48 protein-coding genes and 1 pseudogene (2 of these 49 running past the window's edge) are annotated in these 57,671 nt (G+C 48.6%); 17 read left to right on the plus strand and 32 right to left on the minus strand.

Features of this window, described 5'->3' with window-relative positions:
* From odhB to sdhC, 6 genes are all read right to left on the minus strand, one after another.
* Positions 1 to 986: the 5' portion of a 2-oxoglutarate dehydrogenase complex dihydrolipoyllysine-residue succinyltransferase gene (gene odhB, locus AT705_RS04165; RefSeq protein ID WP_049865971.1), read on the minus strand. It extends 499 nt beyond the left edge of the window; only the first 986 of its 1,485 coding nucleotides appear in the window; its start codon is at positions 984 to 986; its stop codon lies off the left edge, out of view.
* 10 nt (positions 987 to 996) lie between these two features.
* Positions 997 to 3,810, minus strand: coding sequence for a 2-oxoglutarate dehydrogenase E1 component (sucA, locus tag AT705_RS04170; RefSeq protein WP_049865972.1), 2,814 nt, complete (start codon positions 3,808 to 3,810; stop codon positions 997 to 999).
* A gap of 83 nt (positions 3,811 to 3,893) precedes the next feature.
* Positions 3,894 to 4,613, minus strand: coding sequence for a succinate dehydrogenase iron-sulfur subunit (locus tag AT705_RS04175; protein WP_010381481.1), 720 nt, complete (start codon positions 4,611 to 4,613; stop codon positions 3,894 to 3,896).
* A 10-nt stretch (positions 4,614 to 4,623) separates the two neighbouring features.
* Complete coding sequence (gene sdhA, locus AT705_RS04180; RefSeq protein WP_010381483.1) at positions 4,624 to 6,396, minus strand: succinate dehydrogenase flavoprotein subunit; 1,773 nt, start codon at positions 6,394 to 6,396, stop codon at positions 4,624 to 4,626.
* Positions 6,397 to 6,744: a succinate dehydrogenase, hydrophobic membrane anchor protein gene (sdhD, locus tag AT705_RS04185; RefSeq protein ID WP_010381485.1), complete on the minus strand. Its 348-nt coding sequence runs from the start codon at positions 6,742 to 6,744 to the stop codon at positions 6,397 to 6,399. It abuts the gene before it with no gap.
* On the minus strand, positions 6,735 to 7,112 hold the full coding sequence (sdhC, locus tag AT705_RS04190) for a succinate dehydrogenase, cytochrome b556 subunit (RefSeq protein ID WP_081694265.1): 378 nt from the start codon (positions 7,110 to 7,112) through the stop codon (positions 6,735 to 6,737). Before sdhC ends, sdhD begins: the two co-directional genes overlap by 10 nt.
* A 412-nt stretch (positions 7,113 to 7,524) precedes the next feature.
* Between sdhC and AT705_RS04195 the strand changes: the two genes are divergently transcribed.
* The 3 genes from AT705_RS04195 (at position 7,525) to AT705_RS04205 (ending at position 10,577) form a co-directional block, all read left to right on the plus strand.
* Positions 7,525 to 8,811: a citrate synthase gene (locus AT705_RS04195; protein WP_058795616.1), complete on the plus strand. Its 1,287-nt coding sequence runs from the start codon at positions 7,525 to 7,527 to the stop codon at positions 8,809 to 8,811.
* 132 nt (positions 8,812 to 8,943) lie between these two features.
* The gene (locus AT705_RS04200; RefSeq protein ID WP_058795617.1) at positions 8,944 to 10,167 is read left to right on the plus strand and encodes an aminotransferase class V-fold PLP-dependent enzyme; all 1,224 of its coding nucleotides are present in this window, start codon (positions 8,944 to 8,946) and stop codon (positions 10,165 to 10,167) included.
* A 2-nt stretch (positions 10,168 to 10,169) separates the two neighbouring features.
* Positions 10,170 to 10,577 carry a SufE family protein gene (locus tag AT705_RS04205; RefSeq protein WP_058795618.1) on the plus strand — a complete coding sequence of 136 codons (408 nt, stop codon included), beginning with the start codon at positions 10,170 to 10,172 and terminating at the stop codon, positions 10,575 to 10,577.
* A gap of 22 nt (positions 10,578 to 10,599) precedes the next feature.
* Here the strand turns inward: AT705_RS04205 and tcdA are convergent, their stop codons facing one another.
* From tcdA to AT705_RS04240, 7 genes are all read right to left on the minus strand, one after another.
* On the minus strand, positions 10,600 to 11,394 hold the full coding sequence (gene tcdA, locus AT705_RS04210) for a tRNA cyclic N6-threonylcarbamoyladenosine(37) synthase TcdA (RefSeq protein ID WP_058795619.1): 795 nt from the start codon (positions 11,392 to 11,394) through the stop codon (positions 10,600 to 10,602).
* Between the two features lies 1 nt (position 11,395).
* On the minus strand, positions 11,396 to 12,061 hold the full coding sequence (locus tag AT705_RS04215) for a TIGR01621 family pseudouridine synthase (protein WP_058795620.1): 666 nt from the start codon (positions 12,059 to 12,061) through the stop codon (positions 11,396 to 11,398).
* Positions 12,048 to 12,812 (minus strand): 3-deoxy-manno-octulosonate cytidylyltransferase, encoded by a 765-nt coding sequence (gene kdsB / locus AT705_RS04220; protein ID WP_058795621.1) that lies wholly within the window; start codon positions 12,810 to 12,812, stop codon positions 12,048 to 12,050. The genes AT705_RS04215 and kdsB overlap by 14 nt, the downstream gene beginning before the upstream one ends.
* Entirely contained in the window at positions 12,800 to 12,997 is a 198-nt protein-coding gene (locus AT705_RS04225; protein WP_010381495.1) for a Trm112 family protein, read from the minus strand. The genes kdsB and AT705_RS04225 overlap by 13 nt, the downstream gene beginning before the upstream one ends.
* On the minus strand, positions 12,987 to 13,970 hold the full coding sequence (gene lpxK / locus AT705_RS04230) for a tetraacyldisaccharide 4'-kinase (protein ID WP_058795622.1): 984 nt from the start codon (positions 13,968 to 13,970) through the stop codon (positions 12,987 to 12,989). Before lpxK ends, AT705_RS04225 begins: the two co-directional genes overlap by 11 nt.
* On the minus strand, positions 13,967 to 15,709 hold the full coding sequence (msbA, locus tag AT705_RS04235; RefSeq protein WP_058795623.1) for a lipid A export permease/ATP-binding protein MsbA: 1,743 nt from the start codon (positions 15,707 to 15,709) through the stop codon (positions 13,967 to 13,969). Before msbA ends, lpxK begins: the two co-directional genes overlap by 4 nt.
* A gap of 63 nt (positions 15,710 to 15,772) precedes the next feature.
* Entirely contained in the window at positions 15,773 to 17,830 is a 2,058-nt protein-coding gene (locus AT705_RS04240) for a DNA internalization-related competence protein ComEC/Rec2 (RefSeq protein ID WP_167551973.1), read from the minus strand.
* 177 nt (positions 17,831 to 18,007) lie between these two features.
* Between AT705_RS04240 and AT705_RS04245 the strand changes: the two genes are divergently transcribed.
* Positions 18,008 to 18,523: a DUF2062 domain-containing protein gene (locus AT705_RS04245; RefSeq protein ID WP_058795625.1), complete on the plus strand. Its 516-nt coding sequence runs from the start codon at positions 18,008 to 18,010 to the stop codon at positions 18,521 to 18,523.
* A 50-nt stretch (positions 18,524 to 18,573) separates the two neighbouring features.
* On the opposite strand, the pseudogene AT705_RS04250 reads toward AT705_RS04245, so the two are convergent.
* From AT705_RS04250 to AT705_RS04285, 8 genes and pseudogenes are all read right to left on the minus strand, one after another.
* Positions 18,574 to 19,218 (minus strand): annotated as a pseudogene (locus tag AT705_RS04250) (MarC family protein).
* A gap of 292 nt (positions 19,219 to 19,510) precedes the next feature.
* The gene (locus AT705_RS04255) at positions 19,511 to 20,272 is read right to left on the minus strand and encodes an SDR family oxidoreductase (RefSeq protein ID WP_049866073.1); all 762 of its coding nucleotides are present in this window, start codon (positions 20,270 to 20,272) and stop codon (positions 19,511 to 19,513) included.
* 21 nt (positions 20,273 to 20,293) lie between these two features.
* Positions 20,294 to 21,184, minus strand: a complete 891-nt coding sequence (gene mmsB / locus AT705_RS04260) for a 3-hydroxyisobutyrate dehydrogenase (RefSeq protein WP_058795626.1) — start codon at positions 21,182 to 21,184, stop codon at positions 20,294 to 20,296.
* An 11-nt stretch (positions 21,185 to 21,195) separates the two neighbouring features.
* On the minus strand, positions 21,196 to 22,335 hold the full coding sequence (locus AT705_RS04265; protein WP_058795627.1) for an enoyl-CoA hydratase/isomerase family protein: 1,140 nt from the start codon (positions 22,333 to 22,335) through the stop codon (positions 21,196 to 21,198).
* The gene (locus AT705_RS04270; RefSeq protein WP_049866070.1) at positions 22,335 to 23,111 is read right to left on the minus strand and encodes an enoyl-CoA hydratase; all 777 of its coding nucleotides are present in this window, start codon (positions 23,109 to 23,111) and stop codon (positions 22,335 to 22,337) included. The genes AT705_RS04265 and AT705_RS04270 overlap by 1 nt, the downstream gene beginning before the upstream one ends.
* 12 nt (positions 23,112 to 23,123) lie before the next feature.
* A complete protein-coding gene (locus tag AT705_RS04275; RefSeq protein WP_058795628.1) occupies positions 23,124 to 24,281 on the minus strand; it encodes an acyl-CoA dehydrogenase family protein in 1,158 nt (385 codons plus the stop codon).
* Positions 24,282 to 24,413: 132 nt separating this feature from the next.
* Positions 24,414 to 25,904, minus strand: coding sequence for a CoA-acylating methylmalonate-semialdehyde dehydrogenase (locus AT705_RS04280; RefSeq protein WP_049866069.1), 1,491 nt, complete (start codon positions 25,902 to 25,904; stop codon positions 24,414 to 24,416).
* 68 nt (positions 25,905 to 25,972) lie between these two features.
* Positions 25,973 to 27,151, minus strand: a complete 1,179-nt coding sequence (locus tag AT705_RS04285; RefSeq protein ID WP_058795629.1) for an acetyl-CoA C-acyltransferase — start codon at positions 27,149 to 27,151, stop codon at positions 25,973 to 25,975.
* 395 nt (positions 27,152 to 27,546) lie between these two features.
* On the opposite strand from AT705_RS04285, the gene AT705_RS04290 reads away from it, so the two are divergent.
* From AT705_RS04290 to AT705_RS04330, 9 genes are all read left to right on the plus strand, one after another.
* On the plus strand, positions 27,547 to 27,939 hold the full coding sequence (locus AT705_RS04290; protein WP_058795630.1) for a MerR family transcriptional regulator: 393 nt from the start codon (positions 27,547 to 27,549) through the stop codon (positions 27,937 to 27,939).
* A 150-nt stretch (positions 27,940 to 28,089) separates the two neighbouring features.
* Entirely contained in the window at positions 28,090 to 29,265 is a 1,176-nt protein-coding gene (locus AT705_RS04295; RefSeq protein ID WP_058795631.1) for an isovaleryl-CoA dehydrogenase, read from the plus strand.
* Positions 29,266 to 29,274: 9 nt separating this feature from the next.
* Entirely contained in the window at positions 29,275 to 30,882 is a 1,608-nt protein-coding gene (locus AT705_RS04300; RefSeq protein ID WP_010381513.1) for a carboxyl transferase domain-containing protein, read from the plus strand.
* Positions 30,883 to 30,891: 9 nt separating this feature from the next.
* On the plus strand, positions 30,892 to 31,674 hold the full coding sequence (locus AT705_RS04305; protein WP_058795632.1) for an enoyl-CoA hydratase/isomerase family protein: 783 nt from the start codon (positions 30,892 to 30,894) through the stop codon (positions 31,672 to 31,674).
* Positions 31,675 to 31,684: 10 nt separating this feature from the next.
* Positions 31,685 to 33,628 (plus strand): acetyl/propionyl/methylcrotonyl-CoA carboxylase subunit alpha, encoded by a 1,944-nt coding sequence (locus AT705_RS04310; protein WP_058795633.1) that lies wholly within the window; start codon positions 31,685 to 31,687, stop codon positions 33,626 to 33,628.
* A gap of 1 nt (position 33,629) precedes the next feature.
* Complete coding sequence (locus AT705_RS04315; protein WP_058795634.1) at positions 33,630 to 34,538, plus strand: hydroxymethylglutaryl-CoA lyase; 909 nt, start codon at positions 33,630 to 33,632, stop codon at positions 34,536 to 34,538.
* Positions 34,539 to 34,572: 34 nt separating this feature from the next.
* Positions 34,573 to 35,271, plus strand: coding sequence for a CoA transferase subunit A (locus tag AT705_RS04320; protein ID WP_010381521.1), 699 nt, complete (start codon positions 34,573 to 34,575; stop codon positions 35,269 to 35,271).
* A 10-nt stretch (positions 35,272 to 35,281) separates the two neighbouring features.
* Positions 35,282 to 35,944 (plus strand): CoA transferase subunit B, encoded by a 663-nt coding sequence (locus AT705_RS04325; protein ID WP_010381523.1) that lies wholly within the window; start codon positions 35,282 to 35,284, stop codon positions 35,942 to 35,944.
* 400 nt (positions 35,945 to 36,344) lie between these two features.
* Positions 36,345 to 37,922, plus strand: coding sequence for a BCCT family transporter (locus AT705_RS04330; protein WP_058795635.1), 1,578 nt, complete (start codon positions 36,345 to 36,347; stop codon positions 37,920 to 37,922).
* Between the two features lie 105 nt (positions 37,923 to 38,027).
* Here AT705_RS04330 and AT705_RS04335 read toward each other — a convergent pair whose 3' ends face one another.
* Positions 38,028 to 38,735 carry a 3'-5' exonuclease gene (locus AT705_RS04335; protein WP_058795636.1) on the minus strand — a complete coding sequence of 236 codons (708 nt, stop codon included), beginning with the start codon at positions 38,733 to 38,735 and terminating at the stop codon, positions 38,028 to 38,030.
* Positions 38,735 to 40,630 carry a DUF294 nucleotidyltransferase-like domain-containing protein gene (locus AT705_RS04340; RefSeq protein ID WP_058797901.1) on the minus strand — a complete coding sequence of 632 codons (1,896 nt, stop codon included), beginning with the start codon at positions 40,628 to 40,630 and terminating at the stop codon, positions 38,735 to 38,737. The genes AT705_RS04335 and AT705_RS04340 overlap by 1 nt, the downstream gene beginning before the upstream one ends.
* Positions 40,631 to 40,962: 332 nt before the next feature.
* Between AT705_RS04340 and htpX the strand changes: the two genes are divergently transcribed.
* Positions 40,963 to 41,823, plus strand: coding sequence for a protease HtpX (gene htpX, locus AT705_RS04345; protein ID WP_049864203.1), 861 nt, complete (start codon positions 40,963 to 40,965; stop codon positions 41,821 to 41,823).
* A 90-nt stretch (positions 41,824 to 41,913) separates the two neighbouring features.
* On the opposite strand, the gene AT705_RS04350 is transcribed toward htpX, so the two are convergent.
* Both AT705_RS04350 and AT705_RS04355 read right to left on the minus strand, forming a co-directional pair.
* Complete coding sequence (locus AT705_RS04350) at positions 41,914 to 42,570, minus strand: DUF2987 domain-containing protein (RefSeq protein WP_082668915.1); 657 nt, start codon at positions 42,568 to 42,570, stop codon at positions 41,914 to 41,916.
* Positions 42,560 to 43,381: a glucosaminidase domain-containing protein gene (locus tag AT705_RS04355; RefSeq protein WP_058795637.1), complete on the minus strand. Its 822-nt coding sequence runs from the start codon at positions 43,379 to 43,381 to the stop codon at positions 42,560 to 42,562. Before AT705_RS04355 ends, AT705_RS04350 begins: the two co-directional genes overlap by 11 nt.
* 305 nt (positions 43,382 to 43,686) lie before the next feature.
* Here AT705_RS04355 and AT705_RS04360 point away from each other — a divergent pair, with 305 nt between their 5' ends.
* Positions 43,687 to 45,015: an anti-phage deoxyguanosine triphosphatase gene (locus AT705_RS04360; RefSeq protein WP_058795638.1), complete on the plus strand. Its 1,329-nt coding sequence runs from the start codon at positions 43,687 to 43,689 to the stop codon at positions 45,013 to 45,015.
* 46 nt (positions 45,016 to 45,061) lie between these two features.
* Here AT705_RS04360 and AT705_RS04365 read toward each other — a convergent pair whose 3' ends face one another.
* From AT705_RS04365 to AT705_RS04375, 3 genes are all read right to left on the minus strand, one after another.
* Entirely contained in the window at positions 45,062 to 48,748 is a 3,687-nt protein-coding gene (locus tag AT705_RS04365; protein ID WP_157576659.1) for a serine/threonine-protein kinase, read from the minus strand.
* An 8-nt stretch (positions 48,749 to 48,756) separates the two neighbouring features.
* Positions 48,757 to 50,973, minus strand: coding sequence for a flavin monoamine oxidase family protein (locus AT705_RS04370; protein ID WP_058795640.1), 2,217 nt, complete (start codon positions 50,971 to 50,973; stop codon positions 48,757 to 48,759).
* A 336-nt stretch (positions 50,974 to 51,309) separates the two neighbouring features.
* The gene (locus AT705_RS04375) at positions 51,310 to 52,380 is read right to left on the minus strand and encodes a hypothetical protein (protein WP_049864198.1); all 1,071 of its coding nucleotides are present in this window, start codon (positions 52,378 to 52,380) and stop codon (positions 51,310 to 51,312) included.
* 176 nt (positions 52,381 to 52,556) lie between these two features.
* Here AT705_RS04375 and AT705_RS04380 point away from each other — a divergent pair, with 176 nt between their 5' ends.
* On the plus strand, positions 52,557 to 52,802 hold the full coding sequence (locus AT705_RS04380) for a hypothetical protein (RefSeq protein ID WP_058795641.1): 246 nt from the start codon (positions 52,557 to 52,559) through the stop codon (positions 52,800 to 52,802).
* A gap of 40 nt (positions 52,803 to 52,842) precedes the next feature.
* On the opposite strand, the gene AT705_RS04385 is transcribed toward AT705_RS04380, so the two are convergent.
* From AT705_RS04385 to AT705_RS04395, 3 genes are read right to left on the minus strand one after another with little or no spacing between them, the layout of a single operon-like run.
* Positions 52,843 to 53,979 (minus strand): ABC transporter permease, encoded by a 1,137-nt coding sequence (locus AT705_RS04385; RefSeq protein ID WP_058795642.1) that lies wholly within the window; start codon positions 53,977 to 53,979, stop codon positions 52,843 to 52,845.
* The gene (locus AT705_RS04390; protein WP_058795643.1) at positions 53,976 to 54,710 is read right to left on the minus strand and encodes an ABC transporter ATP-binding protein; all 735 of its coding nucleotides are present in this window, start codon (positions 54,708 to 54,710) and stop codon (positions 53,976 to 53,978) included. The genes AT705_RS04385 and AT705_RS04390 overlap by 4 nt, the downstream gene beginning before the upstream one ends.
* 1 nt (position 54,711) lies before the next feature.
* On the minus strand, positions 54,712 to 56,205 hold the full coding sequence (locus tag AT705_RS04395; protein WP_058795644.1) for an alpha/beta hydrolase: 1,494 nt from the start codon (positions 56,203 to 56,205) through the stop codon (positions 54,712 to 54,714).
* 212 nt (positions 56,206 to 56,417) lie between these two features.
* On the opposite strand from AT705_RS04395, the gene AT705_RS04400 reads away from it, so the two are divergent.
* Entirely contained in the window at positions 56,418 to 56,666 is a 249-nt protein-coding gene (locus AT705_RS04400; RefSeq protein WP_058795645.1) for a hypothetical protein, read from the plus strand.
* Positions 56,667 to 56,737: 71 nt separating this feature from the next.
* On the opposite strand, the gene topA is transcribed toward AT705_RS04400, so the two are convergent.
* Positions 56,738 to 57,671 carry the 3' end of a type I DNA topoisomerase gene (gene topA / locus AT705_RS04405; protein ID WP_049864193.1) on the minus strand. 1,709 nt of this gene lie beyond the right edge of the window, so only the last 934 of its 2,643 coding nucleotides appear in the window; its start codon lies beyond the right edge, outside the window; its stop codon occupies positions 56,738 to 56,740.

Here is a 57,671-nt window from a genome sequence, read left to right on the forward strand (position 1 = left end):
TTCACGTAGAAAGACATGAAACCAAGACGGATACCGTGACGCTCTTCAAATACGTCTTTGTACTGCTTACGAAGGTCCATGATAGGCTTCATGTTTACTTCGTTGAAGGTAGTCAGCATCGCTGTTGAGTTCTTCGCTTCAAGCAGGCGGTTCGCGATTGTCTTACGCAGACGAGTCATTGGAACACGCTTCTGAGTACGGTCACCCACAGGCGCCGCAGGTGCTGCCGCCGCTGGCGCTGCTGCTGGTTTTGCCGCAGGCGCTTTCAGGAATGCGTCAACATCTTCTTTAGTGATACGACCGCCTTTGCCAGTGCCTTTGATTTGTGAAGCATCAAGACCTTTTTCAGCAATCAGACGACGTACAGATGGCGTTAGCACGTCTGCATTGTCATCGCTTGCTGGTGCAGCGTCAGCCTGTGCAGCTGGAGCCGCTGCTGGCGCACCACCAGCAACCAGTTTACCAATTACTTGCTCACCCAGAACGGTTTCACCTTCTGCGTGCAGTTGCTCGCCCATTACACCGTCTTCAGGTGCAACAACTTCAAGAACAACTTTGTCTGTTTCGATGTCTACCAGGTTTTGGTCACGGCTTACCGCTTCACCTGGTTGTACATGCCAAGTTGCAACTGTAGCGTCTGCTACTGATTCAGGAAGTACAGGTACTTTAATGTCCACTTCTTTACCTTCTGCTGCTGGCGCCGCTGCTGGCGCTGCTGTTTGTTCATTTGATTGCGCTGGAGCGGCATCTGACGCGCCCAGCTGTGCGATAACTTGCTCACCAAGAACCGTTGCGCCCTCTTCTTCAGAGATAGCGACGATAACACCGTCTTCCGGTGCAACCACTTCTAGCACAACTTTGTCTGTTTCGATATCTACCAGGTTTTGGTCACGGCTTACTTTGTCACCAACGCTTACGTGCCATGTGGCAACTGTTGCATCTGCAACAGATTCAGGAAGAACAGGAACCTTAATTTCGGTCGTCATCTCTAATTCCTTATTTCTTAATAGTTAAAGCGTCAGCAATCAACGCATTTTGTTCTTTTGTATGGGTCGACATGTAGCCACATGCAGGCGCTGCTGCAGCTTTACGACCGGCGTAAGTCAACTTCGCACCACTGGGGATAGCTTCCCAGAAATGGTGTTGTGAACAGTACCAGGCACCTTGGTTTTGAGGCTCTTCCTGACACCATACGAAGTCTTTAACGTGCTGGTAGCGAGCCATGATTTCGTCCATCTCTTTGTGCGGGAACGGATAAAGCTGCTCCACACGAACGATAGCGACATTGTTCAGCTCTTGCTTGCGACGCTCCTGTAGCAATTCGTAATAAACTTTACCGCTACAGAACACAACGCGCTCGACGTTTTCAGGATTGATGTCATCAATCTCGTCGATCATGTTGTGGAAAACACCTTCGGACAACTCATCCAGGCTAGACACAGCCAGAGGGTGACGAAGTAAAGATTTTGGTGTCATAACAATCAGTGGACGACGCAGAGGACGTACTGACTGACGACGTAACATGGCATACACTTGTGCAGGTGTACTTGGTACACACACTTGCATGTTGTGGTCTGCACACAGTTGCAGGTAACGTTCAAGACGTGCTGAGCTGTGCTCTGGACCCTGACCTTCGTAACCATGTGGCAGTAATAAAGTCAGACCACACAAACGGCCCCACTTTTGCTCACCTGAACTCAGGAATTGGTCGAATACAACCTGGGCACCGTTAGCGAAGTCACCAAATTGTGCTTCCCACAATACCAATGAAGTTGGCTCTGCTGTCGCGTAACCATATTCAAACGCCAGGACAGCTTCTTCAGACAATACTGAGTCATATACTTCAAACAGACCCTGATCGTCACGAACATTTTGCAACGGCAGGTAAGTTGAAGCATCAGCTTGGTTGTGAACAACAGCATGACGGTGGAAGAAAGTACCACGGCCTGAATCCTGACCGGTCAGACGAATGTCTGTACCCTGATCAACCAAAGTCGCATAAGCAAGCGTTTCTGCCATACCCCAGTCAAGTAGCTTTTCGCCACTGGCCATGGTCTTACGGTCGTCGTAGATTTTCTTAACCCGCGACTGAGCTTTGTGATCAGCCGGGTAAGTCGAGATTTTCTCGCTTAACTCTTTGAGCTTTTCAACCGGAACACTTGCCTCGTAAGCCGTATCCCAGTCGTGACCAACGTACTTAGACCAATCTGAAGAGTGCTTGGTCTCAGGTTGAATTTCTTCAACCACAATCTGGCCTTTGTCCAGACCGTTACGGTAATCATCAGCTAGCGTCTTCGCTTCTTCAGCGCTCAGTACGCCTTCAGATACCAGTTTGTCAGCATAGATCTGACGAGGCACTGGGTGCTTTTTGATCTTCTGGTACATCAGAGGCTGAGTTGCATTTGGCTCGTCGGCTTCGTTGTGGCCATGACGACGGTAACAAACCAAGTCAATCACCACATCACGCTTGAACTTATTACGGAAATCAAGCGCGACTTGCGTCACGAACGCAACCGCTTCCGGGTCATCCGCGTTAACGTGGAAAATAGGTGCCTGAACCATCTTAGCGATGTCAGTACAGTACTCGGTTGAACGCGTATCTTCCTGGTTTGACGTAGTGAAACCAACCTGGTTGTTCACCACGATGCGGATTGAACCACCCACACCATAAGCACGAGTCTGAGACATGTTGAATGTCTCTTGTACCACCCCCTGACCTGCGATAGCTGAGTCACCGTGGATAGTAATTGGCAGTGCTTTAGAGCCACTCTTACAGTTAAGACGGTCCAAACGTGCACGTACCGACCCCATGACAACCGGGTTTACGATCTCAAGGTGTGACGGGTTAAACGCCAGCGCCATGTGAACGTTGCCGCCCTGCGTTGCGAAGTCTGAAGAGTAACCCATGTGATATTTTACGTCACCAGAGCCCGCTGATTCGCCGTATTTGCCCGCGAATTCGTCAAACAGTACTTGTGGGTTTTTGCCCAGTACGTTAACCAATACGTTCAGACGACCACGGTGTGCCATACCAATGACCACTTCTTCCTGGCCACTTTCGCCGGCACGATGTACCAGCTCTTTCAGCATGGGAACCAGTGAATCACCGCCTTCCAGTGAGAAACGTTTTGCACCCGGGAATTTAGCACCCAGATACTTTTCAAGACCATCAGCGGCGGTCAGGCCTTTAAGGATCCTAAGCTTAGTTTCTTTGTTGTATTTAGGCTGTGCGAAGGAAGATTCGATGCGCTGCTGTAACCAACGTTTTTCTTCTGTTGAAGTAATGTGCATATACTCTGCACCGACAGAGCCACAGTAAGTGGTCTTCAATGCATTGTATAAGTCTTTTAGCTTCATTGTCTCTTTGCCACTCGCAAAAGAGCCAACGTTATATTCTTTTTCCAGGTCGGCATTGTCTAAATCATGATAGGCCAGGTCGAGTTCACGAACTCGATCACGCTGCCATAGACCCAACGGATCTAAATTCGCGTTTTGGTGACCTCTGAATCTGAATGCATTAATAAGCTGCAAAACACGAACCTGTTTTGCATCTGCCGCACCTTCCGCAGAAACGATTACTTCTCTGTGTTTGTTTTTAGCAAGGTCTGCAAACTGAGATTTGATCTCTGAATGCTTAACATCAACGTCAACGCCTTCTACCTTTGGCAGTTGATCAAACACTTCTCGCCATTCTTCTGGCACTGAAGCCGCATCATCAAGATACGCCTCATATAAATCTTCAACATATGCAACGTTGCCGCCGTATAAGTGCGAAGATTCCAGCCATGCCTTCATCACACCTTCGTGCATTTATTAGCCCTTTTTCTAGCGCAGAAACTTAAACGAAAACAAGATGGCATGCTGAGCATGCCATCTGTAGATTTAAATATGTATTAAACCGAACGATTTAACAACATAGATTTAATGTGTCCGATCGCCTTAGTAGGATTCAAGCCTTTCGGACAAACGCTTACACAGTTCATGATACTGTGGCAGCGGAAGACGCTAAACGCGTCATCAAGGTCAGCCAGACGCTCTTCTGTTGCAGTATCACGGCTGTCAGCCAGGAAGCGATACGCGTGAAGAAGGCCCGCAGGACCGATAAATTTATCTGGGTTCCACCAGAATGATGGGCATGACGTTGAACAACATGCACACAGAATACACTCGTACAGTCCATCCAGCTTATCACGCTCTTCAATGCTTTGAAGACGCTCTTCTCCACCGGTTGGCTTGTCGTTGATCAGGTAAGGTTTTACCTTTTCATATTGCGTGTAGAACTGGCTCATGTCGATAACCAGGTCACGGATCACTGGCAGACCAGGTAGTGGACGAACAATAATCTTGCCTTTACCATTGTTCTGCAATGCAGATAGTGGCGTGATACAAGCCAGACCATTCTTACCATTCATGTTTACACCGTCTGAACCACACACACCTTCACGGCATGAACGGCGGAACGACAATGTTGGATCTTGTTCTTTCAACATTAACAGTGCATCTAGCACCATCATGTCGCGACCTTCTTCAACCTCCAGCTTGTAATCTTGCATACGAGGTGCTGAATCTACGTCAGGGTTGTAACGATAAACAGATAATTCTAAAGTTGCCATCGCTTAGCTCCTAGTATGTACGTGCTTTCGGTGGGAATGCTTCACGTGTCTTAGGCGCAAAATTTACTTCGCGCTTAGTCATCGTGTCTGACTCTGGGTGATGCAGAGAGTGGCACAGCCAGTTCTCATCGTCACGCTCAGGGAAGTCAAAGCGAGAGTGTGCACCACGGCTTTCTGTACGGAAGTTAGCTGCAACGGCTGTTGAGTAAGCTGTTTCCATCAGGTTATCAAGCTCTAAGCACTCGATACGCTGGGTGTTAAACTCAGTTGACTTGTCGTCAAGACGCGCAAACTTAAGACGTTCACGGATCTCTTTAAGCTCTTTAAGACCATCCGCCATCGCATCACCTTCACGGAATACCGAGAAGTTAAGCTGCATACATTCTTGTAGATCTTTCTTGATCTGAACCGGGTCTTCGCCTTTGCCTTTCTCAGACGATTCCCAACGGTTAAAGCGCGCAAATGCCTGCTCAACATCGTCAGAAGATGCATCACCTGTAGACTCAAAGCCTTGTAGGTAAGTACCCAGGAAGTTACCTGCCGCACGACCGAATACAACCAGGTCAAGCAGTGAGTTACCACCCAGACGGTTTGCACCGTGTACAGATACACACGCGATTTCACCAACCGCGAACAGACCTTCAATGATGCGCTCTTCGCCGTTTTCATTCACGTTCAGTACCTGACCATTTACGTTGGTCGGAACACCACCCATCATGTAGTGACAAGTTGGGATAACCGGAATTGGCTCTTTAGCAGGGTCAACGTGTGCGAATGTCTTAGACAGGTCACATACGCCTGGCAGACGCAGGTTAAGCATTTCTTCACCCAGGTGGTCAAGCTTAAGCTTAATGTGTGTACCCCAAGGACCTTCACAACCACGGCCTTCACGGATTTCAGTCATCATCGCACGAGCAACAACGTCACGACCCGCAAGGTCTTTCGCGTTAGGCGCATAACGTTCCATGAAACGCTCGCCGTCTTTATTCAGAAGGTAACCACCTTCACCACGACAACCTTCAGTTACCAGCGTTCCCGCTCCAGCGATACCGGTTGGGTGGAACTGCCACATTTCCATGTCCTGCATAGAGATGCCAGCGCGAACCGCCATACCAACACCGTCGCCCGTGTTAATGTGCGCGTTAGTGGTTGATGCGTAGATACGACCTGCACCACCGGTTGCTAAAACAACGGCTTTAGACTTGAAGTAAACGACTTCGCCGCTTTCGATGTCGATTGCAGTAACACCAACTACGTCGCCTTTGTCGTTCTTAACCAGGTCAAGCGCGTACCACTCAGAGAAAACGTTAGTTTTGTTCTTAACGTTTTGCTGGTACAAGCAGTGTAGCAATGCGTGACCTGTACGGTCTGCCGCAGCCGCAGTACGTGCAGCCTGCTCACCACCAAAATTCTTAGACTGACCACCGAAAGGACGTTGATAAACACGGCCGTTCTCAAAACGAGAGAAAGGCAGACCCATGTTTTCAAGTTCAGTGATCGCCTCAGGACCTGTTTTGGTCATGTACTCAATCGCATCCTGGTCACCAATGTAATCAGAACCTTTTACCGTGTCGTACATGTGCCATTCCCAGTTGTCTTCGTGGGAGTTACCCAGCGCAACTGTAATACCACCCTGTGCAGATACCGTATGAGAACGTGTAGGGAATACTTTAGAGATCAATGCACAAGTTTTGCCTGACTCAGAAATCGCAAGCGCTGCGCGCATGCCAGCACCACCGGCGCCAACTACAACAGCGTCAAATTCACGAACATTATATTTCACTTAAACACCCCACAATACAAACAGGCCAACAACAACATAAGCCAGTGCCATCAGATTAAGTACAAAGCCCAGCACAGAGCGCATCGTTGAACACTTAACGTAGTCCGTCAGAACCTGCCACAAGCCAATGCGAGTGTGGACCATGATGCATACCAATGTGATGAAAGTTGCCGCTTTAACGGCCAGGTTTGAGAATAAACCTGTCCAGGCTTCATAGCTGATTTCGGGCGTTAGCAAAAAATAGCCAACGATAAACACCGAATAAGCCAGGATGATTAGTGCTGTCGTGCGCAGAGACACATAGTCTTGCACACCGTCGCGCTTCAGAGTTGCTTGATTTAAGACCATATCCACACTCCTGCCAGGATGGCTACGATTACCCACAGCGCCAATGCGATTTTAGCACTGGTGTTGCCCGATTCTAATTCTTCCCAGTGACCCATGTCTTGGATCATGTGACGTACACCGCCAATGATGTGGTAAGACAATACGGTGAGGGTGCCCCACGCGATGAATTTTGCAATAAAGCCAGTCATTAGCTCTTTAACAAATTCAAACCCTTCAGGAGAAGAAAGAGACTCAGACCACGCCCAAATGACAAAGGTCAATGCGAAGAATAACGCAACACCGGTGACACGGTGCAAAATCGACGCTTTTGCCGTAGGTGGCATAGAAATAGTCGTAAGATCTAGATTTACAGGTCTTTGCTTTTTCACAGTTACTTGCCCATCTTGCTCACAAAGGAGCTCATCTACTTGTTTTTATAAAACCACTTGCGCTGCTTGCACAAATGGCACACTCTAGATATACCTGTTTAAACACTGAGCGGTTCACAAAGTGAAAAATGCCAATGTAAAAATAGGTTTACCCACAGACGACACGGTATAAAACCGTAGATAGTATATAAGGCCAAGCGGCCTTTTACAATTCTTGTTTAGATTGAGACGCTTGCGAATTAGCCGATGGTATAATATTTAAACTGCGTAGAATATTTATCATACATTTCTGCATAATTCTCAGAAAAATTGACTTTCCACCCCCATTTTAAGTTAGAATGATCTGAATTTGCTTAACATTAGTATCACAACATAACAATCAGAATATTGTTATTTCATAGGAGATAAATAGATGGCAGATAAGAAAGCCACAGTCCATATCGATGGTCATGATCCGATCGAACTCCCGATCTACTCTGGCACTGCTGGCCAGGACGTAGTCGACGTCCGCACACTTGGCGCTCACGGCTTCTTCACATACGACCCTGGTTTTATGTCGACTGGCTCTTGCGAATCATCTATTACTTATATCGATGGTGCAAAGGGTGTACTACTACACCGTGGTTACCCAATCGAGCAATTAGCAGAGCAATCTAACTACATTGAGCTGTGCTACCTGCTTCTAAACGGTGAATTACCAAACGACGCGCAACTTGAAGAATTTGCAAAGAACATCACGCACAACACTATGTTGCATGAGAAAATTGCGTCTTTCTTCCAAGGCTTCCGTGTAGATTCTCACCCAATGGCGATGCTATGTGGTGTGGTTGGTGCATTGTCTTCATTCTACCATGATGACCTGGACATCTCAGACGCTGATCAGCGTATGCGTTGTGCAATCAAGTTGGTTGCTAAGCTACCGACGATTGCTGCTATGGCATACAAGTACAACACAGGTCAGCCGTTCGTCTATCCACGTAACGACCTGAGCTACGCTGAAAACTTCCTGCACATGATGTTCTCAGTACCGGCTGAAGAGTACAAGGTGAACCCTGTTCTGGCGAAAGCAATGGATCGTATCTTCATGCTTCACGCTGACCACGAACAAAACGCGTCTACTTCAACAGTCCGTCTTGCTGGCTCTTCAGGTGCTAACCCTTATGCGTGTATCGCAGCAGGTATCGCTTCACTTTGGGGCCCAGCGCACGGTGGTGCAAACGAAGCATGTCTGACCATGCTGGAAGAAATCGGCACAGTTGACCGTATCGACGAATACGTTGCAAAAGCAAAAGACAAGAACGACCCGTTCCGTCTGATGGGCTTTGGTCACCGTGTATACAAGAACTTCGACCCACGTGCGACAGTAATGCGTCAAACTTGCCACGAAGTACTGAAAGAGCTGAACATTCAGGATCCATTGCTTGACGTTGCAATGAAACTTGAACAAATCGCGCTTGAAGACCCGTACTTTGTTGAGAAGAAACTGTACCCGAATGTTGATTTCTACTCAGGTATCATCCTGAAAGCAATCGGTATTCCAACCAGCATGTTCACTGTGATCTTCGCTATGTCTCGTACTGTTGGCTGGATCTCACACTGGAACGAAATGCTGTCTCAGCCGGGCCACAAAATTGGTCGTCCACGTCAGCTGTACACAGGTTACACTGCACGCGACTACAAAAAAGAAGGCGACAGATAAGCCACGCTTAACTTACGCTTTTAAAATAGGGTTGCCAGTGGCAGCCCTTTTTTATGCCTCTCGATCAGACAGACTTGCAAGCCACTATAAATCCGGTAAAATCCGCCTGTTCAGGCGCAGTAGGAGACCCTTTTGAACGAAAACCCTTGCACACAACTTCGGCATGATTTCCCCATTTTTTCGGTGTCACTAGATGACCAGCCATTGTGTTATTTAGACTCTGCTGCAACGACCCAAAAGCCGCATCAGGTTATCCAGGCTGTAAAGGAGTTTTACCAGTCTCAAAACGCCAATGTACACCGGGGTTTACACACGCTCAGTGAGCAGGCAACGACCGCCTACGAAGCTGTGAGAGGCAAAATTGCGCAGTTTCTGAACGTACAAAGCAAAGAAATCGTCTGGACCAGTGGCGCCACAGCCTCGCTCAATTTAATCGCCTATGGCCTCAGCGAAGGTCTGGATAAAGATGATGTGATCCTGCTTTCGCCTTTGGAGCATCACGCGAATATTGTTCCCTGGCAACTCGCGGCACAGCGCACAGGCGCCCGTATTGAGTTGTTGCCAGTAGATGCGCAAGGTATTCTCCAGCTAGAACAAGCCAAAGCGCTGATTGCGAGCCTGAAACCAAAAGTACTGAGCGTCTGTCATGCCTCCAATGCACTGGGTAATATCAATGACGTGGCAGCATTGATAGGCAGCTGCAAAAAATCAGATACCATTACAGTGATAGATGGCGCACAGTCTTTATTACACCTGCGCCCGGATCTGCAGCAACTTGATTGCGATTTTTATGTCTTTTCCGCTCACAAAGCGTTAGGGCCTACTGGCCTCGGTGGCCTGTATGGTCGCTATGACCTGCTGAATGCCCTGCCCGTCTATCAAAGCGGTGGTGAAATGATAGACACAGTCAGCTTTGCTGGCACAACGTTTCGCCCGGCACCTGAAAAATTTGAGCCCGGCACGCCCAACATTGCCGGTGTGATTGGCTTTGGCGCAGCGCTGGAATACCTGATGGCGCTCGAGCATAACTCTTTGTTCCAGCACGAACAGGCGATTTATCGCTCGTTAGTTAAACAACTAAGCGAAATTGATGGGATCCGGATTTGGGGCGATACCACCCATAATGTCGGCACAATCAGCTTTAGTTATAAAAATGAACATCATTACGACCTGGCAACGCTACTGAATACCCACGGTATTGCCGTCAGAAGCGGCCATCACTGCACGCAACCACTAATGGCACATCTGGGCATTGAGGGGACTATCCGAGTCAGCCTGGCATTTTATAATAATCATCAAGACATCTGTCGATTTATCGCGGCACTGAAAGACACAATCAGCTTATTAGAAGAGTAATTATGGACTTATCACACATAGAGCAGACCCTTGCTCAGCACAGCGCCTGGCAGGGCAAATATCGCGAAATCATGCAACTGGGCAAAGCACTCCCAACGATGCCTGATGCGCTTAAAACGGAAGCTGCTCTGGTGAAAGGCTGTGAAAGTAAAGTTTGGTTGCACCTGGATCTGGATGAGCAACAACAGCGACTGGTGCTCATCGCCGATTCTGACACTCGCATAGTGAAAGGTTTACTGGCAATTATTCTTGCTTGCTATAACAACCAGTTACCGGCAGAAGCAAAAAAAATTGATGGCTATGAGTTATTTTCCACTCTGGGCCTTATCAAACACCTGAGCCCATCTCGTGGTAATGGCGTTCGCGCAATTGTGGAGCGTATTCATCAACAACTTCAGGTGCTGCAATAGCACCTGAAAGACCCCTAGTAATTTAGCCAGCTTCCCTTGCCCGCTTGTCCAGGTGCTTACGGATCGCTTTTGCCGCGGCAAAAAAGCCAAAACTGCCTGTCACCATAGTTGCAGAGCCAAACCCGGTCGCACAGTCCATATTTTTACTGCCATCAGCCATTTGCTTGGCCTTACAGACGCTACCGTCTCCCGTTGGGTAAACCAGTTGCTCCGTTGAGTACACACAATCAACGGCAAACTTGCGTTTCGGGTTAGTTGTAAAATTATATTGCTTGCGCAGCAGATATCGGACTTTTGCAAGCAAAGGATCGTGTGTCGTTTTGGCCACGTCTCCATAGCAAATCTGACTTGGATCTGTCTGACCACCTGCGCCACCAGTGGTGATCACTGGGATTTTTTGACGCTTACAGTGGGCTATCAGCGCCGCCTTCTCTTTTACCGCATCGATACAGTCGATGACATAATCAAATCCCTGGATATGCTCTTTGATATTATCGAGTGTGATAAAGTCATCTATTACCTCAACCTGACAATCCGGGTTGATAGACTGACAACGCGCCTGCATGGCTTCGACTTTAGGTTGGCCTATACTCTCAGTTTTTGCATGTAGCTGGCGATTGATATTTGTGACACAGATGTCATCAAGATCGATCAGAGTTATTTTACCTATACCGGTGCGCGCCAGAGCTTCTGCTACCCAGCTACCTACGCCGCCAATACCTATTACACAGAAACTGGCTTCGCCAAGCCAGGCTAGCTCTGTATCACCATACAAGCGGCCTATGCCACCAAATCTTAAGGATGTATCTTGCGTCATATTACCACTCTAACTCTCTGGGCTTTGCCCAGCTTTGCATTACTTCTGTGTCTGCCAGCTCAGCAAACCGCGCCCCGCCCTGCGGCAAAGCATAAAATGTCATTCTTTCGCTATCCCACTCAAAACTTAAGCAGTAAGCATGCAGATAGACCCTGTCGGCCTCACTCCCCCCATAACTGACATCACCCAGGATTGGTGCAGACAGGCTTTTTAACGCCACCCGCAGCTGATGGGTTTTGCCGCTGTATGGTTTGAGTAAACAAGCTCTGAGACCCGGTGCTACGCTGGCACTGTAAAAGCGCGTGATGGCCGGGTTGTCCTGACTCGTTAATAACTTATAAGTGCCACGCCGCGACTTAGCCATATCGCCTTTAATCCAGCCTTGCTTCTTTTTAGGTTTGCTGTCAATCAGGGCAAGATAGAATTTATCCACGGTCCTACTGGTAAACAGCTCAGTCAGCCTGGCTGCTGCATGACTAGAGCGAGCCAGTACCAGTAAGCCCGAAGTCACCTTATCGAGTCTGTGTACTGGGTATAGCGATTCTCCAAGCTGTTCAGCTAATAAAGCAACAAAACCGCTTTCCTGCTCACTGTGAAAGCTCACTCCCGCGGGCTTAAGCGCCACCACAAAGTCCGGGTGACTGGCAATGACCTCAATGGGTGCCATTGAGATACTCGACTACACGCTTTAAATCTTCCGGTGTATCAACCCCGGCATAAACTGGACGGCAAGCTTTGGCAATTTTGATCCGATAACCGTGATACAGTACGCGTAACTGCTCCAACGATTCCTGACCTTCGAGGGGAGAAACCGGTAAAGCCAGGTAGGTTTTAATGAAACCGGCACGATAGGCATAGATACCCACATGGCGTTGAAAATGTGCCAGTGGAACTTTGCTCTCATCCAGCGTCATCATGCTGTCGCGCTGAAACGGGATAGAAGCGCGTGAAAAATACAGGGCATTGTGGTGGGCATCCTGAACCACTTTGACCGCATTAGGATTCAACACTTCGTGAACGTCTGTAACGTCCACACTGAGTGTGGCCATCGGGGCTTCCTGCGCATCATGCAGCAAAGTAGCGACCTGAGTGATATTTTCCGGCGCCAGTAAGGGCTCATCACCCTGAACATTAACCACTAAGGTATCATCAGCCAGTCCCAGCTGTTCAACCACTTCTGCAAGACGCTCCGTTCCCGATTGATGATCTTCTCGCGTCATCAATACGTTTTCAGTAAAAGCTTGAGCGCGCTCAAACACCTGCGCATTATCGGTCGCGATATAAACGGCTTTAGCACCGGACTTCATGGCCTGCTCATAAACATGTTGGATCATAGGCTTACCACAAATGTCAGCCAGAGGTTTGCCCGGCAGACGGGTTGAAGCGTAACGCGCCGGAATAACGACTATGAATTCCACTTTTCGACCTCTTCGAGCGATAATTCGCGCGCTTCATTTTCCAATAGTACTGGAATGTCGTTTCTTACCGGGTAAGCCAGTTTCGCAGCCGTGCTGATCAGCTCCTGATTGTCTTTGTCAAATCTCAGTTTTCCTTTGCAAACCGGACAGGCAATAATCTCGAGTAATTTAGTGTCAAAGGCCATGGTTGACTATCCCTTTTTGTTTTAATAACGAATTAAGTTGTTGTGTAAGTTCAGCACTTGGCTGTGCGTCTACTTTTAAATAATACCAATTTTCTTTACCGAATGACTGGCATTTTACTGCGTCTTTTTCGGTCATAAATACTGCCAGGTCTTCGCAGGTCGCAAAGTCAGGCTCGCTGTAAGCGTGGTGATCGGCAAAATGCAGTGTATTAAGCAGCTCAACACCATCTGAGCGCAATGATTGTTCAAAGCGTTGCGGATTGCCAATGGCACTTACAGCAATGCCCTGCTCAGCTATTTTTTCAATTGTCTGATTATCGCGGACGCTGAAATAGCCACTGCGTACCAGCTCATAGCCAACCCCATCTGACTTGCCATTATAGACGACTAAGTCAGTGTGCTTAAGGCGGCTCGGCGTTTCACGTAATGGGCCAGCCGGTAGCAACAGAGTGTTACCAAAGCGGCGCTGCGCATCAACGATGCAAATCTCAATATCCCGGGCCAGCTGATAGTGCTGCAGGCCGTCGTCACTGACGATAATATCCGGTTTATCCTCGCGCATCAGCAGTTCAATACTCGCCTGGCGATCACCACCTATCATCACCGGACAGCCTAATCGCTTGTATATCAATAAAGGCTCGTCACCTGCTTCTTTGGCGCTGCTGCTATCTGTCACTCGATATGGCAGGCTGGGGGGGTGTGCACCATAGCCACGGCTGATCACCGCGACTTTGAGACCCAAAGATTCAAGATATGGCACCAGCCACAACACAAACGGCGTTTTGCCGTTGCCACCTATGCCGATATTGCCAACGATGATCACCGGCACGGGCGCTTTATAGACACGTTTAAGACCCAGCTTAAACAGCGCCCTGCGCAGTGAACTCAGCAACCAAAATACCCCAGACAAAGGCAACAGTAAGATATTTATCAGCCCTAAAGGTTGATACCAACTGCGCTCTAAGCGATTCATGCCTGCTCACCGTACTGCATCTGACACAAAGCAGCATAAATCCCCTTTTGCTCCAGCAATGCCTGATGCTTGCCTTGCTCGACAATACGCCCCTGATCGAGCACATAGATGCAGTCTGATTGCTCAATGGTCGACAAGCGATGTGCGATCACAATAGAGGTTTTATCTTTCATCAGGTTGTCGAGCGCTTGCTGAATTAACCGCTCTGACTCAGTATCCAATGCCGAAGTTGCTTCATCCAATATCAGAATGGGGGCATTTTTAACAATTGCACGGGCGATAGCGATGCGTTGACGCTGACCGCCGGAAAGCATGACGCCATTTTCACCCACCATGGTATTCAAACCCTCTGGCAAGTCTTTAACAAATTCCCAGACATGCGCCTGTTTCGCCACCAGCTCCAGCTCCTCCTGGGTATAGGGGCGCTCCAGACCATACATGATGTTATTAGCGATGGTATCGTTGAACAACATCACCTGTTGTGACACCAGCGCGAACTGTTTACGCAGTGATGGCAAAGTGTAGTCTTGAAGTTTCACCCCATCGAGGGTGATCTCTCCTTCATCCCAGTCATAAAAACGTGGCAACAGGTTGGACAAAGTTGATTTGCCCGAGCCACTGCGCCCCACTAGCGCAATGCTCTGACCGGCCGGAATTTGCAAAGACAAGGATTTTATAACGGCTTCGTCTTTGCCCGGATAATGGAATGTCACACCAGAAACTGTCAGCTCGCCTTTCACACTATCCGCTTCGAGCTTGCCTGTATTCTTTTCCTGCTCTTTGTCCAGAATTTCAAAAATACTGGTGGCAGCGGCAATCCCCCGCTGTAAATCACTATTCACATTAGCCAACTGCTTGAGCGGTCTGAGCATCATCATCATCGACGTTGTCAAAGACACAAAGGTACCCGACGAAATCGTGTCGATCATATCTGGCATCGCGATAATAGCAAGGATCAACGCCATCGCGCTGGCTGCAATAATTTGGATCACAGACACGCTTAGCGCCCTGGTCGCATCCATCTTCACTCTTTGCTGGCGATTACGATTGTTGACATCAGCAAAGTGAGTTATCTCTTTGTCCTGGCCGCCGAAGCCATGGATCACTTTATGCCCCGCCAGCATTTGCTCAGAACTGCGGGTCACCTCTCCCATGGCATCCTGAATGTTCTTTGAGATCTTGCGAAAACGCTTAGAGACCAGATTGACAATCACGCCAACAATGGGAATAACAACTAAGAATATCAAGGACAACTGCCAGCTGGCGTTGAACATCACCACCAGAAGGAATAATACAAAAGCCCCTTCACGGATCATAACCTGCAAAGCACGGGTTACGGCTTGTTGCACTTGCTCAGTATCGAACGTGATTTTCGAGATCATTTCACCATTAGAATGTTGATCATGAAAACTCACGGGTAAAAATAACATATGCTCAAACAAGGATTGGCGTAGCTTTCTGACCACCTGAGAACCCACATAGCTCAGGCAGTATGATGCCATGTAATTGAAAATACCCCGTCCTATAACCAGTAGCACCACCACAATGGGTGCCATTTTTAACACCTCTGCGTTGCGCTCTGTCAGGCCATCATCGATAAAAGGCTGCATCAGCTGAACAAAGAGTGCGTCCATTGCGGCATAACCGAGCATGCCAATAATGGCAAACAAGGCGGGCACTTTAAAATCGAAGGTGTAACTCAGAAGCCGCTTGTAGATCTGCTTGGCGGATTGTTGCATAGTGTCTCTCTGGTACGTCATAACCCGCGTATTGTAGCGGTACTGATGGCAAAACTGAATGCATTATCTTAAGAACCAAAAACTTTTCCTGTCCCGGGCAGTTTCTGATTGAACGTCTGTCCCGGTTATTTTGAATCGGATCTGACCTTCTTCGGCCGTATCCAGCATACGACTGCCGATTAACTGGTAGCGCTCCACAACCTCCTCGTGCGGCAAACGCCATGGCGAGTAGTAGCCGCGTGAGAACACAACCCATCTCGGTGCAACGGCTGAGACAAACGCCATACTGGACGACGTGTTACTGCCGTGATGCGGCGCAATCAGTATATCTGCGGGCACTTTTCCACCTTGTAACGCCAGCAATGCATGCTCAGCCAGCTGTTCAATGTCCCCAGGCAACAGTAGATTAGTATTGCCATCACTAACCCTGATCACACATGAGTTATTGTTGTCACTGTTCATTGGGGCCACTGGCCAGAGCGACTCTATGGTTAGTTTATCCATTGTCACCGTTTTTAAGGTGCACAGCGCCTTACCGTCCCCCTCATGAAATAGCCCAAGCGAGCGGCCACCATCGTAGCGGTATAAATCTGCTAACCCACCATTGTGGTCACTGTCATCATGGCTTATCACGGTATGCAGCAAGCGAATACGATTAGCCTCAAGGTAGAGCTTGATCACATTATCGAACAATGAATAACGGGAAAAGTAACTGGCACCTAGGTCAACCAAAATACCTTTGCCCTGCGTGGATACCAATACCGCCGTGCCATGACCAACATCAAAGACATCCACTTGCCAGTCAGGAGGACGCTCAAGCACACTGAATATCACCCCGGCAGACAGCGGGATCCAGGCAAAGATCCGGGTCACGGCACACATACAAAGGAGCAATGCCAGATAGCCTAACGTCACCACCTCAATGCTCACGGTACCCGTCTGCCACCAATGGTAAGGAAATGAGTTTACCCATTGGTAGACAGAGTTCAACAGTGCATCAAATGGGCCCAACACCGCCTTGTCCATGATCAGCACAGCAAGTGTGTGCAGTAACAAAAGCGGAAAAATCACCACTGTCAGCAAGGGTACAACCAACAAATTAACTAAGATACTGCTCGCACTAAACCCATGATACGAATAGAGAGTGAGCGGCAATAATGTAACAAATAAAGCACATTGCAAATAACATAGAAGCTTAACTTTGGACGTATGCTCTGACTCCTGCATCAAAGTTCGAAATACGAAAAAAATCGTCACAACGGCCAGGAATGAAAAATACAGGCCCAGATTAAGCACCGCAAACGGGTTGGCAACCAGGATCACAACCAACGCATACAACAAGACTCTTGCAGGGCTCAATTGCCGGGCAAACAAAAAGCAACAAGCTCCCAGCAAAGCCATTAACCAGGCACGCTGTGCAGACACCTGTAACCCACTTAGCCACACATACACACCACTGAGCCCCAGCGCGAAAACAAAATAACCCAGCTGATAGTTATGCCATTGAGATAAATGCGGCCAAAATAACCACAAGCCGAACTTACAAAGAGCAAAACTCAGCGCAAAGACAATGGCGACATGCAAACCAGAAATAGCCAGCAAGTGACTCAGTCCCAGCGACTTAAAATGGTCTTTGTCCGCTTGCGCAATGGCACTTTTATCTCCCGTGAGCAACACATAATAGAACCAGCCAAAATGTAACCCTTCGAACGCCTCTGCAACCCAGTCACGATATACCGCTCGCGAGGCTTTTTGTTCGCCAGCAATCACTTCAGACACAGCTATCCGGCCTTTGTAGAATATCTGGCTTCGAAAGGCATAAAGCTCAGCATCAAATACCGTAAAGTTTTTTCGACTACGAAATGGTTTAAGAATGGCGCTTCCTGACAGCACTGTTTCGTGTAACTCAGCAGGCAGTTCACCGCTCAATGAGGCATTGATCCGTATAGCACGATACCAAGGTACTTTATATTGTCCCAGTTGTTTCAGATCGAGCGTGACATAGGGTCGCGTACCTGAGCCTATCACTTTGCTCACAACACCGACCACTGCGACCTCCTGCTCTAAGACTTTTTCAGCAACCGGTGGTGCATAAACCAGCCAATAGTGACAAATCGTCACAAAAATACCTAAAATAAAACCTGCCAAAACACTCGAAAAAGCCTTAAAATACCCGCAGAGAAAAAGGAGCACGCCTGAGCAGACAAACCACTGCCACTGACTCAGATAAAACACTGAGATCAGGCACCCGCTGATCAGGCCGCAGCAAATCAATATTGATGTAAATGGTTGCTTAACATGCCAAAAAAGACGATCCAAAGGTTTCTACCCGATCACAACAAGATCAAACAGCAAAAGTCGCTGAAAATATTCGGCAGTTTGTTACATGACGCAAACCTTTGGCATTTAAATCGCCGCTCGGCGCGGGGGGCCTTCTCCGTCGGCCTGTTCTTTGCTTTCATCCCTGTTCCTTTTCAAATGGTCCTTGCAGCCGCCCTGGCTATCCCTTTCAGAGTCAATTTACCACTTTCCATCGCGTTGGTGTGGATCACTAACCCACTGACTATGCCCCCTATTTTCTATGCATCTTATCAGGTTGGCGCATTCGCACTGGGCCAGGAAGAGCAACCGTTTCACTTTGAAGCCAGCTGGAACTGGCTGGTCGAGAGCCTCTCAACCATCGGGCCCGCATTTATGGTCGGCTCGCTGATCTGCGCCTGTATGGCCGCCATTTTGGGCTTCTTTGTTATCGACTTTTTGTGGCGCCGCTCGGTAAATAAAGCCTGGGCTGAACGTAACCAACAATCCAACTAACAGCCCTCTTTATGGTTTAGCAGCCCACAGGCTGCTTTTCCAGCGACATATCATACAACTTCGCATAATTGAGTCGTCAACCCCGTCACGAGAACCTCGCTCAGATTGGTTATGTATTCATGCCAGTTGATATCACTATCGAAGTAACTCACAAAGCCTGCCAGAGCATTTATCACTGCCACAGATGCCAGTATCAGCCCCATCACACGACTTATTACACTTGCACCGGCATTACCTATTACTTTGTGTATACTGCTAGCGACTAACATCATGGCCGCAGTTTGTACCGCTCGAACAAATTAAATCGGGCATTTTCTGTTAGCAGTACACACGCCAGTATGGGCTACGGATGGCACGGCAAGCGGAGAAATTGCGGTTTCATGGTGGTCCCAGACTAATTTCACTTCTTCGTCTGGTATACTTTCACCGAAAATCATCGACAATGCGAACAAAAACAACACAATGCCACCGGCTATCTGAAATGCTGGCAACGGTATCCCCATCGCTGTAAGCAAAAGCTCACAGGCAATCGCAAAGAAGACCAATAAAACAGCCGCAACTAAGCTGGTAATCATGGCTACCTTGCGTTTTGCCGCAGCATCGTATCCACGAGTAACAGCAATGAAAACGGGCACAGTCCCAATGGGTTCGATAACCGCAAAAAAGAAAATAAACGTCGCAACAAAGTCAATCACACTATGTCCTTTATCAGTGGGCTGAATAGCCAATCATTTGATATTTTAGCTCCAGGTTAGCTAAGGAGTGCAGAAATTGACGCTATTTATCAAAAATCAACGAGAAGATATTGAGAAAATGAAGTGCAGATTGGCAGTACTACCATAAACTAAAAAGCGGCAGGTATGCGTGGCCTGCCGCTTGATTCAACACACTTTCTTCTTTCGAAGATAAAGGAACATAAGTATGCGAATTCTTTTGTATTGGTTTAGGGTGAAAATGAAACAAAACCGATACTTAAGTATTAATTTATCAGAGTCTGATCCCGCCGTCAATTTCTACTACACGACCAGTGAAAAAGTCATTCTCGATGATGTATTTTGCTGTATGGGCTATCTCGCCCGCTTCACCCAGACGACCAACGGGTTTCATCTTCAGCAGTCGTTCTTTGGCTTCTGGTTTCATTGCGTCCGTCATCTGCGTGCGGATCACACCGGGTGCGATTGCACCGACACGAATACCATAACGACCAAGTTCTTTGGCCCAGGACGTTGTCATCGCAACAACACCCGCTTTGGCGGCTGAGTAGTTGGTCTGGCCCATGTTACCTGCTCGTGCAACACTCGACATATTGATGATAACGCCCCCTTCCTGGCCTTCTACCATCTTAGTTGCCGCTTCACGGCCACATAGGAAAACCCCGGTTAAGTTAACATCAAGCACAGACTGGAACTGTTGCAATGACATCTTATCAGTCACTTCTCCGTCTTTGGCTTTTAATAGCAGGCCATCACGCAAAATGCCTGCATTGTTAACCAGCACGGAAATCTTACCCAGATCTGCGACTATGTCGTTAAACACTTGCTCAACGTCACTTTCCAGACTGACATTAGCCACATACGTTTTTACTTCAACATCCAGTGCTCTAAGTTCTGTGGCTGCTTCTTGCAGCTGCTCTTCCTGCATGTCAATCAGTGCCAGTTTGGCACCCATTTTGGCAAGTTCCGTTGCCATCGCAAAGCCAAGGCCTTGCGCACCACCGGTGATCACCACCGCTTTATTCTTTATATCCATGATATTTCAACCCTGCTTCTGTTACTGCTTTTGTGAATAGAGTTTAAAAATAGCACTAAAATCTTCACTGCCACTGCCCTGATTCTGCATCAGGTTGTAGAGATTTTTTGCCAGTGCCCCCATCGGCGTAGCCGAGTTTGTTTGCTGTGCCGCCTGCATCGCCAGGCCCAGATCTTTGGCCATCAAATCAACCATAAATCCAGGTTTATACCCATTTGACGAAGGCACATTCTCTAATACGTCCGGACATGGGTTATATAACTCCAGTGTCCAGTTGCGACCCGAGCTGTTGAGCATAATCTCGCTCAATACTTTTGGATCAAGGCCGTGGTCAACGCCCATTTGCAGTGCTTCACTGGTGCCTGCCATGAGTATTGATAGCAGCATATTATTACAGATCTTAGCGACCTGGCCTGCTCCCACAGCACCGGCATGGAAAATATTCTTTCCCATGTCGTTAAGGACGGTTTGCGCTTTATTGAAGTCATCGTCATTACCGCCAACGATAAAGGTCAGTGTACCCGCAGCAGCACCAGCAACACCACCTGAAACAGGAGCATCAACAAACGCAATGCCGGCGTCGGTCAGAGCGCTGCCAACAAACTGCGCTGATTCTGCATCTATGGTTGAGCAGTCTATTACCAGCGTCGACTTTTCAAGATAGTTGATTAAGCCATCTTCGCCAGTATAAATCATCCGCACATGCTTGCTGGCAGGTAACATACTCACGACAAAATCGGCCCCAGAGCAAACATCAGAGACTTTGTCTGCTGCCATAGCGCCCAGCGATACAAGGTGTGCCACGGCTTCAGCACTGAGATCAAACACAGTGACCTGGTGCCCGGCTTTCACCAAATTGGCGGCCATTGGGCCACCCATATTTCCTAAACCAATAAATCCAATCTTTGCCATATGTTTATTCCTTACAGATCAGCCAGGGGATGTGTGCTCTCTTCCCAGCGTGGTGCAAAAAAGCTGTCTATCACTTTGCTGTCTACGTCAGCAATGGTCTTAAACTGCCATTGTGGTTGTCCGTCTTTGTCAATCAACAGCGCACGCACACCTTCACGGAACTCGCCCACTTCACCGCAACGCACCGACATTGCCAGCTCGCGTTGAAAGCAATCTTTGAGTGACAACCCTTCGGCACGATTTAGTTGTGCCTGGATTAACACGGCACTAAACGGAGAACCATGTTTTAGCGCTTTTTGCGCCTTGCTCAGCCATTTATTCTCTGCGCTATCGAGGGCCAGAATGTGCTCAACCTGGGCCTCCAGCGTGTCTAGCTCAGCCAATTTAGCAAAAGACTCAGCCAGCGGCTTGATTTCGCTGCGCGGCGGAATGTGCGACGCTTCATCGAGGGAAATAAGTAGCTGAGTCAATTTCTCATGATTGAGTACGTTGGTCTTACCCCAATTGACTTCACTGAGATTGTGCAGCAGCATATCCAACCGTTCACCATCCATATAATGATCGGCCAGACCAACAAATTTGGCATCAGTGGCATTGATAGAGGCACCCGTCAGGCCCAGGAATAAACCCACACCGGCCGGCATTTTGTTCAGGAAATAGCTGCCACCCACATCAGGATATAATCCAATGGTGATCTCCGGCATGGCAATGCGTGACGACTCAGTCACTACACGATGACTGGCTCCAGCCATCAGGCCAAGGCCACCCCCCATGATAATACCATTGCCCCACAACAGGATCGGTTTATCATAATTATGGATGTGATAATCGAGACGATATTCCTCAGCAAAGAAGATTTCCAGATGGTTATTGCCATCTTCCGCGGCCATTGCATTGTACAGGCTAACCACATCACCACCGGCACAGAAAGCTTTCTCTCCCGCGCCTTTGAGCAATACCATAGCTACCTGCTCGTCTTCAGCCCACACTTTGAGCTGTGGTTCGAGTAGGCGGATCATTTCCAGGTTAAGTGCATTGAGTGCTTTTGGCGCATTGAGGGTGGCCACTGCCACCTTCATGCCGTTATTACAGTGCGCCAACTCAAATACCACAGGGGCATCTGCCTGGTTCAGTAACTGTAATTCAACCATTAGCCATTCACCCAGTTTGCTTTACGTTTTTCCAAGAAGGCATTCACGCCCTCTTTCTGATCTTGTGTGTCGAACAAAGTCACAAACAGTTCGCGCTCAAGCGGTAATGCACTGTTGATGGTCCCTGTGCGACCTTTTTGGATCAGTGCTTTACAGGCGGTAACGGCCACTGGGCTTTGATCTTCAACTTTGTTAGCCAGCTCCAGTGCAGCTTCAAGCGCTTTGCCCTGCTCAACCACTTCTTCAACCAGTCCAATCTCCCGCGCTTTATCCGCTTTGAGGCGCTCGCCACACAGAATCATGCGCTTAGCCCAGCCTTCGCCTACCAACCAGGACAGGTTTTGCGTACCACCGGCACAAGGCAGTAAGCCCACTTTGGCTTCTGGCAGTGCCATTTGAGCCTGCGCTTCTGCAATACGAATGTCACAGGCCAGCGCGACTTCCAGGCCACCACCCATTGCAAAGCCGTTAATGGCGGCGATAGACACACCACGGAAGTCACTCAGTGTTTCAAATGCTTCGCCAAATACGCGAGACATGTCGGCCGCAACCCCTTTGTCGCCATCGGCGAACACATTCAGATCGGCACCGGCAGAAAAGAACTTTTCACCTTCCCCGGTGATCACCAATGAATAAATGTTTTTATCGGCATTCAGCTCGTTCACCAGCTCTTTAAGGCCTACCAAAGTGTCGCGAGTCCAGGTGTTAGCCGGTGGGTTCGACATAGTGACTATCGCGATGTGACCTTGTTTTTCGAGTTTCAATTGTGCTGACATAATGATGCTCCTTTACAATACGCTTGCTGCGCCTTCGGCTAAAATTCGGCGTGCAATGATCACCCGCATGATCTCATTGGTGCCTTCCAGAATTTGATGAACGCGTACATCACGCAGGTGGCGCTCAAGTGGGTATTCTTTGATGTAGCCATAACCACCATGAATTTGTAATGCATCATCACAAACCTTAGTGCCAACATCGGTCGCAAAGCGTTTAGCCATGGCACAATAAGTGGTTTTTTCACTGTCGTTGCTGTCTAGTTTAAAGGCCGCCAGGCGAACCATCTGACGCGCAGCAACCAGTTCTGTGTTCATGTCAGCAATCTTAAATTGAAGTGCCTGGAAAGCCGCCAATGGCTTACCAAACTGCTGACGCTCCTGCATATATTCTTTGGCTGTATTTAACGCCTGTTGTGCAGTGCCGATTGAACAGGTGGCAATGTTGATACGCCCACCGTCCAAACCTTGCATGGCAAATTTAAACCCTTCGCCTTCTTTGCCCATCAGATTGGCAGCAGGAATACGCACATCTTCAAACGTGACCAGACGGGTCGGCTGAGCGTTCCAGCCCATTTTTTCTTCTGCTTTACCATAGATGACACCCTCGGCGTCTGCCGGCACAACAAAAGCCGAAATGCCTTTAGGACCGTCTTCACCCGTTCGGGCCATTACGACCAGTACATCGGTCTCACCCGCGCCTGAGATGAACATTTTTGAGCCGTTCAGAACATACTCATCGCCTTCCAGCACAGCTTTCGTTTTCAAAGACGCCGCATCAGAGCCCGAGCCAGGTTCAGTCAGGCAGTAAGAAGCCAATAGCTCCCCCATCACCAACTGGTCCATGTATTGCTCTTTTACCGCATCGGTTGCGAAGCTGGCGATCATCCAGGTCGCCATGTTGTGTATAGTCAGCATCGCCGTGGTTGCCGTACAACCCATCGATAATTGCTCAAAAATAATGCTTGAATCCAGACGCGACAGACCCAGACCACCCGCTTCTTCCGGTGTGTATAAGCCACAAAAACCCAGCTCACCAGCTTTTTTAATGACGTCTTTAGGGAAAATGTGTTTCTGATCCCATTCAGCTGCATGGGGTGCCAGTTCACTCATGGCGAACTGATATGCGGTTTCGGCGAATGCCTGTTGATCTTCGTTGAGATTAAAGTCCATAAAAGACCTCACTTGTTGTCATGTCGGGCGAAGTGACGATTCTGCCCGGCGTTATTCTTATGTACCTGAGTCTCAGGTATTACTACGAAAGGCCCGGGCAAAAGCCGGGCCTGAAAGGGTAACTGATTGGTGTTATCGCAGGTTAATGCTCATGTTAGGGCCCGTTACGGCCTCATCAGCAAACCAGCGCGATGTGATGGTCTTGGTTTCAGTGTAGAAACGTACACCCTGCTTGCCATACGTGTGTTGATCACCATAGAAAGAGTTTTTCCAACCGGTGAATGAGAAGAACGGCAATGGCACAGGAATTGGAATATTAATGCCTACCTGACCAACTTCGATTTCATGCTGGAACTTACGTGCCGCTGCACCACTCGCAGTGAACAAGGAAGTGCCGTTACCATATGGGCTATTATTCACCAGCGTAATGGCTTCTTCCAGCGTATCAACACAGACGCAGTTTAGTACCGGGCCAAAAATCTCTTGCTTGTAGATATCCATCTCTGGTGTCACGTCTGTGAACAAAGTTGGACCAACCCAGTTGCCATTTTCGTAGCCTTCAACCGTAAAGTCTGAGCCATCCAGCAAACACGTTGCGCCTTGTTGTTTACCACTTTCGATCAGTGACAAAATACGTGCCTTGGCCTGGGCCGAGGTTTGCGGGCCGTAAGCCGCTTCGGGGTCGTTCCACACACCCGGGCGTACCTTTTCAAGGCCGGCTTTTAAGTCGTCGATCCACTCTTTGGACTTGCCAACGAAGACCGCAACGGAGATACCCATACAACGCTGACCCGCTGCACCCACAGATGCACCGACCAGGTTATTGATGGTTTGCTCGCGACTGGCATCAGGCATGATCACCATATGGTTTTTCGCGCCTACACAGGCCTGAACACGTTTCAGGTTCTCAGTGCCTTTACTGTAGATGTAAGAACCTACACCACATGAGCCAACAAAAGAAATTGCGCGTACTTCAGGCGCTGTCAGAATTTGGTCAACCTGCTCTTTTGCACCGTGTACAACTTGCAGAACCCCTTTTGGTGCCCCTGCTTCCTCGAACAGCTCTACCAGACGCATTGGCGTCAGGGGGTCTTGCTCAGATGGTTTTAATACAAATGTGTTACCACACACAATCGCCATTGGGAACATCCACAATGGGATCATCGCCGGGAAGTTGAACGGTGTAATACCCGCACACACACCCAGCGGTTGAATATAAGAATAAGTGTCGATGTTACGGGCAACGTTCTCAACCGTTTCGCCCATCATCAGCGCCGGTGCATTTGCAGCCTGCTCCACGACTTCAATTCCACGCCATACATCGCCCTTGGCATCTTCAAAGGTCTTACCAAGTTCATGGCAGATAATGGTCGCAATTTCTTCCTGGTGCTCTTTCAGCAATGCAGCATAACGCATCATAATGCGCGCACGCTCCGTTACTGGCACATTACGCCAGGTCTTGAATGCCTCTTGTGCTGACGTGATAGCAGCCTGTACTTCATCGTGCGTCGCACATGGCACCTGCGCCAAAACTTCCTGATTCGCCGGATTGACGACATCTAACCACTTGTCAGACTGAGACTGGGTAAATTCACCGTTGATGTATAATGGTACCTGGTGCATGTGCACTCCTCCCCAAATAAAACGAAAAAGCGCCGCTTAATTATTGTCGTTGCGGCGCTATACTTAATTTAAACTTCGACGGCTAATGCCACCGCTTCACCACCACCGATACACAGTGAGGCAATCCCTTTTGATAAACCACGATTGCGTAACGCATGGATGAGTGTTACCAAGATACGTGCACCGCTGGCTCCGATTGGGTGGCCCAATGCACAGGCACCACCGTTCACGTTCACTTTACTTTGATCAAGGCCTAGCTCGCTGATCGCCAGCATAGTCACCATGGCAAATGCTTCGTTGATTTCCCACAGATCCACGTCATCTTTGGACCAGCCAGTTTGTTCAAGCAGTTTATTCATTGCACCTACTGGTGCGACTGTGAACTCAGCAGGTGCCTGAGAGTGAGTAGTGTGACCTGCAATTTTACACAGCGGTGTTAAACCGAGACGCTTAGCTTCTGATTCACTCATCAGTACAAGTGCTGCCGCACCGTCTGAAATAGAAGAAGAATTTGCTGCGGTGATAGTGCCGTCTTTTTTGAACGCCGGGCGCAGTGATGGGATCTTATCCGGACGTGCATTACCTGGCTGCTCATCAATGGCCACTTCAACATCACCTTTGCGAGTCGAAATCACATGTGCTGCAACTTCATTGTCAAAACTGCCATTCTCGATAGCTGCGTTGGCTTTGCTCAAAGAGCTCAGCGCAAACTCATCCATATTGTCACGCGTAATGCCGTATTCGTCAGCCGTATCTTGTGCGAAGCAACCCATTGCTTTATTGTCGTAGGCATCTTCGAGGCCATCCGCCATCATGTGATCTTTGATTTCACCATGACCCATACGCATACCACCACGCGCTTTAGGGATAAAGTAAGGGGCATTGGTCATGCTCTCCATACCACCTGCGATGGCATTGTTAATGCTACCTGCTTTAATTAAATCGTGCGCGAACATGGCTGCTTTAAGACCTGATCCACATACTTTATTAATTGTGGTTGCGCCTGTTGAACGAGCTAAACCCGCATGTAACATAGCCTGACGTGCAGGTGCCTGGCCTAATCCAGCCGGCAGTACACAACCCATAATGACTTCATCAATGCTGGCATCTGACAAACCAGTCTCAGCCATGACCGCTTTAATGGCGGTTGCACCTAAATCAGTAGCGCTGGCACCTGAAAGGCTGCCCATAAATCCACCCATAGGGGTACGTTTTGCGGCGACAATGACAACAGCTTCGTTACTCATTAAAAAAACTCCTGTTTACAAGCAAGTTGCTTGCTTTTAGTAATCTCTTACGTCGAGCATACCTAATATTTACGTTTACGCCAACGTAAATCTAAAATCAAGCAAATTGCGATCTCTGAAAGTGTAAAGTTAAGTTGCACATCGAGGTTGCCACTGGTGTGGATTCGATGTGTCGTCCTCCTCGCCAGTCAGTCCTGAACCAAGCGACTATACAGCATTGTGACGTACCATCTGGAGTGCCTAAGCGGGTCTTCTGCAAGCTAAACGAATACCTAAAGTAGACCAGTATGAGCAGCTTCGATATGCGACTATCGGATGAAACAAACACCATACTTTACCTTTACGTAAACTTCACTTATATTGGATGAATCAGTTTTGATGTAAGTGCGTAAACGATGCAAGACAACCAAGAACCAACTTATTCAATCAGCGAACTCGCCAAGGAGTTTGATATTACCACCCGAAGTATTCGGTTTTATGAAGATCAGGGATTACTTTCACCTGAACGTCACGGCCAGACCCGCATCTATTCAAAGCGCGACAAAGTCCGCCTTAAACTGATTCTGCGTGGCAAGCGTTTAGGCTTTACTCTGGCAGAAACCGGTCGCTTGTTTGAGCTCTACGACGCTGACAAATCAAGCGCCAAACAGCTTCATACTATGCTGCAACTGATCGAAGAAAAAAAGGCCGATCTGAGTCAGCAAATGGACGACATTAAAGTTGTCCTGATGGAGCTGGTGACAGCGGAACGCCGCTGCCTAGATACTTTAAAGAATTTAGACGAATAGTCATTGAGCAACATAGTGCACTTAATACAGCGCACTACAACGCTTAAATACTTTAAAAGTTTAGACGAATAGTGATTGAGCAATGTAGCACTTAATGCAAGCCGCGGCGAGTGCTTAATCAAGAATAACTCTCACACAGGATAACTACAGATGAGCACAGTATCACTTTATAAAGAACTTAACTTTGGCCTGGGCGAAACGGCGGACATGATCCGTGACCACGTTAATAGCTTCGCCAGCAGTGAAATTGCCCCACTGGCAGAAAAAACAGACGAAGAAAACGCGTTCCCCAATGAAATGTGGCCAAAGTTTGGTGACATGGGCCTGTTGGGCATCACAGTACCGGAAGAATTTGGTGGTGCAAACATGGGCTACCTGGAACACGTTATCGCAATGGAAGAAATCAGTCGTGCCAGTGCCTCAATCGGATTAAGCTATGGCGCCCATTCAAACTTGTGCGTAAACCAGATCAACCGTAATGGTAATCAGGCACAAAAAGAAAAGTACCTGCCAAAACTAATCTCAGGTGAGCACATAGGTGCACTGGCGATGAGTGAGCCCAACTCTGGCTCAGATGTGGTTTCCATGAAACTCAAAGCTGAGAAAAAAGGCGATAAGTTCATTCTTAACGGTAATAAAATGTGGATCACCAATGGTCCGGACGCTGATGTATTTGTCATCTACGCAAAAACAGACTTAGATGCGGGCCCGCGTGGTATCACCGCGTTTATCGTTGAACGTAACTTCCCGGGGTTCTCTACCGCACAGAAGCTCGACAAACTGGGCATGCGCGGTTCAAATACCTGTGAACTGGTATTCGAAGACTGTGAAGTGCCAGAAGAGAACATACTCGGTAACTATAATGAAGGCGTTAAGGTCCTGATGAGTGGTCTGGACTATGAGCGTGTCGTACTGGCTGGTGGCCCTTTAGGGATCATGCAGGCTTGTATGGACGTGGTTGTCCCTTATATTCATGAGCGTAAGCAATTCAACCAGTCTATCGGTGAGTTCCAGCTTATACAGGGTAAAATCGCTGACATGTACACACAAATGAATGCGGCTCGCTCATACGTATATACCGTTGCCAAAGCCTGCGACCGCGGCGAAACAACCCGTAAAGATGCAGCTGGCGTTATCCTGTATGCCGCAGAGCTGGCAACCAAAATGGCACTTGATGCAATCCAGTTACTTGGCGGCAATGGCTACATCAACGAATATCCCACCGGACGTTTACTGCGTGATGCCAAACTATATGAAATTGGTGCCGGTACCTCTGAGATACGCCGCATGCTGATCGGTCGTGAGCTGTTCACCGAAAGCCGCTAAGGAGGCAGCATGACAGTACTAAACTCGAATGTTAATAGTCATGACCCGCAGTTTAAGGCAAACCAGGACGCCATGGCGTCCCTGGTTGCTGATCTCAATGATAAGGTCGCAACGTTATCAATGGGCGGCGGCGAAGCCCTGATCGCCCGCCATCAGAGTCGCGGTAAACTCTTTGTTCGCGACAGGATTGAGCACTTGCTCGATGAAGGCTCTCCATTTTTAGAAATCTCTCAGTTCGCAGCCTACGGCGTATATGAACAAGACATCCCTTGTGCTGGCGTGGTTGCAGGCATAGGTCGGGTGAAAGGCATTGAGTGCATGATTGTCGCCAACGATGCGACAGTCAAAGGCGGCACTTATTTCCCACTCACAGTAAAAAAGCATCTTCGCGCACAAGAAATCGCAGAACGTTGCCACCTGCCTTGCATCTATTTAGTAGACTCAGGCGGGGCGAACCTGCCAGAGCAGGATGAAGTGTTCCCGGACAAGCTGCATTTTGGCCGTATTTTTTATAACCAGGCGCGTATGTCTGCCAAGGGAATCCCACAAATTGCCGTCGTCATGGGCTTGTGTACCGCTGGTGGCGCGTACGTGCCCGCAATGGCCGATGAGAGCATCATAGTCAAAGAGCAAGGGACGATTTTCCTCGCAGGTCCCCCGCTGGTAAAAGCAGCAACCGGTGAGGAAGTTAGCGCAGAAGACCTGGGTGGTGCAGATGTGCACTGTAAAGTGTCTGGCGTTGCTGACCATTACGCAGAAAATGACGAACATGCCTTATCTATTGCGCGTCAATGTGTCTCTCGTCTCAATCACCAACGTCCTGTACGCCCTGTGTTAAAAGATTTTAAAGCACCAAGATACGACATTGGTGAGATCTACGGCATCGTTGGTACCGACTTAAAGAAACCGTTTGACGTACGTGAAGTGATTGCCCGTATTGTTGATGACTCACAATTTGATGAATTTAAACGTTACTTTGGTGAAACCCTGGTCACCGGTTTTGCCGAAATTTATGGTCACCCTGTTGGTATCGTCGCCAACAACGGGATTTTGTTCTCTGAATCTGCACAAAAAGGGGCGCACTTTATACAGCTCTGTGCGCAGCGCAATATCCCGCTGTTATTCTTACAAAACATCACCGGCTTTATGGTCGGTCAGAAGTATGAAGCAGAAGGCATCGCCAAACACGGTGCTAAGATGGTTACCGCTGTGTCTTGTGCAGACGTACCAAAATTTACCGTTCTTATCGGTGGCTCGTATGGTGCGGGTAACTACGGCATGTGTGGCCGCGCTTATGAACCCACTATGATGTGGATGTGGCCAAACGCGCGTATCTCGGTCATGGGTGGTGAGCAGGCCGCGGGCGTACTAACTCAGGTTCGTCAGGATGGGTTAGCACGCAAAGGTCAGTCAATGAGCGACGAAGAAGTCGCCGAGTTCAAAAAACCCATTGTTGAGCAATACGAAAAACAAGGTCACCCCTACTACGCCAGTGCGCGCTTGTGGGATGATGGCATCATAGATCCTGCAGATACACGCACTGTACTTGGTCTGGCACTTGAAGCGGCCGCCAACGCACCTGAGCAGGATTCAAAGTTCGGCATTTTCCGGATGTAAGGAGGCCCTATGACAGTAACCTTAAATATCACCAAAAGTAAGGTGGCCGTGCTGGAACTCAGCCGCCCGGAAAAACACAATGCCTTCAATGCCGAAGTCATTGCTGAATTAATCAAAAGCATTGAATACGCCAACGAGCTGGATATTCGTGCGCTCATACTGAAAACCAACGGAAAACACTTCTCTGCGGGCGCCGACCTAGCCTGGATGAAGTCTATGGCTGGCAATAACTATGATGAGAATGTTGCAGATTCCATGGAGCTGGCCAAACTGATGAAGGTGCTGGCAAACAGTCCACATCCCACGGTTTGCCTGGTTCAAGGTGCCGCATTCGGTGGTGCGCTGGGTTTAATCGCATGTTGTGACATCGCCGTTGCAACGCCAGATGCTAAATTCTGCCTGAGCGAAGTGAAACTTGGCCTTATCCCGGCTGTTATTAGCCCTTATGTGATCCGAGCCATTGGTGAGCGTCAGGCGCGGCGTTATTTCCTCAGTGCAGAAATCTTTACTGCAGACAAAGCGCTGAGCATGGGCCTCATCCATGAAGTTGCCGAAGATTTATCCGGTGCAGAATCCCACTTCATTGAAACCCTGTTGAACAATGGTCCTGTGGCGGTGAAAAGCGCCAAGGCATTGATCGATGAAGTCGCAGGCCACACCATCGACGACACGCTGATAGCCCATACCGCAAAGCGGATCGCAGAAATCCGGGTGAGCGAAGAAGGACAGGAAGGCCTGAGTGCCTTTTTCGAAAAACGTGCCCCCGGCTGGCAAAACGCGGCCAGCAAGTAAGGAGTACACTATGTTAAAGAAAATTCTGATAGCCAACCGAGGCGAAATCGCCTGCCGCGTCATGCGCAGTGCCAAACGTCTGGGTCTGAGCACCGTTGCCGTATACTCCGATGCCGATGCCAATGCAATGCACGTCCAGCAGGCCGACGAGGCCTATCACATAGGTCCGGCGCCAAGTAAAGACTCTTACCTGGTGGCCGAACGCATTCTGGACGTTGCCAAGCGCGCCGGTGCGGACTGTATCCATCCTGGTTATGGGTTCTTGTCTGAAAACGAAGCTTTTGCCAACGCCTGTGAACAGGCCAATATTGCCTTTATTGGCCCCTTAGCCACGTCAATTGAAGCCATGGGGTCAAAAACCCGCGCCAAAGAAATTATGGCCGAGGCCAACGTGCCTCTGGTACCAGGTTATTATGGCAAGCAGCAAGATACAGATTTTCTGGCTCAGGAAGCCGAGAAAGTGGGCTACCCGGTGCTGATTAAAGCCGCTTACGGTGGTGGCGGTAAAGGCATGCGCGTGGTGCGCGAGGCAAGCGAGTTTATCAGTTCTCTGGAGGGCGCAAAACGTGAAGCCGCAGCCAGCTTTGGTAACGATCTGGTGCTGTTAGAGCGCTTTGTCGATAAGCCGCGCCATGTTGAAGTCCAGGTTTTCGCAGACAGCCATGGTAACTGTGTGTATCTGGGCGACCGAGACTGCTCTTTGCAACGTCGTCATCAGAAGGTCATTGAAGAAGCCCCAGCGCCGGATCTCAGCGCAGAGCTGCGCCGTGAAATGGGTGAAGCCGCGGTGCGCTGCGCTCAGGCGATTAACTACCGTGGTGCAGGTACTGTCGAATTTTTGTTATGTGGTAACGAGTTCTTCTTTATGGAGATGAACACGCGCCTGCAAGTAGAACATCCGGTGACCGAGATGGTGACGGGTCAGGATTTGGTTGAGTGGCAAATTCGTGTCGCCAACAACGAAGTACTGCCTCTCACCCAGGATGAAATTCGTCTCAGTGGTCACAGCTTCGAAGCGCGTATCTATGCTGAAGACCCCGAGGAGAACTTTATGCCTTGTTCGGGCGTCTTGTCGCACCTGGGTTTCCCTGCAGCGAAAGATGGTGTGCGCATTGACACTGGCGTACAACAGGGAGACGAGATCAGCCCGTTTTATGACCCGATGATCGCCAAATTAATTGTCCACGGTCGGGACCGCCGCACTGCATTGTTAAAACTACGCAGCGCACTGGCTGAAGTACATCTGGCCGGTTTAAAGAGCAATATTGCCTTCTTACACCACCTGGCAGGCCATCCGGCATTCAGTACTACTGCACCGGATACACACTTCATTGACACTCAAACCGATACGCTGACGGCGTCACAGGCACCCAATGATTTATTGGTATGCCTGGCCAGTGCAGCTTATCTGGCGCATCAACAGGCAGAAAAAGTGACCTCGCCCTGGCAGCTGTCGGGCTTTAAGCTCAATCAGCCGCGTCGTCAGGTATTGCCATTTGCTGACCACCTGGTCATCGCTGAAGCCAAAGGCAATGAGTGGCAGGTATTTTATCAGGACCTCGACCATACTATGGACGTGCGTCTGGATGGGCACAGCCTGATAGCGAATCTGGATGGCAAGCGTTTGCTTGCAGATGTGGTGATCACCGCAGCTCTCATCACGGTTATGTTTGGCCCCTATCAATTTGATATGGCGCTTAAATCTAAGCACTACGTCAGTGAGCATGAACACCAGGAGGCGCCTCTGGCTGCACCACTCAATGGCACAGTCGTGAAACACCTGCAAAGTGTGGGTGCTCAGGTAAGCAAAGGCGATCCAGTTGTCGTCATCGAGGCGATGAAAATGGAATATACCCTGAATGCCCCATTCGATGGCACGCTGACAAGTTACTGCTTCGATGAAGGTGAGCTGGTCAGCCATGGCGCGATGCTCGCTATTGTAGAGGAGGCCTGAGATGGCAAACTACCCCGCCCAGGTAAAAATTGTCGAGGTCGGTGCACGTGATGGTCTGCAAAATGAGTCCAGTGTATCGACCGAAGCTAAAATTACGCTAGTCAATGCACTAGCAGAAGCTGGTCTGAAACACATCGAGGCCGGTGCATTTGTGTCACCCAAATGGGTGCCACAAATGGCAGACTCCAGTGACGTTATCCAGGGATTTGTGCGCCGAGAAGGGGTGGAGATCAGCGCACTCACCCCCAATCTGAAAGGTGCCGAACTGGCACTGACCAATCAGGTCGACGAGTTCGCGATATTCACTGCGGCCAGTGAAGCCTTTACACAGAAAAACATCAACTGCTCGATTGAAGAGAGCATCGAACGCTTTCGGCCGGTCGTTGAACTTGCACAAAAAAACAACATCAAAGTCAGAGGCTACGTGAGCTGTGTGGTTGGCTGCCCGTATCAGGGAGAGGTCGAACCAGAACAGGTGCTCGAGGTGTGTAAACAATTATTGGCATTGGGTTGCTATGAGATCAGCCTGGGCGACACCATAGGCGTGGGCACAGCCAATCAGGTCAGGCAACTGCTTACCCTATTGCTGTCACACATCCCGGCTGAGCGTCTTGCCGTGCACTTTCATGATACCTATGGCCAGGCATTAGCCAACATCCATACGGCACTGGAAATGGGCATTGCCACCATAGATTCGGCCGTCGCCGGGTTGGGTGGTTGTCCCTATGCTAAGGGCGCGTCAGGAAATGTTGCCACTGAGGATGTTGTTTACTTGCTGCAAGGACTTGGCATTGATAGTGGAATTGATTTAGAAAGACTGGCAAAAGCAGGCTGGCAGATTTGTGAGGCGCTTGATAAAGCACCCGTAAGCAAGGTGTCACTGGCGCTAAAAAATAGCTGTCAGTCATAACAACCGAGAACAACGAACAACTAGGAGTGGGCTAATGGCCGGTTTCGATAAAGTAGTTTCAAGCTATGAAGCAGCAATGGAGGGCCTGAAAGATGGCGATACCATTATTGCCGGTGGCTTTGGATTATGTGGTATTCCTGAAGGCTTGATTGCTGAAATTAAACGCAAACAAACCAAAGAACTAACTGTCGTGTCTAATAACTGCGGCGTAGATGACTTTGGTCTGGGCATTTTGCTACATGACCGTCAGATCAAAAAAATCATCGCCTCTTATGTGGGTGAAAATGCCCTGTTTGAGCAACAGCTATTAGATGGCATTATCGATGTTGAGTTGACGCCTCAGGGTACGCTGGCAGAGAAGATGCGTGCTGGTGGTGCAGGTATCCCAGGTTTTTACACCGCAACTGGTTACGGTACACCGATTGCCGAGGGCAAAGAAGTTAAAGAGTTTGATGGTCGTCCTTACATCCTGGAAGAGTCCATTACCGGTGAGTTTGCTATCGTGAAAGCGTGGAAAGCAGATCGCTACGGTAACCTGGTATTCCGCCACACCGCAATGAACTTTAACCCTATGGCAGCAACAGCAGGTAAAATTACCGTTGCCGAGGTGGAAGAAATCGTAGAGCCGGGCGAGCTTGCACCAAGTGAGATCCACACACCGGGGATCTATGTTAATCGCGTGATTCAGGGTAGCTTTGAAAAACGCATCGAACGTGTCACAACCCGTAAGTAAGGAGATCACCATGGCTTTAACTCGTGAACAAATTGCAATGCGCGTGGCGCAGGAGCTTCAGGACGGTTATTACGTGAATCTGGGCATTGGTATCCCTACCCTGGTTGCTAACTATGTACCTCAGGGTATCGAAGTAATGCTGCAATCTGAAAACGGTCTTTTGGGCATGGGTCCTTACCCAACAGAGGACCAGGTTGACGCGGATATGATCAATGCGGGTAAAGAAACCGTGACAGCAGCCACAGGTGCGGCTATTTTTAATAGCGCCGAAAGCTTTGCCATGATCCGCGGTGGTCATGTAGACTTGACGGTACTGGGTGCATTTGAAGTGGATCAAAACGGTAATATCGCATCGTGGATGATCCCGAAGAAATTAATCAAAGGCATGGGTGGCGCAATGGACTTAGTTGCAGGTGCACAAAATATCGTTGTCACCATGACTCATGCCAGCAAGCACGGCGATTCAAAGTTACTGGAGTCTTGCACTCTGCCGCTTACGGGCGTTAACTGTGTGAAGAAAATCGTCACAGATTTAGCGGTGCTTGAAGTGAAAGACGGTGCGTTCCATTTGCTAGAGCGCGCACCGGGTGTTAGTGTAGACGAAATTATCAGCAAAACAGCGGGTAAGCTTATTGTGAATGGCGACATTCCTGAAATGCAGTTTGCCAGCTAAATACACGCGGTCTGACACGAAAACACCAAACATGTACCGACCTCATTCCCAGTGCCAAAGGCGCTGAGTTACCCAAAATCCCTCGCAAGAGGGATTTTTTTTATCTTTTATACTCGCATTGGTGTGAATTTATTCAGTTAAGCGCGCATTCGTTTACTTTTATATTCTAACGCTTACACTAATAGACGAAGATCTTTCTGGGCAAGGTGGCCAGAGGACCTCGTTTTGGTTGGTTTATCTTAATTACATCGAAACGACTTTTTTGATACTAAAAAGACGATCGTAATGGCAAGCCTCAGGCACCCATTTCCGCTGTAACTAACATAAGCCCATCGCATGCAGTTTGCATCAAAGCTGGGGATTCCTGCCTTGCCATTCACTTCTCAACCATGAGGTAACAATGGCGGACAATCACGATAAGTACAGTATTGACAATACTGACTACACGGTGGGCCAGGACAACGTGCAAAAATGGGGGTTTGATGTTCATAACCCGGTTTTTGGCGTCAGCGCCGGCCTGATCTTATTTTTTCTTATTGCAATCCTTGTGAGCGATGCCGAATCAGCGAAGGCAGCACTGGATGGGCTGAAGTGGAAAATCATCGGCGCGTTTGATGCCGTCTTCATGTGGTCTGGCAACTTCTTTGTGTTGTTTTGTCTCGCGCTGGTACTGTCTCCCTACGGTAAAATTCGTCTTGGCGGCGAGGCCGCCAAACCGCAATACACTACCCTCTCCTGGCTGGCTATGCTATTTGCCGCCGGTATGGGGATAGGATTAATGTTCTGGGGTGTTGCCGAGCCTGTAGCTTATTATACGGGCTGGTACAAGACCCCTCTGAATGTCGCCGCAAACACACCTGAAGCTGCAGAGCTTGCTATGGGCGCGACTATGTACCACTGGGGCTTACATCCCTGGGCTATCTATGCCGTTGTGGCGCTCTCGCTGGCTTTCTTCGCTTATAACAAGGGCCTGCCACTGTCCATTCGCTCAATCTTCTATCCGCTACTGGGTGACAGAGCCTGGGGCTGGCCGGGTCATGTGATAGACATTCTGGCGGTACTGGCAACGTTGTTTGGCCTGGCTACTTCGCTCGGCTTGGGGGCACAGCAGGCCAGTGCGGGGATCCAGCATGTGTTCGGGATCGAGGCAGGCCTCGGACTCCAAATCGCAGTCATTGCCGCAGTTACTTTGCTGGCCATTGCTTCTGTGGTGCGGGGCATTGAAGGAGGTGTTAAAGTGCTTAGTAACACCAATATGCTGCTTGCCTTTGCCTTGTTGTTATTCGTTATGCTCGCCGGGTTTGCGGTTGCACTGGGTAATATCCCGACCACAGTGATGGCCTACGCTGAAAACATCATTCCGCTTAGTAATCCGCACGGACGTGAAGATGAAGCCTGGTATCAGGGCTGGACGGTATTTTACTGGGCCTGGTGGATCTCCTGGTCTCCGTTTGTAGGTATGTTCATTGCCCGTGTATCTGAAGGCCGAACTATTCGTGAATTCATCATCGCCGTATTGCTAATCCCAACACTGGTGACGACGCTATGGATGTCAGTCTATGGCGGCATCGCTATTGACCAGGTGATGTCTGGCGTTGGCTCACTGGGTGAAAATGGCCTGACCCAGGTGCCACTGGCTATGTTTGAAATGTTTGAACAACTGCCGCTGGGTAATGTGTTGTCATTTGTCGCCATCATACTGGTACTGGTGTTCTTTATCACCTCCTCAGATTCGGGCTCTCTGGTGATAGACAGTATTACGGCTGGCGGTAAGATTGACGCCCCAATTCCGCAACGCGTGTTCTGGGCAACAGTTGAAGGTGCCATTGCTGCTGCGCTGCTGTGGATCGGCGGTACAGACGCTATCGAAGCCCTGCAGGCTGGTGCAATCTCGACCGGCTTACCTTTCACTCTGGTGTTATTGTTGATGTGCCTGAGCCTGATCCTGGGCCTTCGTACAGAGCAAGTTCAGTCCTGACCCTGTTTGACACCAAAATAGCAGCTCAAAATGGCATGTTCAGTTACATGCCATTTTTGTCTCAACCATAGGGTATGTTGTCGAAGTGTCAGGCGCACTGAACCGCTACATCCACAGGGTTTTGATCTCTGTCTGTAATGTATAATGGTGCTGTAATTGTGCCTGCAATAGCTCAGCGGTCGCCAGCGCATCGCTAAGTGCGTGATGTGCAATATAATAAGGTAACCCATAACGTTTTCGACTATCAGCCAGGCGGATTGAAGGGATAGGCTGGCGCTTAATTTGCTGCCACCAGGTTAATCGGTTGGTCTCAATACGATGTTCCAGTGCCATCGTATCAATCAAGGGAAACTCGATGCCTTCACCCAAACGTTGCATTAATGCCTGATTAAAGAACGGACGTTCAATGTGGCGATAATGAACCACAATCACTCTACCTGCCAGGCTCGCCAATAATTCTTCAAGAATGGTGCCAAGATCCGGCGCTTCGCGAACCTGAGAATGCGTAATTTGATGCACCACCACAGACTCTTCATGCAACGGCGTAGCAGGCTTTAAGATCCAATGTTTGGCATCACGACAATAGGCCCTGCGCGCATCAAAAGGCACCAGGCCGACGCTGACTATGTCATCGGTTTCATGGTTTAACCCGGTTGTTTCAAAGTCGAGCGCGACAAAACGCGCTTCAGACACTGGCGTTTCGGGTAACTGCACACCCGCGTTATAAAACGCACGCAGCCGCTCATCATTACTTTGCCGCGCCAAATGCGCAAAGCGGTTTGGCCAAGATAAAATATCACCTTGTATCGCCATTACTTGAGTATCGCCTTGTTCTGATAACGAATTTTAAGATAGCTTTGGGCTTTATCCAGCACTGCAAAGGCTTCTTTAAGATTGCGTTGTTCAAACTCAGATAGCCGTTTAGGCAAAATGTTATTGTCTGGTTGTTTACCCTGCTCGATTTTTCTCGCCTGGTGACGAATTCGGATCGTGGCGATATACTCCAGCGCCGCCTCTAAATCTTCTACCTTGCCAGAAGGCAATAGCTGCGCTTCTTTAATGTCTTCCAGTCGTTCAAACGAGTTGTGTTTGCGCGAACCGATAGCCAGGGCATGGACGCGTACCAGATCAGATAAGGGTGCGGTTCCACGTCGTTTGATGTTTAACGAATGCTTATGTTCACCATCTTGTTCCAGTACAAAGTCCTTGAAAAAACCAAGCGGCGGTGTTCTGCGCAGCGCATTGTTTGCCATCGCAGCAAGGAAACGAGGAGCAATTTTCGCTTTTTTGGCCACCAGTTCACTGAGTCGACTGGCTAATTGAGAGTGTCCATAGACCCCATCGAGATCAAAAAAAATCGAGCTGTGTAACAAGGCTTCGGGTTTCGGGTTGTCTATCCAGTCTTCAAACTGTGTCTGCCATTCACTAGCCCGTAACCGCCACTGCGGGTTGGTGGCCATAATCCCCCCATCACAAAGCTTATAGCCACATTGCGCAAGGCCGTCACAAACAAACTTAGCAAGCGCTGAGAAGTAGCTGTCATGCTTGCCCGACTCAAAAGTATCATCGAGGATCAGTGCATTGTCCTGGTCCGTGACTATCAACTGTTCATCACGTGCCATCGATCCCAGAGCAATAAAACAATAAGGTACAGGCGGCGCGCCCAGCTCGTCCTCTGCCAACTCCAGTAATCGTTGCTTTATAGCACGACCAATCACGGACATGGCCGTACCAACCATGTGTGAATTGGCGTCTTCATTGACCAGACGTACAAAGACACTGGCCAGCGACTGTGCATAATGAGCCAGATCCTCAACACTTTGCTGCTCCATAATCCCTTTAACAAACAACAGGCTGCTCTGCGATTCATAACGCAATATATCCGACAGCGCTATCACGCCAATAGGTCGGCGTTTATGGACCACAGGCAAATGATGCAAGTTATCTCTAAGCATCATCATCATGGCTTCAAACACATAGGCATTGGAGTCAACTATGGTGAGCTCACGGGTCATAATGGTGGCGACCGGCTGATGGGTGTCTAAACCCTCGGCCACCACCTTAATTCGTAAATCTTTGTCACTCAGGATCCCGACTATTTGTCCGTCATCATCCTCCGGGTCATCGCTGACAGGCTTGCTGGGGTCATAGATCAGCAACGCCGATACCTGCTCTTCGGTCATCAGCTTCGCCGCATCACGAATTGAGCGTGTTAACTCAACCGACACTAACTCTCTGAGCAGGAGTGTTTTTACTTTGGCTGTGGTCAGGTCATTATTGTCGGCCTGATCGGAAACAGCCTGGATCAGGCCACCGCTATCGTCCGCTTCAAAAAAGTCGGCAAACGCCTCGTGCTCGTCGCAAAATGCCTCAAATAGGCTCACAGGGATGCAATAAACCAGCGTGTCTTCCAACGCCATGACCGGAAAACGAACTTTGCGGTTTGTTAACAAGCCTCGCTGACCAAACAGCCCGCCTTCCGAGATGCGGTTGTACAACTCACCATTGCGACGATATACCTCGACTGATCCGGCCCGCACCACATACAGGTCTGAGATGGACTCCCCGTAATGCAGTATTTCACTGCCTGCGCGGTAATACCCTACTTCGACCTCGCTGGCAAGTTGCTGCACAGCGCTTTTGGGTAACTCGTTAAATGGCGGATGTGCAGACAAAAACTGCATGATCTCAAAGTGCTCTATTTGCATAATGACTTTTTTGTGACGCTGATAATCACTATTGTGGGTAATTGCCTGATTGAACGCAAGGAAAGTACCTGCTGCATCACACATATTCTGTCACACGAATTTTTTAGAGTGTGACTTGTAATACTGGCGATATGCCATCATATACACAAGGTGCTTTGGAAGCTGAAACATACTGCAACTAAATCTATGATAAATCGTCTTGTCGCAGGAAATGGATCCCGCAGGACGCTATAGGTAAACGTAAGCAAGTATAAACAGTCCACCGTTTAAAAAAACTAATCCTGGTTTAAGTGGGCTGAACACAATGAGTTGAGTATAAGCTTGAGGTTAAGATGAAACGAATCGTGCTATTTTTAATCACCAACCTGGCAGTCATGCTGGTGCTGGGGGTTGTCCTGTCTATCGTCATGTCTGTGCTAGGTCTGTCTAGCCGCAGTTATGGCGGTATGTTACTGATTGCCGGTGTATTCGGTTTTGGTGGTGCCTTCATTTCGCTGTTTATGTCGAAATGGATTGCCAAAAAATCAACGGGTGCCTATGTCATTGAGCAACCGCGCAATGAAAGTGAGCACTGGCTGGTACAAACGGTTGCCAATCAGGCAAAACAAGCGGGCATTGCAATGCCTGAAGTTGCCATTTACGACAGCCCCGAAATCAATGCCTTCGCAACGGGTCCAAGTAAAAACAACAGTCTGGTAGCGGTTAGTACTGGGTTACTTCACAACATGACACAAGATGAAGCTGAAGCGGTGCTGGCACATGAAGTATGCCACGTTGCTAACGGTGACATGGTCACACTGACCCTGATCCAGGGTGTCGTGAATACCTTTGTGATTTTCATCGCTAAAGTGCTGGCGAACTTGGTGGATGGCTTTCTCAATGGCGACGAGGAAGACAACGGGGTAAGCTGGACTTACATCATTTTTGATATGATTTTCCAGATCCTGTTCGGTATTTTGGCATCAGTGATCGTTGCCTACTTCAGTCGTCAGAGAGAGTTTGCTGCTGACAAAGGCGCGGCAGAGCTGGTCGGCGCGCACAAGATGCGTGCTGCCCTGGAACGTTTGCGCAACAACCATGAGTCACAGCTTGAAGGTTCTATGATGGCCTTTGGTATCGCCTCAGGTAAGAGTTTGTCGGAGATGTTTGCTTCTCACCCACCGCTGGAGCAACGTATTCAGGCACTGCGCTAAATCGCACGGCTGAACAAGAAAAAGGCTTCGCAATGCGAAGCCTTTTTTGTATAAGTGCCATTTCGACTAACAGATTAGTTAACAGATAAGCTACTTTTCAATCCAGGGAGTCACCGTCACAACTTCACTTAGCGTGTTAAAGCGCGCAGTATCATTTTCCCAGTCATCGGTTACCTTGAACTGACAAACCTGCTTTTCACAGGTCACGCCGGGTGCCAACAAGTTTGGCTCACTGGCAAATGTTACCTTCACGCCCTTTTGCTCAGGTAACAAAAAGCTCATTAGCTTGCTGACAAAAAAGCCTGACAAGTCAGACAGGAGCTCGTCAAACTCATGATGCAGTTGATATAAGCGCTGCTTGGTCAGATGCGTATTCGTGAAGTACGCGGACTCAATCTGAAATTTAATTTGACAATCGTGTTGTGGATCCAATGGTTCTACAACGATGACCGCTTTATCTTTATCGAGTTTTTCACTAAAGGGCAGCAACAATTGTGCTTCTTGCGTATAGTTGAGCGGCTGTTCACTGGTTTCTGTGACAATTTTTCCTGACTTAATCCCGCACGGAGCCAAAGTAGCAATGTCTACCAGGTAAAAATTTACCCGGGCAAACTCAAACTCCCCCTTTTCAATCACCTTGAGGCGGTCATAAAACCCATCATACGAAACCACAAACTCTTCTTGTGCCTGTACGCCAGTGGCAACACCTGCCAGTCCCAGCAGCAGTGCCAGTAAATTACTCTTCATCAAAATAAGCCTTGTTGTGTCTTATCATATCGTTAAGTTCTTCAATATAATGCACGCCCCGCTCTGAATATGACAAGAGTCCTGCGGTCAATGCCGTTGCTTCTATCGGCTTTTTTTGCTCGCGTAGCTGGGCACGTGTGGCCCTCAGTTCTTTATACGCATCGTGCGTATTGATATTTCTGAAGTAAGATTTGACCGATGCCCGGACCGACTGAAACGCAGCCACTTCGTGCACGGCTTCGTCGCTGCGACGTTTTGGGATCATGCCGCACCCTTTTCGATAACACCACTGGCCAAAAAAGTTAAGGCCGATCCGGGCGAATCGTGACGTGCCCCAGGCTGACTCGTTGGCTGCCTGCATTAACGCCAGCTCTTTAGGAATGATGTCCACCCGCCTTAACGCCCGTTTAAGATTCTCAATGGAAACGGTGTCATCTTCTATTCTGTAGAGTTCAAACACCTGATCAATCCTTTGCTGCTGAATATCACTGAGCGGCTCTTCAAACTGCAGCATCATCAACGCAATTTCTACGCTTGCACGTTGTTGCAAGATCAGTTCATTCTCTGCTTCAACATGAGGCTTAATAAAATCGAAGAACTGTTTCTTCTTGGTGGCGATATCACGGATTTTCCCAAACTCTGGTAGCTTCACCGAATGTAATGGCTGTTCCACTTCCTTAACCTGCGGCTCAGTCACGACGACTTCGGGCTCTGGCTCTGGCGGTGGGGGGGCTGGGGGTTTGACAATAAATGGATACAAAATCGCGAATATTGAAATCGCGGCAATAATAAACTTCACTAGTAAACGCATGATTCTCCTCACACTAGTACCAACTACCAATTCAAAGTGTCGAAAAAACACTATGATATAGGCATGACTACGCAGGTTTTCTGAAAATCCCTAACAGAATGTCCCTGCTGTACTTTGCTCTTTCATTTTCAAATTAGCGGACAATGATACCAAAATTTACCACTAAACGCGAATTTCTGCATTTTATCGTGCTCCCACCACTCAACAGGCATTAAATTCACCTAGTGCTTTGATTACTTTTTCTTTTATACCGGCATATTCCGTGGATATACTGAACACAGTAGCGTTTTGAATAAAGGACACCTATGAGTCAGTCACCCTGGCAACAAAGACAGCTGGATCAAAAAAAATATCGCCCTAATGACAACCGCTCAGCCTGGCAGATTGATCGCTCCCGGATCATCCACGCGGCAGCATTCAGGCGCTTACAGTCAAAAACACAGATTATGAGTATTGGCGTCAATGACTTTTACCGCACCCGCCTGACTCACTCACTGGAAGTTTCTCAGATAGGCACTGGGTTACTTCGCCATCTCAGCAATCAGCATCCCGAATTTGCCTGGTTTCCTTCCTCCAGCCTGATGGAAACCATCTGCCTTGCACACGATATTGGCCACCCTCCTTTTGGTCACGGCGGAGAAATCGCGCTGAACTATCTGTTGCGCGACCATGGCGGCTTTGAAGGCAATGCACAAACCCTGCGGATCGTGACTAAACTGGAGCCCTACTCCAAGGGGTATGGTATGAATCTGACCCGCCGCACTTTACTCGGGTTTATAAAATACCCGGCTGTGATCGATGAGCTATATCTTAGCATGCCACAGCCCGATCCCAGTCAACGCTTTATCTATACTCAACAATGGCTGCCAGCCAAAGGCATTTATCAGTGTGACAAAGACGTGCTGGATTGGATCCTCTTACCGTTTAATGAAGACGATCGCAACTTGTTGCAAAGCCATGTTCCGGTCAATGAATTTAAAGCCAAGACCCGCTTCAAATCGCTCGATAGTGCGATCATGGAATATGCCGATGATTTCGCCTATGCAGTTCATGATTTGGAAGATGCAATTGCCACCGAGACCCTGAGTGAGCGAGAGTGGCAACGATACGCCCTGCCTGAACTACACAAAATCAATTCCCCGTGGCTGGATGAGCATCTCGACAGTATCAGTGAACGACTGTTCTCACACGATGAATCGCTGCGCAAAGATGTGATTGGGGAGCTGGTGAATCTGTTTATTGTCAACTGTGAACTAACTATTCAGGATACCAGATTCAGCGATCCGCTGCTGCGTCATACAGTAAAGCTCTCGGACGAATTTGAAGCCATTCTGGGTGTGTTAAAACACTTTGTTTTTTCGCGGCTCATCCGCGACCCCAAAATGCAACAAATCGAATTCAGCGGCCAGAACATGCTGATTGATTTATTTGGTGCATTCCAGAGCGACCCGTTGCGGCTACTGCCCTATACAACTCAGGCGCATTTCACTCAAGCCTCCGATGAAAGAGCGCAAATGCGTGTACTGGCCGACTATCTTTCCGGCATGACGGATGAATACGCAAGACGTTGTTATCAGCGTTTGTTCGGTAATACAGGGATGCAATCCCCAATAAAAAGCGGCCCATCTATGTGAGCCGCATCACAAAATAAAACCCCAGCAGGTTGCAAAATTCAGATGTCTATTGTGGACACAAGATCTGCTGGTATAACGCCGGATCCTTTACCCCCAAACCACAAATATGTTCGTTTATTTCAATGACTCGTTCACCATCATTGAGTGCCAGCACCGCACAGCGTTTCATCATTAACTGATGTAGCTCCATTTGTGCTTTCGCAAAATAGTTTTCTGCATTAGCCAGAGCTTCAAGAGATGCCTCTTCAGCCCCCTTTATCCGAGCAATCCCGGCGCGTAAACAATAACCATACCCTCTCGCTGAGTGAGCTATCTCTTTCAGCAGACTCTTTGCATCCTGTTCTGCAACTTTAAGCATGTTAGATGCCTGTGACGGGTCGCGTTGTGCGCAGGCAAGTGCCACCCTGCCATGTAAGAACAGGTAGTCCGTCCTGACCGCAAGCGAGCCAAACAGCCCGGCACGTTTCGCCAGGCGAACATCTTCACGCAATTTAACCCAGGTATTCTCGATATCCCCTGCCATCAGACCAATTTGAATGAGCGCTTTCGATGCAACCCAATGCTGATAAGTAAACTCGGCAAGCGGCCATGATGCTATCGCCTCATTGATAATGCCCCTGCCTTGCTGCATCTCACCATTGGCGGCGTGAAATACCCCCATAAACATAGTCAGTTCAACCAAAGAGAAGTGGTCTCCCCGAGATTTCGCATCCTGGATCCATTGTGGTGCTAACTCACCTATCTTGTGTATACGACCCATTAACCAAAAAATATGTGTCGCCGTTGTTCGCGCTATCACAGCGTTATTTTGCGCATTGAATATCTTGGTAGAGAACTGCTCCTCGGCATGCAATATCATTTCGATACTTGCCTGGTATTCACTCTGGATTGACAGAGACACCCCCTCCAACAGCGTTCGATGCATTTCATACTCAGGCTCTGTGAGGCGCTCACCTAGCTTACTCGCCTGCTCAAAGATCCGCGAGCTAATCTTCTTATGTCTTGCTGTTCCGCCATAAGACAGCGCAAATGCGTATATATTCAATCCCTGAACCGTCCGTTTCAAATCCTTTTTATTTATGGCCAAGCGCAAGCTTAGTAACGAAAAGTACAATCCTCTGATAGGATCCCAGTTACTTAAAGAGTTGGCCACAGAGAAGACCAGCTCTATTTTTGGGTCCGAGATATCAGCGCTTAACTTGTCCTTTTTCAGCCATCTCCGTTTCACTTCAAGCACCACAATACTCCAGATAATACGTAGCATCGCCGTTTTTGTTGAGCCCGGATAAGGTAATCGCCATTGTCTTAATAAGGGTTTAAAGAGGTCTTCGCCCTTTTCTATGTGTCCACCGTACATGAACTGACTGGCGGCGATGCCATTTAATCTAGCTCGCTCCGAGTCGCAGAGACCGTCTGTTTTTGCCAATTGAGCGAAAAGTTCAGCAGCCTGAACCCCATAACCACCTCTGGATAACGCAATGGCTCTTCGCTCAGTAAACTTATACTTTTCTGCCTGTCTGCTATCTGGCAACCAAGTGATCACCTGATGGCAGGTGTCAGCTTCCCGACTATAGGCCAGTGCCTGCTCAGCTTCGTCGGCCGCATGTATCATATAATCAATAGCACGTTGTGTTTGGCCAGACTGGTAAAACAGTTGTCCCAAAAACGCGTTATCCGTTTTACGATCTTCAGCCAATGCCTCAGCCAATTTGCCAGCTCTGCTCTTCAAAAGCGCACTACACTCAATCGACAAGATTGATTCTCGAATTTGATCATGAAAGCACTGTACCTGATCGCCAGCCTGCACAACCAAAAGCCGCTGAGCTCGCAGACAGGTAAAGGCGAAATCATCAATATGAATATCACCCACAATGGCAAGGATCGTATCAAGCTTGACTGGTTGGCCCGCAATGGCCACTAAACTGAGGATCTCTTTGGACTCTGAAGACAATTCATTTAATCGTAACTGTATGATCTCATAACCGTCTATTTCGCCAATATCCGATTGCAAACCAAACTGGAGCAGCTGCTCCATTAAAAAAGGTACGCCCTTACTGATCCGCACAATATCCAGTGCACTGCTTGACTGAGCGGCCTGGCTGTCCTCAAGTAAAGCCTCCAGCATTTCTGTGCTCTGACTCTGTGTCAAGGGGTTAACCTTGATCTGCGTCATCCTAACCGGGCAGTCTGGCGCGTGCTGAAACTCTTCCAGCACTGCAGCAAAACGGTTGTCCTGTGACACTTCTGTACGCTTACTCAATATGACAAATGGGCGTTTTTCTGACAGGTACTCTAAAAAGCTGACAAGCAATTGCGCACTGTCTTCATCACCCCATTGAATATCATCCAGGAACAAAATGACTTGCTGCTTATTCACCAGTAAAGACAAGCTATTTGCCAGTGCTTTCATTGCCAGCGCCCGGATGTGCATCGCATCCATATTTGGATCACACTTTTCATGCGAGACAAATCCACGCAGCACAGGAAATAAAATCGCCAAATACTGAAAACCATCGACAATATATCTGCACCGTATCTGAGGGGGAATTGAGCTCAGGTATTGCGCAAAGTCATCAATCAACATATCCAGCGCTTTAAATGGCACGGTTTCTCGCTCGTGACACCGCCCTCGTAACACCACAACGTTGTCTAATGAACTTAGAAACTGCTCTACCAGGCTCGTTTTTCCTATACCAGGCGATCCCTCAATGCACATCAGCAGATGCTGTCTTGCTGTGTGTGCACAAAACGCCTCATTCAGCATCGCCAGTTCTTTTTCACGACCCACAAAAACCCTGACCTCATCGGACATATCACTCGTTGCTAAAAAGGCATCATTGGCATCAAACGCCGCCAATACCTCTTTTCCTGTCGGTCGGTCGTGCGGATCAGGGGATAAAGCTCTCGCCAGGATAGCAATCAACGCCTCATGCAGGTGTTGATGCAGGATCATCGAGACCTGTTTCTCAAACATTCCTTTGTCATCTGGTAAGATGGCCAACTCTTTGGCGCTTCGTCCTGTCACCAGCTCAAGTATCACCACCGCATAGCTATACCAGTCACTTGCCGCTGTTTGCACTTGCCCTGATAAACACTCGGGAGCCATGTACTTTGGCGTCCCCAACTGCTGCAGCGGTGTGTGGCCCCGTTGAGCCGTTTTTAACTGGGAAACCCCGAAATCAAGTAATTTCAGCTCACCACCTGAAGTGAGAATAATGTTGTTTGGCTTGATATCTAAGTGCAGTACACCCCCACCATGCAATGCACATACGGCTCTGGCAAGTTGATGGGCCAGACTCAACACATCGAGCCTGAGTGGCGCAATATAGTCCTGTCTCGCAGGTGTACTGAGAATTGGTGAGTCAGTCGAACACAGGGGACGCGTGGCCACTACGGTGTCCAGCATTGTGTCGCTATGACTTTGCGCGACAAAATGGCTGAGCAAGGAGCCTCTGATCAGCTCCATAACGATATAACACGCCCCTTCTATAAAGGTGAGACCAAACAGCCCCACTAAGTTTGGATGTGCTATCTGCGCGACTTGTCGATACTCTAACTTGAACCGATAAAGCGACACAGGCTCGGTGCCCTGGATGGTTTTCAGGGCAACAAATCGATTGTTTGCCTCATCCCAGGCTTCATATACCACCCCCATCCCGCCTCGGCCTAATATGCCTCGAATGACGTAATCGCCAATACGGGATGGGTAGTTTACTGTTTGTTTGGAAAACACTGACAAGGTTACGACTCGCGGTTTTGTCCAAATAAACGCTTCAGGAACTCAACCTGACGCGGATCGTCGCTAGTGAATCCGTCCAGGATTGCCTGATACGCCTGCGGCGATACGCGGGCCACTTCAGCCAGCGCATCAACAGCAATCTCATCATTGCTATTAAACAACTGTACTGCCCGTAACTTCAGCTGGGTGCCTACGCCGCCCTTTAGCTCACATTGTCTGGTTTCATCACCGAGTATGGCCGATATCAAATTGTCAATCTGACTGTCGGAAATGATATGCAAAGCAGTCCCCAGCTCTAACAACGCCTCAATACCTCGGATAAATACGTAAGCGAGTGTTTTCACTTCATTCCAGTCTTTGCTGTAAGAAGACATATCCTTAGGCTGTGGTACTTCAAACCCGGCGCCCTGGATCCGCTGCTGTGCCGCATATTGGCCTGCATACAAGCCACCGTTCATATAACCCAGGTCGAGTCGATTATCTGAGTACTGTGAAATGGGTACTATCCCTGCTTTTTCAGGCTGGCTGGACGTCAAAGCGAGGGTCGCATTCGGACTCTGATTACCTGCCTTTGCAGAATCCCCATCCGACTTATCATCAACGTCTTTAGGGTTTATAAACGCCATAGCATTCGGCGTTTCTGGGTGCAGGTTACGTGCCACCTCAGAGGAGGTAAAATAGATAAGATCTCGCCATGGTGTATTTGCAAAAGCCATCGCCGACTTACCATCTTGCACAGGCTCAGTCAGGACGCCAGGCGCGAATACCGTGTTTGGTCCGCCTCCTATAAATGCGCCTTTTTCAAAACCACTTTTGTCTGTTTGTTTAGCCCACAGATTAGCAGTGATGGCAATGGGTTCCATTGCGGGTTCATAATCATATTCACCAGTGAACAGGTAACTAATATATTTAGTCAAAAAGCGCCTTAACGCCTCGTCAGGATCACTGCCAGATTTAGCAATTGACGCTTCCAGTTCAGTAATTTGATCGCCAATGGTAAAGGTCATTAAACAAGGTCTTGGCTGACCATTTGCATCACAGGCTGTATTGTCCATGGTCCACAAAACCGGATATGACGCACCACCTGAGTAGCCCTGCCACCCGGTACCATCTATGTCATTCCACCAACTGGTCTCATAGAATACTTGCGCCTTCAAAGTTCTGCCCATCTTTTGATTCATGAGCACTTTGTAGGACTCGTCTAAATCTGCTGGCCACTGGATTTTGTTTGCTGTATGAGGTGATACCGCCACAATGAGTTTTTTCGCGCGATGGACGACCCCATCAGACAGAGTCAAGCAAACCGGAAATTCAGCCTGCTCATCCACCGAAACAGATTCAATCACCTGCTCATAGTGAATGCTGTCCTTAAAATCTTTGCTCATATATTCCAGAACTTTCCCGAATCCACATCGTAACCAGTATTGCTGAGGGCCATTTTTCGCATCGTTGACTTCATTGAAAAATCCGCCGTTGCACGCACAATACCAGAAGAAGTATAACGCTGATATTTCGCTTGGATTAACTGATAACAGGGCCTGAGCCGCGATGGTTATGGAATCAAGCGCCGTTGGTGTCATATAACCACGGCGTGGTTTTTCATGCAGCCATTGCTCGAGTGTAATGGCGTCCAGTTGTTTAGCGGTATATAAACCATTAAAGTCTGACGCCCAGGGCTGGTCCACGTTGATGCATGATTCAATAAACAAGATATCCAGTGACACCAGGCCTATCGCAGCAACACTGCGTTTGCCGATACCGCTGGGTAACCCGGTAATACAATATGGCGTCTGGAACTTATTAAACGGGAACCGCTTTGGCTCGTTGTTCTCATCTCTGAGAATTAACACTTGCTCTGGAAAATCAAGTCTCTCTGCAAAGTTGTCTACAATATAGGGAGGTAACGTATCCTTTTTGTACTCCGTGTCCGATGTATCCGGGTGTACATAATCAGGGTAGTGAGTTTTCAGCCAGGTATAGAACGGTTTGCCTTTAACCACAGACCATAAAGGCTCCTGCGACTCACCGATGTATTGAGAGCCGTGTTCATATTCCACACCTGATGTATCAAGGTGTTGCGTGGTTTTGAAACTGAAGTTTCGCCCGCCCAGCCGATTACTTGCTTCGAGGATCGCAAAATCTTGCTGGTTATTCTGCAGCTCGGCTGCCGCCGCTAAGCCTGTAAATCCTGCACCAATAATAATGGTATCTTTGTTCATATACGTCTCCTTCTCATGAAATTGACTGCCAATGAAGCAGGCAGCGACTAGTGAGAGTTAAGTTAACATTCGTTGTATAAGCGATATTATAACAAGCTTAGCAATGCGCAAAACATCTTATAAAGCAAAGACTTGAAAAAAACACTCGATGCATTGAATGATTTTCATCATTATTCTGATTTAATCTATATATTGGTAGAATTGCAATAATTGAATGGATTGATCATTAAAAATATTCAAGTTTATTTGGCGTATGTTGAAGGAGCATTATGTAGAGAGTAGTTGCAGGAAGGAGTACGGGCCCGAAGCAGGCCTCGTACTGTAGACATATGGCAGTTAATCTGACAGACCAGACACAGGCGTGTTGCCCACGACCATCTCTGTCACGGGCATACTCTGGCGCAATGCCACAGTATTCGCCGCAGTATTGCCCAGGAACACGGTTTGTGCCCCTTTCGTAAAACTATCATTGTGGATGCACTGAGGGCGAATAGCGAGTGCACTCCCATCGTTTGGTACCTCGAACACCGTGAAATGGAACTGCTCATTGGTGACGGTACGATAATAGCCGTCTTCGTGGTTGCAGTTGAATCTGCGACCTAGCAGTATTCTGGAAACCGTCGGTTCTTTAAAGGCCGGATCTATGCCTGTCGCCGGAAGCCAGATATGGGGGAAAGGATGATGCTCTACAAATAAGCCTCCACCTTTAGTTGGGCTAAACTCATACTCTGTCACATACTCAGGTAGCTTCTGATCGTACTGAATGCCCCACAAATCCTGTGTGAAGCCTAAGTCAAACTGCTCGCCCGGCTGAAGTAACGTTCCACCATAGTAAGCGAGCGTCTCAAGGTAATTACATTGCTCTTGCTCAGTTGAGCCAAATCGCAACAATGGAAATGTGAGCGACACTGGCTCACCGGCACACTCAGGGTTGAGTATAAGCTGGCCAGTACTACCAAACACGTTAGAGGCGCCGTCCAGGCCAGCGATCCCCGCACCGTCCGTTGCAGCAGTCCAAAAACCACTTACAGCCAACGCATTATCAGCCTCTGGCGGCTTACCTGTGCGCACATCGTGAAGCTGGTTAAGACGCGTGATAAGGTCCCCCTTTGGGTTAAGTGGTGCCCTGTCACTCTGAATTACTTGATTCGCTGCGTTTGGATCAAGGTGAACAATTGTGCCTGTCCGAATTGGGCCAAACAATCCGGTGGTTGTTTGCAATAGATGTGTGCCTACTTTACGGTCAAGCACCGCCCCGTTTAAAAACTCAAAGTTGTTATCCAAATCAGCATCGGACACACCTTGAGTAACATATTGCCAGCGCTGCTCTTTCATCTGCTGAGCCCGATACTCAGCCAACGTCTCCCCTCCAAACCCCATGACCCTTTTAATTGTAACATGTGACATGTTTTTGCTCCTTACCGCGTAACTTACTTTGCTCTGTGGTTGTAGGTGCCTGATCGCACCCACCCTGAGTAGAGTCGAAAATCGGCTTTTTTGCCATTACGACCCATTACGCGGAAGTGCTTTATGGCCTGGGGATTATTTGCTAATGTACCCAATTTAACCAGGGTGCGTAGACAATGAGAAATACGGTACCGGAAGCTTGGTATTTGGTGATATTAATCGTGGCGGTGGCTGTACTGCCATTTTTTGTTGGTTTGCTCACTATGAAGGTATACAGGCACTTCAGGCCTTTAGAGCGGAATGAGCAAGACAGTATCGGTCTGGCTGATCTGACCGAGAACAGAGACGGCTTTTTCAAACTCTTTTTTGTCGGACTGCTTATCTGCCTGCCCGTCTTTTTATTGCTCTATCAAGCCGGCTAAGGTCTGCCGGCTTGATATGAAGGTAAAAGTGTTACTGTATTTATAAACCAAACACCACTTTTTCACTTTTTAGCATTCTGCTACTCAGGTAAGTAAACAGCCCAAATAATGCCAAAGTTGAGGCCGACGCCACCCCCAGTGGTGCCAGCGGTAAGGCGTTACCTTTTATCAGTTCAATCATCGCGTATTGCTGCGCAGCAATCGGCAACCATTGAATTGTCTCGGTGGCGATATCGTAGCTGGTCATCATGCTCAAACCTACCGGTACCATCAGTACCATAGTGACGTAGGATTGTGCCTCTTTAAACGACTTCGCCATAAAAGAAACAAAGATCAGCATACTGGCAGACATGAGTGCGATTGGAATACCGATGATCAGGCTAACCACAATGAAGCGCAGATCCAGGGTAATACTAAAGCCCAGCTGCTCCCAGGCCACCATGGCATAGGCAAACTTTGATACGATCAGCACCAGGGCCAGCCCCAGAACCGAAAAAGTCGCAATCGCAGCAACTTTAGCCAGTACAATCTGCATACTACTGAGCGGATGACTGAGCAATAGTGCCAGTGAATTACGTTCACGCTCGCCTGCACTGGTATCTATTCCTAAGTTCATCGCAGAATAAAAAACCGCAATGATAATAGATAAAGTGACAATCCCCAGAAACAAGCCGCCTTTGGCATCTGGCGTGGCCTGATCCTGCGTTTGCACATCAAGGGCGCGCATTAACCCCGGATCGATCCCCCGAGCGACCAGACGTAATCCCGCGACTTCGCTGTTATACCTTAGTAATGCCGTTTCCAGTCGCCGAACTGACTTTATCAGCTTGCTATCAGACTTATCAGCAACAATCACTACTGTTGCACTGCGACCTGTCGCCATATCCTGCTGATACGCGTCATCAATCTCCAAACGGATAGGTTTTGTATCGGCTTCATCACTGTGGCTTATGTCGACACTGCCCAGATACTGCACCAGATTAGGCGCACGTTCTGCACCAGAAATGGTGATCTTAAGGGCTTCAGGTGAAGCCATTTGTTGTAACAGTATAGAAAACAGCAAACACATCACGATCGGCGCGCCAAACGCATAATAAAGCCCGGCCATGACCGAACGTTTATCGCGATACGCATCCAATAGCTCTTTCTTGAACAGGATATTGACTTGCTTCATCATGCCGCTATCCCCTCATCACTGCCTATCAGGGCAATAAAGGCTTCTTCCAGGCTCGATTTGGCCGTTTGTTCGCACAACTGCGCCGGTGTGCCTTGCGCAACCACTTTGCCTCTTGCCATGACCACCACATGATCGCATAAGGCGGCCACCTCCTGCATCACATGGCTGGAGAACAACACACAATGGCCCTGTGCCTTGAGCATCAACAATAACTCCCTGAGCACACGTGTGTTCATGACATCCAGACCACGTGTTGGTTCATCAAGAATAATGTTACGAGGCTGATGCACAATTGCCTGCGCAAGTGCTGTTTTCATTCGCTGGCCCTGAGAAAAGCCCTGACAGCGCCTGTCTGCAATGTCCATCATTTGCAACTGCTCAATCACACGTTGCGTGGCAGAGATGGCCTGTGACTTAGCCATACCACTCAGCTCGGCATAAAACTGAATATACTCTCTGGGTGTCAGGCGCTCATACAAACCACATGGGTCCGGGAACAAACCGAGCTGCTGCTTTGCAGCCATAGGATCTTCGTGAACTTTGATCCCGTCTATCTCAGCGTATCCCTGATCTGCCTGTAGTAACCCAAACACCGTTCTCAGACAGGTTGTTTTGCCTGCGCCATTGGGACCAAGCAACCCAGTGATCTGGCCGTTCTTTGCACTGAAACTCAGCCCGTCCAGGGCATTCACCGACGCAATTTGTTTTTGCAGATTATGCACAGTGATCATATTACGGCTCCTCTTTTACTAATACCGGACCATTGGGGTTCATAAAATACCGCCGCACCGCTATTTTATCCAAACAACTGGCATCCAGTGTATTAAGCTGACCTTGATCAATAAACTCGGCGACCAGTTTGTCGGCACAACTTTGTGCAGCCACACCATGTGTTGCCTCTGGGGCTATCAGGTGACGTGCATGCTCCATATTGACCATCGCCAGCTCTGCCCATTCAGGTGGTGTCGCGGGATCTAACCCACCTGATAACAATAACGTTGGTATTTCTGTTGTTAATGGCTGATAAAAGGATTTTTCGACGGCATCAACCTGCCAGATCGGGCAGCTGGCATCGAGCGACTCTATCATCATGAGACCGAAGTAAGTCCCTGAAAAACGTGAGCGTTCTTCAGGGGTTAATACTGGCCAGTCCTCACCGCAAACAATGGCACTGTGCATACCCATTGCCAGAGAACCAAACGCCGAATCACTGCCCATCAGGCCTACCAATGGCAAATAATTTTCTCTGCTTGCCTCGCTGATGGCCAGCGGTACCAAAGCACGCGTAGTATGGCTGTAAAGCGCCATACGAATGGCCGAGCGTACCTTACTCTGTGTCAATACCAACGGGATGGGTTGGTGTGTTCTGGGATGTGGGATCTGAACGCTTGCTGGCTGCATTTCTAACTTAGTCAGTAAGGCCTGATACTGCTGTTCCAGCTGGGGGTACTGCTGACGGCAATGCGTAGTATCGGCACAATCAGTGAAAATTGCCTGCAATGAATTGTCTATGGCTTCACCGATGGCAACCAGGCTTTGCTGCATAGGCACTACTCCATCCAACGTCGCGCTTGCCACTGCTTGCGGATAGCGACGCATATACTCCTGCGCAATCCGTGTTCCATAAGAAGCGCCGAACAGGTGCAATTTTTGGTAACCCAGTGCCAGTCTCACCGCTTCAAAATCGCTGGCTGCGGCAACCGTAGTAAAGTGGCTCAGGTTCGTGTTGAGTTTGGTTTTACACTTTTGAGTTTCTGTGCGGCTATATTCAAAGATTGGTAAGGCGGCATCATTGAATGCAAACTGCGCCTCAAGCGGGTCCATGTCACATTGCAACAAATTGGACTTGCCTGTGCCCCGTTGATCCACCAGGATAATATCCCGATCTTCGCGAGCATATCGTAAGACTCGGGCAAACACGGCGGCAACCTCAATGGCCGACTGGCCCGGACCGCCAGCAAATGCCAGGATAGCTTCCGACGGGTGAACCTGTTTAATGGCCGGGATAACCGCAAAGTGTATGCTGATTTTTTCGTTGTTGTCCTTTGCCGAAAGAGGCTGCTCTACACTACCGCACATCAACCTGTCTGGCAGGCCCTTGGTATAACAAGGTGTCAGTTCGGCTGTTTCTGGCGTAGTTGCGTAACTGGCAAAAGCGCTAAGCAGACCCAAAGCAATAAAACTATGCCTGAGCAGTGTGCGGATTCGTCCGCGATTGTTTGTCATTTTTCCGTCCTTAATCGCCCTCAAAAAGACCATTGTTACGTCAAGTTGTTAAAGTATATCATTGTTAGAAAAGCAGTTCCCTAATCAAAAACACTCTATTTATTGCTAAATCACATTCACCTATCTTCAGGAGTGATTTATTTCGTTGTTCTTTTTTTGTCTTTTCATTTAAAAAATCACTGTGACGAAACGTGACACTAAAGCAAACATCAATGAAACTATTTTCGGCCCTGGCGAGCTTCGTTTTAACCGCAACTTTAACGTCAACCACAGCTGTTGCTGATGAGTTGCAACAACAAAGTGCACCAGCTAGCCTGATTGCAGAACTGACACAAATGTGTGTTGAATGGGCTCAGGATGACGAAGTGGCAACCGATGCACTAAGTCAGTACATTTTACGATGTGTTAATAAAAAGCTATCTGCCAGTGATTATATGACAGTGACTGACGTCGATATTTGATCTTCAAGCAGTAAAAAGGCCAGCAGAGCTGGCCTTTTTGTTTTCTTTTGCTTAATACCCAAGCAGATCCATTAAGATTTAGCGCTCTTACGCTTTTTCTCTTCTTCGACCCACTTGCCACTTACATAAGTCGCTTTCCAGCCAGTGGCTTTACCTTCCACCTCAGTCATCACATACTGCGTCTTGGTCTTACGCGAATACCTTACAACGGCCAGATTACCATCATTATCCTGCTCCGGCGCATCCGCCAGATAATAGAACTTAGGCGAAATACGATCTCTGAAACGCTTTAGCTCGGCCACTTTTGGTGCACGGGTTTCCCTGGATTTAGGGAAGGTATGTGCCGCCAGGAAGATACCAGATGCACCGTCACGCAGCACAAAATAGGCTTCAGACTTCTCACAGGGTAGTTCTGGTAAGTGTACCGGATCTTCTTTTGGTGGCGCAGGTTCACCGCTTTTAAGTAGCTTACGCGTGTTCTTACAGTCATCACTGGTGCAGTCAAAGTACTTGCCAAAACGGCCAGACTTAAGCTGCATGTCTGAACCACACTTATCACACTCAATCACCGGGCCATCATAGCCCTTGATTTTAAAGCTGCCCTCTTCAATGACATAACCGCTACAGCCCGGGTTGTTACCACACACATGCAGCTTGCGCTTTTCATCTATCAGATAGGAATCCATTGCGGTTTCACAGATAGGGCAACGCTTCATCTGTCTCAGGCTTTCAGTTTCTGCGTCTTCAACATCGGCATCAACCGCTTCATCCCCGGGGATCAGGTTCATGGTGGTGGTACAGCGCTCTTTTGGTGGCAAGTTGTAGCCTGTACAGCCCAGGAATACCCCGGTAGAGGCTGTACGGATCCCCATCTTACGACCACAGGTTGGACAGTCAATGTCAGTCTCAACCATCACATTCTGGCGCATGCCACCTTCCGCTTCTTCTTTACCAGCCAAGTCAAGTTGGTTGGAGAAATCAGCGTAAAACTTATCAAGCACCTGG

Source organism: Pseudoalteromonas rubra (assembly GCF_001482385.1).
Classification (GTDB): Bacteria; Pseudomonadota; Gammaproteobacteria; order Enterobacterales; family Alteromonadaceae; genus Pseudoalteromonas; species Pseudoalteromonas ardens.

Coding starts and splice junctions, on each gene's coding strand:
- AT705_RS04375 (WP_049864198.1), bottom strand. CDS start 52,380: ATGTCACATGTTACAATTAAAAGGGTCATGGGGTTTGGAGGGGAGACG.
- sucA (WP_049865972.1), bottom strand. CDS start 3,810: ATGCACGAAGGTGTGATGAAGGCATGGCTGGAATCTTCGCACTTATAC.
- AT705_RS04275 (WP_058795628.1), bottom strand. CDS start 24,281: ATGGACTTTAATCTCAACGAAGATCAACAGGCATTCGCCGAAACCGCA.
- AT705_RS04270 (WP_049866070.1), bottom strand. CDS start 23,111: ATGTCAGCACAATTGAAACTCGAAAAACAAGGTCACATCGCGATAGTC.
- AT705_RS04355 (WP_058795637.1), bottom strand. CDS start 43,381: ATGCGTTTACTAGTGAAGTTTATTATTGCCGCGATTTCAATATTCGCG.
- AT705_RS04245 (WP_058795625.1), top strand. CDS start 18,008: ATGCCAAAAAAGACGATCCAAAGGTTTCTACCCGATCACAACAAGATC.
- tcdA (WP_058795619.1), bottom strand. CDS start 11,394: ATGACGCAAGATACATCCTTAAGATTTGGTGGCATAGGCCGCTTGTAT.
- AT705_RS04380 (WP_058795641.1), top strand. CDS start 52,557: ATGAGAAATACGGTACCGGAAGCTTGGTATTTGGTGATATTAATCGTG.
- AT705_RS04395 (WP_058795644.1), bottom strand. CDS start 56,205: ATGACAAACAATCGCGGACGAATCCGCACACTGCTCAGGCATAGTTTT.
- AT705_RS04205 (WP_058795618.1), top strand. CDS start 10,170: ATGGACTTATCACACATAGAGCAGACCCTTGCTCAGCACAGCGCCTGG.
- AT705_RS04330 (WP_058795635.1), top strand. CDS start 36,345: ATGGCGGACAATCACGATAAGTACAGTATTGACAATACTGACTACACG.
- mmsB (WP_058795626.1), bottom strand. CDS start 21,184: ATGGCAAAGATTGGATTTATTGGTTTAGGAAATATGGGTGGCCCAATG.
- AT705_RS04370 (WP_058795640.1), bottom strand. CDS start 50,973: ATGAACAAAGATACCATTATTATTGGTGCAGGATTTACAGGCTTAGCG.
- AT705_RS04175 (WP_010381481.1), bottom strand. CDS start 4,613: ATGGCAACTTTAGAATTATCTGTTTATCGTTACAACCCTGACGTAGAT.
- AT705_RS04320 (WP_010381521.1), top strand. CDS start 34,573: ATGGCCGGTTTCGATAAAGTAGTTTCAAGCTATGAAGCAGCAATGGAG.
- AT705_RS04290 (WP_058795630.1), top strand. CDS start 27,547: ATGCAAGACAACCAAGAACCAACTTATTCAATCAGCGAACTCGCCAAG.
- AT705_RS04315 (WP_058795634.1), top strand. CDS start 33,630: ATGGCAAACTACCCCGCCCAGGTAAAAATTGTCGAGGTCGGTGCACGT.
- msbA (WP_058795623.1), bottom strand. CDS start 15,709: ATGCAACAATCCGCCAAGCAGATCTACAAGCGGCTTCTGAGTTACACC.
- AT705_RS04350 (WP_082668915.1), bottom strand. CDS start 42,570: ATGAAGAGTAATTTACTGGCACTGCTGCTGGGACTGGCAGGTGTTGCC.
- AT705_RS04300 (WP_010381513.1), top strand. CDS start 29,275: ATGACAGTACTAAACTCGAATGTTAATAGTCATGACCCGCAGTTTAAG.
- AT705_RS04285 (WP_058795629.1), bottom strand. CDS start 27,151: ATGAGTAACGAAGCTGTTGTCATTGTCGCCGCAAAACGTACCCCTATG.
- AT705_RS04325 (WP_010381523.1), top strand. CDS start 35,282: ATGGCTTTAACTCGTGAACAAATTGCAATGCGCGTGGCGCAGGAGCTT.
- AT705_RS04335 (WP_058795636.1), bottom strand. CDS start 38,735: ATGGCGATACAAGGTGATATTTTATCTTGGCCAAACCGCTTTGCGCAT.
- AT705_RS04195 (WP_058795616.1), top strand. CDS start 7,525: ATGGCAGATAAGAAAGCCACAGTCCATATCGATGGTCATGATCCGATC.
- AT705_RS04255 (WP_049866073.1), bottom strand. CDS start 20,272: ATGGATATAAAGAATAAAGCGGTGGTGATCACCGGTGGTGCGCAAGGC.
- AT705_RS04340 (WP_058797901.1), bottom strand. CDS start 40,630: ATGCAAATAGAGCACTTTGAGATCATGCAGTTTTTGTCTGCACATCCG.
- AT705_RS04305 (WP_058795632.1), top strand. CDS start 30,892: ATGACAGTAACCTTAAATATCACCAAAAGTAAGGTGGCCGTGCTGGAA.
- htpX (WP_049864203.1), top strand. CDS start 40,963: ATGAAACGAATCGTGCTATTTTTAATCACCAACCTGGCAGTCATGCTG.
- AT705_RS04225 (WP_010381495.1), bottom strand. CDS start 12,997: ATGGCCTTTGACACTAAATTACTCGAGATTATTGCCTGTCCGGTTTGC.
- AT705_RS04390 (WP_058795643.1), bottom strand. CDS start 54,710: ATGATCACTGTGCATAATCTGCAAAAACAAATTGCGTCGGTGAATGCC.
- AT705_RS04385 (WP_058795642.1), bottom strand. CDS start 53,979: ATGATGAAGCAAGTCAATATCCTGTTCAAGAAAGAGCTATTGGATGCG.
- sdhD (WP_010381485.1), bottom strand. CDS start 6,744: ATGGTCTTAAATCAAGCAACTCTGAAGCGCGACGGTGTGCAAGACTAT.
- AT705_RS04310 (WP_058795633.1), top strand. CDS start 31,685: ATGTTAAAGAAAATTCTGATAGCCAACCGAGGCGAAATCGCCTGCCGC.
- AT705_RS04280 (WP_049866069.1), bottom strand. CDS start 25,904: ATGCACCAGGTACCATTATACATCAACGGTGAATTTACCCAGTCTCAG.
- lpxK (WP_058795622.1), bottom strand. CDS start 13,970: ATGAATCGCTTAGAGCGCAGTTGGTATCAACCTTTAGGGCTGATAAAT.
- AT705_RS04295 (WP_058795631.1), top strand. CDS start 28,090: ATGAGCACAGTATCACTTTATAAAGAACTTAACTTTGGCCTGGGCGAA.
- AT705_RS04215 (WP_058795620.1), bottom strand. CDS start 12,061: ATGGCACCCATTGAGGTCATTGCCAGTCACCCGGACTTTGTGGTGGCG.
- AT705_RS04360 (WP_058795638.1), top strand. CDS start 43,687: ATGAGTCAGTCACCCTGGCAACAAAGACAGCTGGATCAAAAAAAATAT.
- AT705_RS04265 (WP_058795627.1), bottom strand. CDS start 22,335: ATGGTTGAATTACAGTTACTGAACCAGGCAGATGCCCCTGTGGTATTT.
- AT705_RS04400 (WP_058795645.1), top strand. CDS start 56,418: ATGAAACTATTTTCGGCCCTGGCGAGCTTCGTTTTAACCGCAACTTTA.